Source organism: Bacillus sp. 01N45, from assembly GCF_056399205.1.
In genome coordinates this window covers 112,900-170,570 of sequence record NZ_JBFTQW010000011.1, presented here as the reverse complement: position 1 = coordinate 170,570, position 57,671 = coordinate 112,900, and the positions used below count along the sequence as shown (strand labels likewise).

At 35.6% G+C, this 57,671-nt stretch carries 54 protein-coding genes, 2 pseudogenes and 3 other annotated features (1 of these 59 running past the window's edge); of the genes and pseudogenes, 35 read left to right on the top strand and 21 right to left on the bottom strand.

All coding sequences use genetic code 11. From position 1 onward, the window contains the following. The first annotated feature begins 28 nt into the window (after positions 1-28). Positions 29-244 (top strand) — a binding site (T-box leader). A 50-nt stretch (positions 245-294) separates the two neighbouring features. Then, positions 295-1,557 carry a tyrosine--tRNA ligase gene (tyrS, locus tag AC1DMU_RS22975; protein ID WP_088064773.1) on the top strand — a complete coding sequence of 421 codons (1,263 nt, stop codon included), beginning with the start codon at positions 295-297 and terminating at the stop codon, positions 1,555-1,557. A gap of 190 nt (positions 1,558-1,747) precedes the next feature. On the opposite strand, the gene AC1DMU_RS22970 is transcribed toward tyrS, so the two are convergent. From AC1DMU_RS22970 to AC1DMU_RS22960, 3 genes are all read right to left on the bottom strand, one after another. Then, positions 1,748-2,926: an NAD(P)/FAD-dependent oxidoreductase gene (locus AC1DMU_RS22970; RefSeq protein WP_000043194.1), complete on the bottom strand. Its 1,179-nt coding sequence runs from the start codon at positions 2,924-2,926 to the stop codon at positions 1,748-1,750. A gap of 44 nt (positions 2,927-2,970) precedes the next feature. Further along, a complete protein-coding gene (locus AC1DMU_RS22965; protein WP_001115312.1) occupies positions 2,971-3,411 on the bottom strand; it encodes a DUF1641 domain-containing protein in 441 nt (146 codons plus the stop codon). 430 nt (positions 3,412-3,841) lie between these two features. Continuing rightward, entirely contained in the window at positions 3,842-4,189 is a 348-nt protein-coding gene (locus tag AC1DMU_RS22960) for a winged helix-turn-helix transcriptional regulator (protein ID WP_000760478.1), read from the bottom strand. A gap of 394 nt (positions 4,190-4,583) precedes the next feature. Between AC1DMU_RS22960 and AC1DMU_RS22955 the strand changes: the two genes are divergently transcribed. The 5 genes and pseudogenes from AC1DMU_RS22955 to AC1DMU_RS22935 all read left to right on the top strand — a co-directional run. Then, positions 4,584-5,738: an MFS transporter gene (locus tag AC1DMU_RS22955; protein ID WP_176546149.1), complete on the top strand. Its 1,155-nt coding sequence runs from the start codon at positions 4,584-4,586 to the stop codon at positions 5,736-5,738. 24 nt (positions 5,739-5,762) lie between these two features. Further along, on the top strand, positions 5,763-6,602 hold the full coding sequence (locus tag AC1DMU_RS22950; protein WP_060488090.1) for an aldo/keto reductase: 840 nt from the start codon (positions 5,763-5,765) through the stop codon (positions 6,600-6,602). Positions 6,603-6,726: 124 nt separating this feature from the next. Beyond that, positions 6,727-7,656: a thioester domain-containing protein gene (locus AC1DMU_RS22945; RefSeq protein WP_088064771.1), complete on the top strand. Its 930-nt coding sequence runs from the start codon at positions 6,727-6,729 to the stop codon at positions 7,654-7,656. 530 nt (positions 7,657-8,186) lie between these two features. Beyond that, a complete protein-coding gene (locus AC1DMU_RS22940) occupies positions 8,187-8,654 on the top strand; it encodes a GNAT family N-acetyltransferase (protein WP_088064769.1) in 468 nt (155 codons plus the stop codon). A gap of 521 nt (positions 8,655-9,175) precedes the next feature. Further along, a pseudogene (locus AC1DMU_RS22935) lies at positions 9,176-11,146 on the top strand (M60 family metallopeptidase); the annotation flags it as partial. A 55-nt stretch (positions 11,147-11,201) separates the two neighbouring features. Here the strand turns inward: AC1DMU_RS22935 and AC1DMU_RS22930 are convergent. After that, entirely contained in the window at positions 11,202-11,840 is a 639-nt protein-coding gene (locus AC1DMU_RS22930; protein ID WP_088064768.1) for an NAD(P)-dependent oxidoreductase, read from the bottom strand. Positions 11,841-12,140: 300 nt separating this feature from the next. On the opposite strand from AC1DMU_RS22930, the gene AC1DMU_RS22925 reads away from it, so the two are divergent. The 5 genes from AC1DMU_RS22925 (at position 12,141) to AC1DMU_RS22905 (ending at position 18,751) form a co-directional block, all read left to right on the top strand. Further along, positions 12,141-13,571, top strand: coding sequence for an alanine/glycine:cation symporter family protein (locus AC1DMU_RS22925; protein ID WP_088064767.1), 1,431 nt, complete (start codon positions 12,141-12,143; stop codon positions 13,569-13,571). A 332-nt stretch (positions 13,572-13,903) separates the two neighbouring features. Then, positions 13,904-15,346 carry an alanine/glycine:cation symporter family protein gene (locus tag AC1DMU_RS22920; RefSeq protein WP_088064766.1) on the top strand — a complete coding sequence of 481 codons (1,443 nt, stop codon included), beginning with the start codon at positions 13,904-13,906 and terminating at the stop codon, positions 15,344-15,346. Between the two features lie 364 nt (positions 15,347-15,710). Beyond that, positions 15,711-16,892, top strand: a complete 1,182-nt coding sequence (locus AC1DMU_RS22915) for a NupC/NupG family nucleoside CNT transporter (protein ID WP_000673848.1) — start codon at positions 15,711-15,713, stop codon at positions 16,890-16,892. Between the two features lie 351 nt (positions 16,893-17,243). Next, positions 17,244-18,425 (top strand): NupC/NupG family nucleoside CNT transporter, encoded by a 1,182-nt coding sequence (locus AC1DMU_RS22910; protein ID WP_046960038.1) that lies wholly within the window; start codon positions 17,244-17,246, stop codon positions 18,423-18,425. 92 nt (positions 18,426-18,517) lie between these two features. Continuing rightward, a complete protein-coding gene (locus tag AC1DMU_RS22905) occupies positions 18,518-18,751 on the top strand; it encodes a hypothetical protein (protein WP_088064765.1) in 234 nt (77 codons plus the stop codon). Between the two features lie 25 nt (positions 18,752-18,776). Here AC1DMU_RS22905 and AC1DMU_RS22900 read toward each other — a convergent pair whose 3' ends face one another. Both AC1DMU_RS22900 and AC1DMU_RS22895 read right to left on the bottom strand, forming a co-directional pair. Further along, complete coding sequence (locus AC1DMU_RS22900; protein ID WP_046955624.1) at positions 18,777-19,283, bottom strand: ferritin; 507 nt, start codon at positions 19,281-19,283, stop codon at positions 18,777-18,779. A gap of 53 nt (positions 19,284-19,336) precedes the next feature. After that, the gene (locus AC1DMU_RS22895; protein WP_000355764.1) at positions 19,337-19,660 is read right to left on the bottom strand and encodes a MazG nucleotide pyrophosphohydrolase domain-containing protein; all 324 of its coding nucleotides are present in this window, start codon (positions 19,658-19,660) and stop codon (positions 19,337-19,339) included. Between the two features lie 73 nt (positions 19,661-19,733). Between AC1DMU_RS22895 and AC1DMU_RS22890 the strand changes: the two genes are divergently transcribed. Both AC1DMU_RS22890 and AC1DMU_RS22885 read left to right on the top strand, forming a co-directional pair. Beyond that, a complete protein-coding gene (locus AC1DMU_RS22890; RefSeq protein ID WP_476941579.1) occupies positions 19,734-20,312 on the top strand; it encodes an LOG family protein in 579 nt (192 codons plus the stop codon). A gap of 118 nt (positions 20,313-20,430) precedes the next feature. After that, positions 20,431-20,712, top strand: coding sequence for a hypothetical protein (locus AC1DMU_RS22885; RefSeq protein ID WP_088064764.1), 282 nt, complete (start codon positions 20,431-20,433; stop codon positions 20,710-20,712). Between the two features lie 16 nt (positions 20,713-20,728). Here AC1DMU_RS22885 and AC1DMU_RS22880 read toward each other — a convergent pair whose 3' ends face one another. The 3 genes from AC1DMU_RS22880 to AC1DMU_RS22870 form a co-directional block, all read right to left on the bottom strand. Then, positions 20,729-20,926 carry a hypothetical protein gene (locus tag AC1DMU_RS22880; protein ID WP_000656314.1) on the bottom strand — a complete coding sequence of 66 codons (198 nt, stop codon included), beginning with the start codon at positions 20,924-20,926 and terminating at the stop codon, positions 20,729-20,731. A 678-nt stretch (positions 20,927-21,604) separates the two neighbouring features. Further along, positions 21,605-22,045 (bottom strand): Dps family protein, encoded by a 441-nt coding sequence (locus AC1DMU_RS22875; RefSeq protein WP_001041898.1) that lies wholly within the window; start codon positions 22,043-22,045, stop codon positions 21,605-21,607. A gap of 337 nt (positions 22,046-22,382) precedes the next feature. Continuing rightward, entirely contained in the window at positions 22,383-23,816 is a 1,434-nt protein-coding gene (locus AC1DMU_RS22870) for an alanine/glycine:cation symporter family protein (RefSeq protein ID WP_088064763.1), read from the bottom strand. 409 nt (positions 23,817-24,225) lie between these two features. On the opposite strand from AC1DMU_RS22870, the gene AC1DMU_RS22865 reads away from it, so the two are divergent. From AC1DMU_RS22865 to nprB, 7 genes are all read left to right on the top strand, one after another. Beyond that, positions 24,226-24,723, top strand: a complete 498-nt coding sequence (locus AC1DMU_RS22865; protein WP_001026071.1) for a cation:proton antiporter regulatory subunit — start codon at positions 24,226-24,228, stop codon at positions 24,721-24,723. Beyond that, positions 24,724-25,923: a cation:proton antiporter gene (locus AC1DMU_RS22860; RefSeq protein WP_088064762.1), complete on the top strand. Its 1,200-nt coding sequence runs from the start codon at positions 24,724-24,726 to the stop codon at positions 25,921-25,923. It begins immediately after the preceding gene. A gap of 79 nt (positions 25,924-26,002) precedes the next feature. Further along, positions 26,003-26,605, top strand: a complete 603-nt coding sequence (gene uptA, locus AC1DMU_RS22855) for an undecaprenyl phosphate transporter UptA (RefSeq protein ID WP_088064761.1) — start codon at positions 26,003-26,005, stop codon at positions 26,603-26,605. A gap of 128 nt (positions 26,606-26,733) precedes the next feature. Further along, positions 26,734-27,168, top strand: a complete 435-nt coding sequence (locus tag AC1DMU_RS22850) for a DUF3920 family protein (protein ID WP_000422822.1) — start codon at positions 26,734-26,736, stop codon at positions 27,166-27,168. A gap of 112 nt (positions 27,169-27,280) precedes the next feature. Continuing rightward, positions 27,281-27,691 carry a MarR family winged helix-turn-helix transcriptional regulator gene (locus tag AC1DMU_RS22845; protein ID WP_088064760.1) on the top strand — a complete coding sequence of 137 codons (411 nt, stop codon included), beginning with the start codon at positions 27,281-27,283 and terminating at the stop codon, positions 27,689-27,691. 51 nt (positions 27,692-27,742) lie between these two features. Further along, positions 27,743-28,438, top strand: a complete 696-nt coding sequence (locus AC1DMU_RS22840) for a pirin family protein (protein WP_088064759.1) — start codon at positions 27,743-27,745, stop codon at positions 28,436-28,438. Positions 28,439-28,597: 159 nt separating this feature from the next. Continuing rightward, positions 28,598-30,247 (top strand): neutral protease NprB, encoded by a 1,650-nt coding sequence (gene nprB, locus AC1DMU_RS22835; RefSeq protein ID WP_142291828.1) that lies wholly within the window; start codon positions 28,598-28,600, stop codon positions 30,245-30,247. 195 nt (positions 30,248-30,442) lie between these two features. Here nprB and AC1DMU_RS22830 read toward each other — a convergent pair whose 3' ends face one another. The 4 genes from AC1DMU_RS22830 to AC1DMU_RS22815 form a co-directional block, all read right to left on the bottom strand. After that, positions 30,443-30,760 carry a metal-sulfur cluster assembly factor gene (locus AC1DMU_RS22830; protein WP_000082523.1) on the bottom strand — a complete coding sequence of 106 codons (318 nt, stop codon included), beginning with the start codon at positions 30,758-30,760 and terminating at the stop codon, positions 30,443-30,445. 117 nt (positions 30,761-30,877) lie between these two features. Beyond that, positions 30,878-32,569, bottom strand: coding sequence for a methyl-accepting chemotaxis protein (locus AC1DMU_RS22825; protein ID WP_088064758.1), 1,692 nt, complete (start codon positions 32,567-32,569; stop codon positions 30,878-30,880). A gap of 226 nt (positions 32,570-32,795) precedes the next feature. Beyond that, positions 32,796-34,490, bottom strand: a complete 1,695-nt coding sequence (locus AC1DMU_RS22820) for a methyl-accepting chemotaxis protein (protein ID WP_088064757.1) — start codon at positions 34,488-34,490, stop codon at positions 32,796-32,798. Between the two features lie 411 nt (positions 34,491-34,901). Beyond that, a complete protein-coding gene (locus AC1DMU_RS22815; protein WP_088064756.1) occupies positions 34,902-35,720 on the bottom strand; it encodes a class I SAM-dependent methyltransferase in 819 nt (272 codons plus the stop codon). 172 nt (positions 35,721-35,892) lie between these two features. Continuing rightward, positions 35,893-36,163: a binding site (T-box leader), on the top strand. Positions 36,164-36,565: 402 nt separating this feature from the next. On the opposite strand from AC1DMU_RS22815, the gene AC1DMU_RS22810 reads away from it, so the two are divergent. Beyond that, positions 36,566-37,921, top strand: a complete 1,356-nt coding sequence (locus AC1DMU_RS22810; RefSeq protein ID WP_098133961.1) for an RNA-guided endonuclease TnpB family protein — start codon at positions 36,566-36,568, stop codon at positions 37,919-37,921. A gap of 304 nt (positions 37,922-38,225) precedes the next feature. Then, a pseudogene (locus AC1DMU_RS22805) lies at positions 38,226-38,420 on the top strand (methionine--tRNA ligase); the annotation flags it as partial. 41 nt (positions 38,421-38,461) lie between these two features. Here AC1DMU_RS22805 and AC1DMU_RS22800 read toward each other — a convergent pair. The 5 genes from AC1DMU_RS22800 to AC1DMU_RS22780 form a co-directional block, all read right to left on the bottom strand. Further along, positions 38,462-39,364: an EamA family transporter gene (locus tag AC1DMU_RS22800; RefSeq protein WP_088064754.1), complete on the bottom strand. Its 903-nt coding sequence runs from the start codon at positions 39,362-39,364 to the stop codon at positions 38,462-38,464. 140 nt (positions 39,365-39,504) lie between these two features. Next, positions 39,505-40,947: a sensor histidine kinase gene (locus AC1DMU_RS22795; protein WP_088064753.1), complete on the bottom strand. Its 1,443-nt coding sequence runs from the start codon at positions 40,945-40,947 to the stop codon at positions 39,505-39,507. Beyond that, complete coding sequence (locus AC1DMU_RS22790) at positions 40,925-41,590, bottom strand: response regulator transcription factor (protein ID WP_000148835.1); 666 nt, start codon at positions 41,588-41,590, stop codon at positions 40,925-40,927. Before AC1DMU_RS22790 ends, AC1DMU_RS22795 begins: the two co-directional genes overlap by 23 nt. Positions 41,591-41,954: 364 nt before the next feature. Further along, entirely contained in the window at positions 41,955-42,416 is a 462-nt protein-coding gene (locus AC1DMU_RS22785; protein WP_000735054.1) for a L,D-transpeptidase, read from the bottom strand. Positions 42,417-42,446: 30 nt separating this feature from the next. Continuing rightward, positions 42,447-42,890, bottom strand: a complete 444-nt coding sequence (locus tag AC1DMU_RS22780) for a DUF3978 family protein (RefSeq protein ID WP_000388758.1) — start codon at positions 42,888-42,890, stop codon at positions 42,447-42,449. Positions 42,891-43,303: 413 nt separating this feature from the next. On the opposite strand from AC1DMU_RS22780, the gene AC1DMU_RS22775 reads away from it, so the two are divergent. Beyond that, positions 43,304-43,918 carry a DedA family protein gene (locus AC1DMU_RS22775; RefSeq protein ID WP_088064752.1) on the top strand — a complete coding sequence of 205 codons (615 nt, stop codon included), beginning with the start codon at positions 43,304-43,306 and terminating at the stop codon, positions 43,916-43,918. Between the two features lie 55 nt (positions 43,919-43,973). On the opposite strand, the gene AC1DMU_RS22770 is transcribed toward AC1DMU_RS22775, so the two are convergent. Further along, positions 43,974-44,777 (bottom strand): hypothetical protein, encoded by an 804-nt coding sequence (locus AC1DMU_RS22770; RefSeq protein ID WP_098624861.1) that lies wholly within the window; start codon positions 44,775-44,777, stop codon positions 43,974-43,976. 164 nt (positions 44,778-44,941) lie between these two features. On the opposite strand from AC1DMU_RS22770, the gene AC1DMU_RS22765 reads away from it, so the two are divergent. The 4 genes from AC1DMU_RS22765 to AC1DMU_RS22750 all read left to right on the top strand — a co-directional run bounded on the left by AC1DMU_RS22765 (position 44,942) and on the right by AC1DMU_RS22750 (position 47,192). Beyond that, the gene (locus tag AC1DMU_RS22765) at positions 44,942-45,163 is read left to right on the top strand and encodes a helix-turn-helix transcriptional regulator (RefSeq protein ID WP_087981953.1); all 222 of its coding nucleotides are present in this window, start codon (positions 44,942-44,944) and stop codon (positions 45,161-45,163) included. Then, entirely contained in the window at positions 45,153-45,860 is a 708-nt protein-coding gene (locus tag AC1DMU_RS22760) for a DUF3169 family protein (RefSeq protein WP_088064750.1), read from the top strand. Before AC1DMU_RS22765 ends, AC1DMU_RS22760 begins: the two co-directional genes overlap by 11 nt. A 12-nt stretch (positions 45,861-45,872) precedes the next feature. Further along, positions 45,873-46,955 (top strand): site-2 protease family protein, encoded by a 1,083-nt coding sequence (locus tag AC1DMU_RS22755; RefSeq protein WP_088064749.1) that lies wholly within the window; start codon positions 45,873-45,875, stop codon positions 46,953-46,955. Between the two features lie 96 nt (positions 46,956-47,051). Then, entirely contained in the window at positions 47,052-47,192 is a 141-nt protein-coding gene (locus AC1DMU_RS22750; protein ID WP_000404783.1) for a DUF3985 family protein, read from the top strand. Between the two features lie 258 nt (positions 47,193-47,450). Here AC1DMU_RS22750 and AC1DMU_RS22745 read toward each other — a convergent pair whose 3' ends face one another. Beyond that, on the bottom strand, positions 47,451-47,837 hold the full coding sequence (locus AC1DMU_RS22745; RefSeq protein WP_001077775.1) for a DUF3938 domain-containing protein: 387 nt from the start codon (positions 47,835-47,837) through the stop codon (positions 47,451-47,453). Between the two features lie 452 nt (positions 47,838-48,289). On the opposite strand from AC1DMU_RS22745, the gene AC1DMU_RS22740 reads away from it, so the two are divergent. Beyond that, positions 48,290-48,811 carry a GNAT family N-acetyltransferase gene (locus tag AC1DMU_RS22740; protein WP_088064748.1) on the top strand — a complete coding sequence of 174 codons (522 nt, stop codon included), beginning with the start codon at positions 48,290-48,292 and terminating at the stop codon, positions 48,809-48,811. A gap of 110 nt (positions 48,812-48,921) precedes the next feature. Here the strand turns inward: AC1DMU_RS22740 and AC1DMU_RS22735 are convergent, their stop codons facing one another. Beyond that, a complete protein-coding gene (locus tag AC1DMU_RS22735; RefSeq protein WP_000530033.1) occupies positions 48,922-49,815 on the bottom strand; it encodes a YitT family protein in 894 nt (297 codons plus the stop codon). 276 nt (positions 49,816-50,091) lie between these two features. Here AC1DMU_RS22735 and AC1DMU_RS22730 point away from each other — a divergent pair, with 276 nt between their 5' ends. The 7 genes from AC1DMU_RS22730 to AC1DMU_RS22700 form a co-directional block, all read left to right on the top strand. Then, a complete protein-coding gene (locus AC1DMU_RS22730; protein ID WP_000394932.1) occupies positions 50,092-50,376 on the top strand; it encodes a hypothetical protein in 285 nt (94 codons plus the stop codon). A gap of 28 nt (positions 50,377-50,404) precedes the next feature. Continuing rightward, positions 50,405-51,187, top strand: a complete 783-nt coding sequence (gene yidC, locus AC1DMU_RS22725; protein ID WP_000920534.1) for a membrane protein insertase YidC — start codon at positions 50,405-50,407, stop codon at positions 51,185-51,187. Between the two features lie 129 nt (positions 51,188-51,316). After that, positions 51,317-52,117: a hypothetical protein gene (locus AC1DMU_RS22720; RefSeq protein WP_088064747.1), complete on the top strand. Its 801-nt coding sequence runs from the start codon at positions 51,317-51,319 to the stop codon at positions 52,115-52,117. Positions 52,118-52,568: 451 nt separating this feature from the next. Beyond that, positions 52,569-52,805: a binding site (T-box leader), on the top strand. A gap of 65 nt (positions 52,806-52,870) precedes the next feature. Then, on the top strand, positions 52,871-54,184 hold the full coding sequence (locus AC1DMU_RS22715) for an APC family permease (protein ID WP_088064746.1): 1,314 nt from the start codon (positions 52,871-52,873) through the stop codon (positions 54,182-54,184). A 109-nt stretch (positions 54,185-54,293) separates the two neighbouring features. Beyond that, a complete protein-coding gene (locus tag AC1DMU_RS22710) occupies positions 54,294-55,478 on the top strand; it encodes an MFS transporter (RefSeq protein WP_142291827.1) in 1,185 nt (394 codons plus the stop codon). A gap of 82 nt (positions 55,479-55,560) precedes the next feature. Continuing rightward, positions 55,561-55,728: a hypothetical protein gene (locus AC1DMU_RS22705; RefSeq protein WP_176546143.1), complete on the top strand. Its 168-nt coding sequence runs from the start codon at positions 55,561-55,563 to the stop codon at positions 55,726-55,728. 267 nt (positions 55,729-55,995) lie between these two features. Then, a protein-coding gene (locus tag AC1DMU_RS22700; protein WP_098133965.1) for a SpaA isopeptide-forming pilin-related protein crosses the window boundary here: on the top strand, positions 55,996-57,671 show its 5' portion. The gene runs 481 nt beyond the window's last position; 1,676 of the gene's 2,157 nt are visible here — the first part of the coding sequence; the start codon lies at positions 55,996-55,998; the stop codon falls past the right edge of the window.

Below are 57,671 nucleotides of genomic sequence, written 5' to 3'. Positions count from 1 at the left end.
TCAATATAATGGCTAATAATTTAACAAATAACATACGTTGAAAGAGCCCAGTAGCAGTTTGTCACTGTTAACGAGAGAGCTAGGGGTTGCTGGAACCTAGCACAAACAAACTTGCGAATTACACTCTGGAGTATCTTAGGTAATGCTAAGCGGATTGGCAATCGATATTATTGCTAAGAGTGGTATGAGTAGCTATGCTATTTATACAAACTGGGTGGTAACACGGTGAATAATCGTCCCTATGTCATAGACATAGGGACTTTTTGTTTTAAAAAATAAAGGGGATGACAAAAGATGAATATTATTGATGAATTAGAATGGCGCGGCGCTGTGAATCAACAGACTGATGAAGAAGGTTTACGTAAGCTAGTAGAAGAGAAAAAGATTTCACTATACTGCGGAGTTGATCCGACTGGTGATAGTATGCATATTGGACATTTAATTCCGTTTATGATGATGAAGAGATTTCAGTTAGCTGGCCATCATCCAGTTATTTTAATTGGTGGGGCAACAGGAACGATTGGTGATCCGAGCGGACGTCAATCAGAACGTCAACTTCAAACGTTAGAAGTAGTTCAGCATAATGTGGATGCGTTAACAGCGCAAATGAAAAAGCTATTTGATTTTGGCGGAAATAGCGAAGTGAAGATGGTAAATAACTACGACTGGACACATGAAATAAACATTATTGAGTTTTTACGTGATTACGGGAAGAACTTTAGCATTAATAGCATGTTAGCGAAGGATATTGTAGCAAGTCGTTTAGATACAGGAATTTCTTTTACAGAATTTACGTACCAAATTTTGCAAGCGATGGACTTCCATCATTTATACACGAAAGAAGATGTTCAACTGCAAATTGGTGGTAGTGACCAATGGGGAAATATTACGAGTGGTTTAGATTTAATTCGTAAGTTAGAAGGGCACGAAGCGAAAGTATTCGGATTAACGATTCCGTTATTACTGAAATCAGATGGTACGAAGTTCGGTAAATCAGCAGGTGGTGCAGTTTGGCTTGATCCTGAAAAAACAACACCATTTGAATTTTACCAGTTTTGGGTGAATACAGATGACCGTGATGTAGTGAAATACTTGAAATACTTTACGTTCTTAACGAAAGAGCGCATTGATGAATTGGCAACGAAGGTAGAAACAGAGCCTCATAGACGTGAAGCGCAAAAAGTATTAGCGGAAGAAATGACGAAATTCGTTCATGGAGAAGAGGCCTTCCTGCAAGCTGTGAAAATTACAGCAGCGTTATTTAGCGGAGATATTAAATCATTAACAGCTGATGAAATTGAGCAGGGCTTTAAAGAGATGCCAACATTCCAGTCTTCAAAGGAGACGAAAAATATCGTAGAATGGCTAGTCGATTTAGGAATTGAGCCATCTAGACGACAAGCACGTGAAGATATTAATAATGGAGCTATTTCGATGAATGGCGAAAAAGTAACGGATGTGGGTACAGATGTTACTGTAGAAAATTCATTTGATGGACGATTTATTATTATTCGTAAAGGGAAGAAGAACTACAGCTTAGTGAAGTTAGGAGAATAATTTGTGTGAAAGGATGGGAGTAGGAAGAATACTTCCATCTTTTCATATACACAATTTAGACATAAAATAATCAGTAAATTTAGATAATTAAAAGGGTTATAATATTCTTCTGCCGAATAAATAAGTTAGAGAAAATTACGGACAAAAATAGCCCGAACCATGCAGGGCATGATTCGGGCTTATATTCAGATTAGTAAGCTAAGCTGAATAGACCTTTAATGTGTGATAAGTAACGAACGTTACTTGCTTCTTTCATTAATGATGCTGGTAAGCCTTTAAGTGGAGTATTGCTTGCTCCAATTGTAGCAACAGCATCTTTACGTCCTAGACTAGCAAGTGTTCCAGAGTTTACAGGTGCGAACTCTTCGAATGCTTTGCCTTCTAGTGCTGCGTATAAGTTGTATCCAATTAACTCACCCATTTGCCAAGCGATTTGTGCAGTTGGTGGGTATGGACGTCCGTCTGGAGCGAAGACAACAGCGCTGTCTCCAGCAACGAATACGTCTTTGTGAGAAGTAGATTGTAGGTATGCATCAACTGTTGCACGGCCACGGTTTACTTCAAGACCTGATTCACCGATTAATGGGTTACCTTGTACGCCGCCTGTCCAAACGAATGTGTTAGCAACAAGTTTTTGACCGTCTTTTAAGTCGATTTCATTGCCAGCAACGTTTGTTACAGGAAGACCTGTTAAGAATGTAACACCGCGTGCTTCTAGGCTAGTAGTTGCACGTTCGATTAAGTGGTCTGGTAATACTGGAAGGATTTTTGGACCTGCTTCAACAAGAAGAAGTTTAACTTCTTTTGGATTTACGCCGTGGCTTTTTGCAAGTTTAGGCATAATGTCAGCAAGCTCACCAACTAGCTCAACGCCAGTTAATCCGCCACCACCGATTACGATTGTAGCATCAGCTTCGTTTTTCGTTTTCGCGTATTCACGAATACGGTCTTCAACGTGTTTGTAGATTTTGTTTGCATCAGCAGCAGATTTTAATACCATGCTGTTTTCTTCTAGTCCTGGAATACCGAAGTAAGCAGTTTTACTTCCTAAAGCAACTACAAGTGCGTCGTAAGATAAAGTAGTGCCACCAGCTAGTTTAATTTCTTTGCTATCAACTGAGAATGACTCAACTGTTGCGATTTTAAGATCGATGTCTTTACCTTTGAAAAGCTTTGTAAGTGGCATTGCAATTGCTTGCTCAGCAACGTTACCAGCTGCAAGGCGGTGTAGTTCAGTGATGATTTGGTGTGTTGGGTATTGGTTAATCACTGTAACTTGTGCTTCTGATTTGCTGTAATATTTACGTACGTTTAAAGCGGCAAGAAGACCGCCATAACCAGCGCCTAAGATGACAATTTGTTTTGACATAGTATGATATCCCCCGTCTTTACTAATTGTTGTTATAAGTTAACTTATTTATTGTTACGTTCTGCACTAATTTGAAGATATGCGTTCACAAAGCGGAACATTTTTTGTGCTTGTGGGTCTTTTAGTAATTTTAATAGACCGAACAGGCCGATAACTTCGTTGCTTTCGTCAGCACGATCTTTCGCTTCGATAGCAGTCGCAGCCATGCCTTTCACTGTATCTTTTACAGGTTCTACAAGCTCTGTGATTGCACTAACAGTGTCGCTTTTTAATACTTCATCAGTAGCAACAGTTTGAGCGAAGTCATAAGACTTAGTTAAAATATTAACAAGCTCAGTTAATTTTGGAAGCTGTTCTACTAGTGTAGTTAATGATTCTTGTACCTCAGGTTTTAACAACTGATCAAGTACATCAAGTTGTCCTTGGCTAGCAGAAATTTGTACAGTTTCTTGTTCTGGCTTTGTTTGAGTCATAGTTTCTGGCATCTCCAATTCTCCTTTACGATAGCAATACTCTTATTTTTGATAGGTAAGATAGTAAACGTTTGCGAAACTTTATACAAAGTTTCACAAAGCACAATAAAATGCCTTTAAATTTATGCCAGCAAGTAAGCTGAAATCATAAATCCAAAACCATAATGTCCTACCTATTATTTATGAACTGTCCGATACATGGCTTGTCCGCATAATGGAAAGTTCCTTTATCGGAAAGTGTATATAATATATATCCTATATTATATACTATATACACCTATGTTAACATAAAAATGATTCCTAATTATTTGATATTAAGCGTATAATGTAGTACTGACAAGGCGTGAAAGCGCATAAATTATTTTGTTAAGGTTAGAAAGGTACGTATATATAAATAAAAAAAGGAAAAAATGGACAAATTTATGTTCATTTTTTCCTTTTTTTATTGTTCACCTTCTGTAATTAGCATCGATGTGTTACCGCTTTTTTCAAGGTGGCATTCGCCCCAAGTACAAAGGGAATCAAGAATGGATTCTAAAGACCAACCGTAGTCTGTAAGAGAATATTCTACTTTCGGTGGTACTTGATTGTATACCTTTCTTTGAATAACTCCGTCTTCTTCTAATTCGCGTAATTGCTGTGTTAACATCTTTTGTGTAATACCAGGCATGAGACGTTTTAATTCACTCGTTCTCTTTGTACCTTTCGTTAAGTGGCAAAGAATAACGACTTTCCATTTTCCGCCGATAACCTCTAAAGTCGCTTCAACGGGAATATTATATTTCTTCATATAAAAAAATCTCCTTTGATGAATATAGATTTCAATTCTCCAACAAAAGAAGCCAAATAATTTAAATGTTACTAAAAAGTACCTATAGCACTTTAAAGTACGTACTTTTTATCATGTTGAATATGTTCCATAATAGCATACGTAAGAGGGAAATGAGTAGTACGGTACTAAAAAGTGCCTATGTTACTTTTTGGTACCTATCGTACTTTAAAGTGCGTTCTTCAAAAAAAGAGTGAAGCCATTCATAATAGCATATATCAGCAGTAACATTATTTTTGTAGAAGAAAAAAGGCCTTTTTTCATACTATTATGATTGGATTTCTCGTATTAAGGAGGAGTTCAATTGAATTCATATACAGTATCTTCTTCGGTAGTACAGACGAATCGGAGAAGCATGTTTGCTTTATTAGCACTAGCAATTAGTGCGTTTGGAATTGGTACAACCGAATTTATTAGTGTCGGTTTATTACCATCTATTTCAGAGGATTTACATGTTTCTGTTACAACAGCGGGTTTAACCGTTTCTTTATATGCATTAGGAGTAGCGTTTGGTGCCCCAGTATTAACGTCATTAACAGCTAGTATGTCGCGAAAGGCGTTATTAATGTGGATTATGATTATTTTCATTATTGGTAATGGAATTGCGGCAGTGGCAACAAGTTTTACTGTGTTGCTTATCGCAAGGGTTGTATCTGCGTTTGCACACGGCGTTTTTATGTCGATAGGATCCACAATTGCGGCTGCGCTTGTACCAGAGAATAAACGTGCGAGTGCAATTGCATTTATGTTTACTGGTTTAACTGTTGCGACCATTACAGGCGTACCGATTGGAACATTTATCGGTCAACAATTTGGCTGGAGAACATCGTTTATGGTAATTGTGGCAATTGGAATCGTTGCCTTAATCGCCAATAGTATGCTAATTCCTTCTAACTTAAAAAAAGGTACGTCTGTATCATTTCGCGATCAATTCAAACTGATTACGAATGGAAGGCTATTACTTGTATTTATTATTACTGCATTAGGATACGGGGGAACATTCGTAACGTTTACGTATTTATCTCCGCTATTACAAGAAGTAACAGGATTTAAATCAAGTACCGTTACAATTATTTTGTTAGTGTACGGAATTGCAATTGCGATTGGGAATATGGTTGGCGGGAAATTATCAAATCATAATCCGATTCGAGCATTATTTTACATGTTCTTTATTCAAGCAATTGTATTATTTGTTTTAACATTTACAGCGCCATTTAAAGTCGCTGGACTCATCACAATTATTTTTATGGGACTATTTGCGTTTATGAATGTTCCAGGGCTACAAGTGTATGTCGTTATCTTGGCTGAGAGATTTGTTCCAAGTGCTGTTGATGTGGCATCAGCGATTAACATTGCAGCATTTAACGCAGGAATTGCTCTTGGTGCTTACTTGGGCGGTATTGTAACGAACTCGTTAGGGTTAATTCATACGGCCTGGGTAGGCGGCATCATGGTAGCAGGGGCTGTTATTTTAACAGCGTGGAGTATGACATTAGAAAAAAGGGATTAAGTGAAATAAGGGAGAGAAAATATAATGAAAAATTTACAAAGTACAACAACATTGCATAACGGTGTAGAAATGCCTTGGTTCGGTTTAGGTGTATTTAAAGTAGAAGATGGACCAGAACTTGTAGAAGCAGTAAAATCGGCGATTAAAGCAGGATACCGCAGTATTGATACAGCTGCGATTTATGGAAATGAAAAAGCAGTTGGAGAAGGAATTCGCGCTGGTATAAAAGAAGCCGGGATTACTCGAGAAGATTTATTTATTACTTCAAAAGTGTGGAATTCGGATCAAGGATATGAAACGACACTTGCTGCATATGAAGAGAGCTTAAAAAAATTAGAGCTAGATTATTTAGACTTATATCTTGTCCATTGGCCTGTAGAAGGGAAATACAAAGATACGTGGAGAGCGTTAGAAACACTGTATAAAGAAGAACGTGTGCGTGCAATTGGCGTAAGTAACTTCCAAATTCATCATCTGAAAGACGTATTAGCAGGTGCAGAAATGAAACCAATGATTAACCAAGTGGAATATCACCCTCGTTTAACACAAAAAGAATTACAAGCGTTCTGTAAAGAGCAAGGTATTCAAATGGAAGCATGGTCACCACTTATGCAAGGTCAATTATTAGATAACGAAACATTACAAGAAATTGCTGATAAGTATGATAAAACGACAGCTCAAATCATTTTACGTTGGGATCTTCAAAATGAAGTTGTAACAATTCCGAAATCAACGAAAGAACACCGCATTATTGCAAATGCTCATATATTTAATTTTGAATTAACGAAAGAAGATATGGAGAAAATTGATGCGTTAAATGAAAATCATCGCGTTGGTCCAGATCCTGATAACTTTGATTTCTAAACTTATAGTGGAGAGAAGGGGTGCAAACAGTTTGCACTCTTTTTTGTTTTGCTTATGCATAAAAAAAGTTTCTAACTAAATAATAAGCAGAAGAAAATTTGTTATTTCATAAGGGGTTGTAAACATGAATATAAAAAGATCGTTCAAGCTAATGGCCGCTTTTTTGAGTGTTTTATTTGTATTTGCGAACTTATTATTTCCACTTCAAAAAGCATTCGCGGAAGTTATGGATCATACAAAGTATGAAATGGATTGGAGTTATAGTAGGTCAAAGAAGAAACCAATTCGAACAGAGCTTATTAAAACAGCAGATGGAAAAATTGCCTTTTGCTTAAATGTAGATTTGAAATCTCCAAGCGGTCAAGATTTACCGGAAATGGGCAAAGTGGATATTAATGTATACCGTGTACTGTTAAATGGGTATCCGCAAAAGAGTCCACAAGAATTAGGTGTTTCTGATTGGAGAGAGGCACATTATGCAACGCAGCTTGCAGTATGGAATGCGTTAAAACAAATTGATATTAATGATTTAGATTTCCGTAATAAAAATGTAGAAAAGGTAACGAAAGATATCGTTGCAAAAGCAAGTGCTAGTGAAGAATTACAAGAAATTACGATGAGCGTAATACCGTCAGAAGAACAACAAGCAGTGTTGAAAAATGATTTCTTTGAAACAGGTTTATATACAGTAGAAACAAATGCGAAAAGCGGAACATATAAAGTGCAAGCAACAGGTGCACCAGAAGGCGCGAAATTTGTAAATGAAAAGGGCGAAGCAAAAACGGAATTTAATGTAGGAGAAAAGTTCCGCATCTTAATTCCGAAACAAACACCAGCTGGTGGGTTTAGCTTTAAAGTATTAGGAAATTTAACAAAGTTACAAGGGATTGCACATAAAGGAACACCGACTATTCAAAATGCAGTTGTATTACTTGAGCGTAGTGAAGAAAAAACAAGTCCGGAGTTATCGGTAAGTTGGAAAACAACAAATGGTCATGATAATAATAAACCACATACTCCAAATGAACCACATAAACCGAATCAAAAGAGATAATGAAAAAGCATTGGCACACAGCCAATGCTTTTTTGCAGTTCATTTATTTACAGAGCCATTATCTTTAGTAAAGCAGTTTGCATATGCACTGAATGGATCTTCGATACTTTTCATTATATGGTTGACGCTTTTACAATGTATCGTTTGGTGGTTATTCGTAGATAGAAAAAGGAGTGGATTATAATCGATAAAGATATTTTAATGTTACCGCTAGTACTTATAGCGATTGCTCTATTTCTTTTCACTTCACAAATCTACATAGCGACCCTTTTGTATAAGTATGAAAAGTCTTGGTGGTGGGGAGGACTTAGTTTTCTTTTACCGTTCGGACTCAATGTGTATATATATCAAATTATTATATTAGAAAATCGAGTGGGGATATTGTTTGAAGGACTAAATTTAAGTGAAAGAAAATTATGGAGAAAAATATATGTTCTTGTTTGCATGCTTCGGATTTCTTGCATCACCAACATGAATATTTTGATCAGTACGGTATAATGAAAACAAGAAATTAGAGAGAGAGATAAAAAATGAAACTTCGTATTTGTGAAATAACGACAGAAAATCGGCATGAAATTGCTAAGTTAAAAGTAACAGAGGAACAGCATAAATTTATTGAAAGTACAGTTGAAAATTGTTTAGTTGATACTGAAACAAAATATAAAGAAGATGCAATTTCAGTAGGGCTATATGATGGTGATACACCTATTGGATATGCAATGTATGGCTGGTTTGAGGAAGAAGAAAAGGCTGTATATTTAAATCAATTTGTCATCGACAGTGCATGCCAAGGAAAAGGGTATGCAAAACCATTATTACGTTTGTTGATGGACCATTTTAACACAGAATATAATTGCAAAGTTATGTATTTAAGCATACATCCAGAAAATAAACTTGCACAAAAGTTATATGAATCAATAGGCTTCCATTTAACTGGTGAAATTGAAGATGAATGGTTACATGGAAAAGGATTTATAATGAAACGTATGCTGGATTAATAAAAACCTGTCCGGAAGATTAGTATCTTTCAGGCGGTTTTTTATTTTAAAATAGCATTGGAATTTAAAATTTGAACATTACGATTTTTGGATTAATTCATAAAATTTTAATATTAATCTAATTGAAATGTCTATCTAAGGAGAAAAATATCGTGTACAATTCACTTTGGAAAAACTGTCCATAGATGGATGCCTATGAATTAATTGTAAAAAACAATATTTTTATACACATTTTTCATGTATAGACAACAATACATATTAAATGTATTTCTTATCATTATCCCGTGATGTAAAAAAAGGAGAACTCATCATAAAACATAGAGAAAGATGAGGAGGAATTTTAGACTTAAAATTTTTTTCTATATAAGAAAGCGAATACATATAGGGAATAAAGGTAAGCGATATTGGGGCGCGAAGTTTTGTTGTGTATTTAAAATGGTTGTATAAAGATAAATTGATTTTGCAGTAAATGAATATATCTATGATGGTTTGCATTACAAAAAGAACAGGGGACACAGATTATGTCGAAGAAAAAGAGTAGTAGGGTATTAGTGGCTGGGATATGTATATCTACATTATTATCGCCAGTAGCTTTCGAAGCATCGAAAGGATATGCAGCACCTTTGGAAGAAAATAAAGGTGGAAAATTAGAAGAGGTTAAAGAGAATAAGTTTGAGCAAAGGACGTTTCATGTACCTGGAAAAGGTGATATAGAAAAGGAAACGAAACGCTTAAAAGTAAGTGTTCACCTTTCGGTTAACGAACCGACTGGAATTTATGCAGCGCCAAACGAAAAGATTACAATTGAAATAAAAGGAACGCAGTCTATTCAAGCTTTTATGGGAACGAGATCATATGATGAAAAGGACCCTGAAAAGTTTGATTTAAAACCTGGTAAAAATGTTATTTCATCACCAAATGGTGGTATTTTATATTTTTACAATATGAACGACGAAGGTGAGGTAACGGCTTCTGTTACGAATGGTGGTAGCCATTTTCCTTTGTTTATTTTAGGTAAGCATACGAAAAAAGATTTTGATGAAATGTTGAAGAAATATAAGGATCCTTATGCAGTTGAATTAAAAGGTGAGAGAAGTTTAATTACTGCGAGTTATAATGCTGTTCAAGATCATATGAACGATACAGATCCAATAAAGTTAATGAAATTACATGATAAGATTATTCGTTTGGAAAATGCAGTAGCAGGATTATCTGAGGACGGTATTGGAGTCGCAAAATCTCCAAATCATTACGTTCAGTTTGTTGAAAAACGGAATCCGGATGAAGATGATTATATGTTTGCAACAGATTATCGTACAGCATATATCCCAAAAGTAATGAATAGAGTATTGGATTTAGAAGTACTTGAAAAGGATGGTTGGGGACCATGGCATGAAGTTGGACATTTACATCAACAAAGGCCGTGGGACTGGGATGCTGTTGGGGAAGTAACAGTCAACATTTATTCTTTAGCAGTACAAAAAGCATTAGGGAATAAACTAGACATGGAAGAACATTATGAAAAATCATTTGAGTATTTAGAAAGACCTATTGCCGAAAGAGTAATTGATGAAATTGATCCGCTTACGATGTTTTGGCAATTAAATATCGTTTATGGGGAAGATTTTTATCCTACATTGCATCAAGCGTATCGCTTGTTATCTGAAGAGGAAATGCCTACTTCTGATGAAGAGAAAAAGCAAATGTTTGTTTATATGACATCAAAAGTGGCAGGACAAAATTTAGTTCCATTCTTTAAAGAATGGGGATTAACTCCAAGTGATGAGACTAGAGAAAAAATAGAAAAATTAAATTTACCTAAATTAGAAAAAGAAATATGGAAAGCTACAGATAGTAATGATATTCGCGAGAAGCAAGTTGAACCGTATAAAGTTCCGTATGGTGAACCTGCTAATGAGGTACAAAACCTTGTAGTTGGTACGAATTTTGATGAAGAAAAAGCGGGTAAACTTGTTCAAAATTTAGGTGAGAATGTAAAAGTAACAGGTAAGATTATATGGTCTAAATTAGACGCTGGAAAACAGGAAGTGTTAGTAGAAATTGAGGATGAGAAGGGAAATAAAAATTAAATTCCTGTTCAAGTTAATGGTATTTATGGTGACAGTATCATTTTTCAAGGAATTTCAAATGATGTAATGTCAACAGTGACGCTTCGTCACAATGAAAAAGAATTAAATGTAAACTTTACTAGTAATAAAATACATTACCGTTTTGAAAAAGAAGCATATATGGGTTTGACAGTATATGATCGAAATGGAATTGAAAAGAAACGTGTATCAGCAGAAGGGCAAGAAACTGGAAAAAGATTTGCTGAACTAAATGGAGTGGATTTTGAATATGGAGATGTAGTGAAAGTGTATCATGCCGAGTCAGGTCGTTTAATTTGGTACAAAAATAGTGAGTTAGTTGGAAAAGGAGATAAGAAAAAGTTTAAAGAAATTTCCTTCAAGATTACTCCAAATGGCTTAGAACAAGTGCAATAATAAAAAAAGCTCGTAAAACATTATGTTTTACGAGCTTTTTTTATTACTCAGCTTCAGAAACTACTGTGAAGCGTTCGTTTACGTGTTTTGGATTTTCGATTTCATCAAGTGCTGCAACTGCGAAGTCTTCGTAACTTACGTAGCTATCACCTTTTGCGTTAACAAGAAGGTTGTCTTTGCCAGCTGTATAAGAGCCTGTGCGTTTTCCTAATGCAAATAGTGCAGAAGGGCTGATGAATGTCCAAGTTATATCGTTTGTTTGTTGCAAGATTTCTAAGTTTTTACCTTGGTTTTGAGCTGTTGCAAGGTATTCATTTGGGAAACCTGGCGTATCAAATACACGCGTTGTTTTCTCTTCGTCTACAAACAAGCTTCCAGCGCCGCCAACTACAAGTAATTTTGTGTTAGGTGCACCTTTCATAGCTTCAATTAGTACGTTTCCTGCATCTACGTGAAGATGTTCTTCTCCTGCTGGAGCGCCGAATGCATTTACAACTATATCAAATGCTTGTAGGTCATTAGATGTAAGAGCGAATACATCTTTCTCTAAAACTTTTATATTTTCTTCTGTAATTTTTGCAGCGTTTCTTACGATTGCAGTTACTTCATGTCCGCGATCTAATGCTTCTTTTAAAATACGACTTCCTGCTTTACCAGTTGCTCCGATGATTCCGATCTTCATAATAAATCCCTCCAAATTGTTTTGTTAAAGTGTATATCTGAAAGTAAATGAATTTGTTGTAATAAGGTTTGTTACAACCTGATGTAATCATTATAGTTACAGGTTGGTGTTTTTGTCAATGGGGTAGTTTGTATATTTACTTTTTGTTTTAGTATGTACAGTTAAAGGGAGGAGAGTCATAAAGATATTGTTACTTCGTGTCTGGCTAATATTTGGAAATTGCAAATTGTCGAAAAATGTTGATTTTTAAATGTTTTTTAAATATAATTCGTTTTATGGAGAAAAGGAGGGGTTAATTGTATGAATATTTTAGAGCAATTTGTTTCATCAACGAATACAATTCTTTGGTCATATATTCTTATTGCAATGTTAATTGGTTTAGGTCTTTATTTTTCTATTAAATTGAAATTCGTACAAATTACTCATTTAGGGGAAATGGTTCGATTAATGAGTGATGGATTAACTGGAAAGACGCGTAAAAAAGGTAGTGTATCTTCTTTCCAAGCGTTCTGTATGAGTTCAGCAGCTCGTATTGGAATCGGGAACTTAGCCGGTGTAGCGTTAGCTATTTCTATGGGAGGACCTGGAGCGGTATTTTGGATGTGGGTTATTGCGATTGTCGGAGCGTCTTCAAGTTTCGTGGAAAGTACGCTTGCACAAATTTATAAAATAAAAGATGGCAGTGGCTTCCGTGGTGGTCCTGCTTATTATATGGAAAAAGGTTTAAATAAACGTTGGATGGGAATTTGGTTCTCTATCCTTATTACAATTAGTTATGGTTTAATTTTTAACTCAGTACAAGCAAATACAGTTACATTAGCATTTAAAAACGCTTTTGGTATTGAGCGTTACGTTGTTGGGATTGTATTAGCAGTATTAGTTGCGGTTATTATTTTTGGTGGCGTGAAAAGTATCGCGCGTATGTCTGAAATGATCGTTCCGCCAATGGCACTTATTTATATTGCAGTAGCAATTTTCGTTGTTATTAAAAATTATTATTTAATACCGGATATGTTTACAGAAATTTTTAAAGGAGCATTTGGTTTAGATTCAGCTGTAGGTGGCGGTATCGGTGCTGCAATGAAGTATGGTATTCAGCGCGGATTATTTGCGAACGAGGCAGGTATGGGTAGTGCGCCGAACGCGGCAGCAACAGCTGATGTAACGCATCCGGCGAAACAAGGTTTTATTCAAACAATTGGAGTGTTAGTGGATACATTCTTAGTATGTACATCAACAGCATTTATCGTACTATGTTCTGGTGCATATAAGGCAACAAATTTAGAAGGTATTGAATTAACGCAAAATGCATTAAGTTCACAAATTGGCCCATGGGCAAGTAGCTTCTTAGCGATTATTATTTTCCTATTCGCTTTCAGTTCACTTCTAGGAAACTACTATTATGGTGAAACGAACATTGAATTCATTAAACAAAGTAAAACTTGGTTAACGATTTACCGTATTGCGGTAGTGGGAATGGTATTATTCGGTTCTGTTGCCACACTTCAAGTTGTATGGAATATGGCGGATTTATTTATGGGACTAATGGTAATCACAAACTTAATCGCGATTACACTTCTTGGCCGATTTGCATATGCTGCTTTGGCAGACTATGTAAGGCAAAAGAAACAAGGAAAAGATCCAGTCTTCAGTGCAGATTCTATTCCTGGTTTAACGAATACGGAGTGTTGGGATAAGCCAGTGGTAACAGATAAAGAAAAAGCAGTGTAATGAAAAGGTGAGCATCGAGATAAATTCGATGCTCACCTTTTTTGTTGTAGTAAATGATGAAAAGGGTGAGAGGGAATTATTAATATAATTTTGTTTGTTCATTATTCCCGTTATTTGTAGAGAACGCACTGTCTTAAAAGTATGACCGGTCGAATGGGATGAGTGATTGAGTATTGGATAAATGCACATACTGGTTATATTTTTACGTAAAAAAACATATATGTTAAGAAATTTAACGTGTACATGTTATAAAACCTAACATAAAGTTCTTGATTACTAAAAGTTTTTAGAATATAATTTTCTTATTGTTAGGAAGAGGGGGCAATGCAATTATGGATTTTTTAGCTAAGGTAATTGGGGATGTAAATAATGTCCTTTGGTCATATGTCATTATTGCGATGTTAATTGGGTTAGGGCTTTACTTTTCATTTCGTGTGAAATTTGTCCAAGTTCGTTACTTCGGTGAAATGATTCGATTGCTTGGGGATGGGGCAAGTTCGAAAACGAGGAAAGCTCAAAAAGAGAAGAGCGGTGTATCATCGTTCCAAGCTTTTTGTATGAGTACAGCCTCTCGTGTAGGTACTGGTAACTTAGCTGGTGTAGCTATCGCAATCTCAGCAGGTGGACCAGGAGCGGTATTTTGGATGTGGTTAATTGCGGTAATTGGGGGTGCTTCTGCATTTGTAGAGAGCACATTAGCGCAAATTTATAAAGTAAAAGATGGGAATGCATTCCGTGGTGGTCCAGCGTATTATATGGAAAAGGGTTTAAAGAAACGCTGGCTAGGAGTTGTCTTCTCTGTTCTAATAACAGTTAGTTTCGGATTAATTTTCAACGCCGTGCAGTCAAACACAGTAGCGGCGGCTTTTGATGGAGCATTTAACACAGATGGTAAGTTTGTAGGTCTGTTTATGGCTGGTTTACTTGCAATCATTATCTTCGGCGGAGTAAAACGTATTGCACGTGCGGTTGAAATGATTGTTCCAGTAATGGCAATTATATATGTAGCAGTAGCATTATTCGTTGTTGTAACAAACATTACGGCAATTCCGTATGTATTTAAAGAAATTTTCTTACATGCTTTCGGAATTAAAGAAGTAGTAGGTGGGGGATTAGGAGCTGCGGTTTTACTAGGGGTAAAACGTGGATTATTCTCAAATGAAGCAGGTATGGGTAGTGCGCCGAACGCAGCTGCGACTGCAAACGTAACGCACCCAGTTAAACAAGGTTTCATTCAAACTTTAGGGGTATTTACAGATACATTATTAATTTGTAGTTGTACAGCATTTATCATTTTATTATCAGATGTGCCTGGAGCGGCTGATTTAAACGGAATTCAATTAACGCAACAAGCATTAAGTCAACATATCGGACCGTGGGCTTCTATATTTGTAGCAGTTGCAATCTTCTTGTTTGCATTTAGTTCATTAGTGGGTAACTACTACTATGGTGAAACGAATATTGAATTCTTAAATGGAAGTAAAGTGTTATTAAATGTATACCGCATTGCTGTGCTTGGTATGGTTGTTTTAGGATCTGTAGCAACAATTCAAATCGTTTGGGATTTAGCAGATTTATTTATGGGGATTATGGCTGTTATTAACTTAGTTGCGATCGTATTCCTTTCTAAGTACGCTTTCGCGGCATTATCAGATTACGTTAAGCAAAAGAAACAAGGAAAAGATCCAGTATTCTATGTGGAGTCTATTCCAGGTTTGAACAATACAGAGTGCTGGGATAAGCCAGCAGTAGCTGATAAAGAAAAAGCAGTATAATGAGGTGAGCATCAAGTGAAACTTGATGCTCATTTTTTTGTTTTATCCTGCTATTTGTGAACAGTAAAACTCTCGATTGATACGGGCTAATAATCAGTGGGGATGATACTGATTAAAGTTTCGCTATATAATGTAAAAGACGAACATTCATGAACGTTTTATAATAAAATGTAATTTTTTAAGAAAAGTGCGGATATGAGTTGTGATTTATGTTAGAATGGAAAATGCCTTTGAAACAAGAGGTTTTATGATCTTTCCTATCCGATTGAAGGTTTTAGAGGAGAAATGGAAAGTTCGGATTATTTCTTATTTCAAGTGGTCAGACGTTCAACGTTAATGAAGAGTTAAATGGAGGATTTTATTAATGAAGTTTGTTATGTTTCTTGTAGGATTGCTCGTTGTATTTGTACTCGGTTTTCTTATAAGTGCCGATCGAAAGAAGATTAAGTATAAACCAATCGCAATTATGCTTGTTATTCAGCTAGCGTTAAGTTATTTCTTATTAAACACGCAAGTTGGTTATATTTTAGTAAAAGGAATTTCAGATGGATTTGGCGCGCTTCTTGGATATGCGGAAGCTGGAATCGTTTTCGTATTTGGCGGTCTTGTTAATAAAGGAGAGGTTTCATTCTTCTTAACAGCGTTATTACCAATCGTATTCTTTGCCGTTTTAATCGGAATTCTGCAACACTTTAAAATTTTACCGATATTTATTCGTGCTATTGGTACTGCGCTAAGTAAAGTAAATGGTCTAGGAAAACTAGAATCATATAACGCAGTAGCAGCTGCCATTGTTGGGCAAGCGGAAGTATTTATTACAGTAAAAGATCAATTAAGTAAAATCCCAAAACATCGTTTATATACATTATGTGCATCTTCCATGTCGACAGTATCAATGTCAATCGTAGGTTCTTATATGAAAATGATCGAACCGAAATATGTAGTAACAGCACTTGTATTAAATTTATTTAGTGGTTTCATTATTATTCATATTATTAACCCGTACGATATTACAGAAGAAGAAGATACACTGAAATTAGAAAATAAGAAAAAACAGTCATTCTTTGAAATGCTAAGTGAATATATTATGCTTGGTTTCACGATTGCAATCACAGTAGCGGCAATGTTACTTGGTTTCGTAGCATTAATTACAGCAATTAATAGCTTGTTTGATTCAATGTTCGGTATTACATTCCAAGCTATTTTAGGATACATTTTCTCACCATTAGCATTTGTAATGGGTATCCCGCAAGCAGAGATGGTAACAGCGGGACAAATTATGGCAACAAAATTAGTATCAAACGAATTTGTTGCGATGCTGGATCTTGGAAAAGTAGCTGGTGATTTATCAGCTCGTACAGTTGGTATTCTTTCTGTATTCCTTGTATCATTTGCGAACTTCTCATCAATCGGAATTATCGCAGGTGCAACGAAAGGTATCGATGAAAACCAATCAAATGTTGTATCATCATTCGGTCTACGCCTTGTGTACGGTGCGACATTAGTAAGTATTCTATCAGCGATTATCGTTGGTGTTATGTTATAAACAAAGATGGCCCTAGCTTATAGCTAGGGCTATTTTTTATGGTAAATTTGCATGAAAAAACCAATTAGTTAGGAATATATTAACATATAAAAATCTTTTAAAATTTATATTGCATTTCGATTAGATAACGCTTACAATTTGATTTGTAGGTGGTATCAATTTCAGACTTTCAAGTATGGTAGGAGAGAAGAAGCTACCTTTTATAAATTGCAATTTATGTAAACGCTTACTGATTTTAGAAAACAGTTGAATAATATTTAGGGGTTTTAAATTTTTTAACATCAATGGTCAGACGTCATTCGTTATACGTTATACGACCAATAACTCGTGGGAGAAGTGGAGGATTCACATATGAAGATCGTAATGTTTCTAGTCGGTTTACTTGTAGTATTTGTACTAGGGTTCCTTATCAGTTCAGATCGTAAGAAAATTAAATATAAACCAATTGCACTTATGCTTGTCATTCAATTGGTACTTGCGTATTTCTTACTAAATACAAAGGTCGGATTTGTATTAGTAAAAGGGATTGCAGATGGATTTGGCGCTATTTTAAAATTTGCGGAAGCAGGGGTTAATTTCGTATTTGGTGGTTTAGCAAATGATGGACAAGCACCATTTTTCTTAACAGTATTATTACCAATTATTTTCTTAGCAGTATTAATCGGGATCTTACAACATATTAAAGTTTTACCGATTATCATCCGTGCAGTCGGTTTCCTATTAAGTAAAATTAACGGCTTAGGAAAACTAGAATCATATAATGCAGTAGCAGCTGCAATTGTTGGTCAAGGTGAAGTATTCATTACAGTAAAAGATCAACTAAGCAAATTACCGAAAAATCGTTTATACACACTTTGTGCATCTTCCATGTCAACAGTATCGATGTCAATCGTCGGTTCTTACATGAAAATGATTGATCCAAAATATGTAGTAACAGCACTTGTATTAAACTTATTTAGTGGATTCATTATCGTTCATATTATTAATCCATATGACGTAAAAGAAGAAGACGACATTTTAGAATTACAAGAAGATAAAAAACAAACATTCTTTGAAATGTTAGGCGAATATATTATGCTTGGTTTCTCTATCGCTGTAACAGTAGCGGCGATGTTAATCGGTTTCGTAGCATTAATTACAGCAATTAACGGTGTGTTCGATTCAATTTTCGGAATCACATTCCAAAGCATTTTAGGATACGTTTTCTCACCATTAGCATTCGTAATGGGTATTCCAACATCAGAGATGCTAACGGCAGGACAAATTATGGCAACGAAATTAGTAACGAACGAATTCGTTGCAATGCTTGACCTTGGAAAAGTAGCTGGCGATTTATCAGCTCGTACAGTAGGTATTTTATCTATCTTCCTTGTATCATTTGCAAATTTCTCATCAATCGGAATTATCGCAGGTGCAACGAAGAGTATCGATGGCAAACAAGCAAACGTTGTATCTTCATTCGGATTAAAACTTGTATACGGTGCAACGTTAGTAAGTATATTATCAGCTATTATCGTTGGGGTTATGCTTTAATAAAAACAAACGAAGTCGTTTATCTCTCGCCTAGAGGGATGAACGACTTTTTTATTTTGGTATGATAAATAATATAGAGAGGGGGAATTAGGGTGAAAGAATCGGATAGTTTAAGGGAGTTTGATGAGATTATAGAGAACATTAATCATTTAACTGGAGAAGATGCTAGAGCGTTTTTGAAGTTTATACATGGATATTTAAGCATAGTAGAAGAAGGAGATGGGACTTTTACTAATAGTAACTTTGTTGAAAAGGTTTCAGGGCTTTATAAGAAGGATTTGGCGAGGGTTATTCAGCTTAGAGAAGAAATAAAAAAATCACCTTAATACATTCATTAAGGTGATTGAAATACTATTCAGCTGGAGGCGTAAATGTACGTTTCTCTAATTCAGCGTCTAGCATAAATAATGCGTTTGAATCGCTTGTAATACGTTTTAATTTTTGGATGATGCTATCGAATGAAGATTCTTCTTCTACTTGCTCATCGACGAACCATTTTAAGAATGTAATTGTTGCATGCTCACGCTCATCCCAAGCGATATCAGATAAGTTGTAAATACGCTTCGTTACTTCACGCTCGTGCTCAAGTGCCACTTCAAAAGCGTTCAGTACAGATTCGTATTTGTTATTTGGATTATCAAATCCAGTAATAATAGCGCGCTCACCGCGGTCATTAATGTAGTTGTAAAGCTTCATTGCGTGGAAACGTTCTTCTTCAGCTTGTACAAGGAAAAAATTAGCGAATCCATCATAGCTCTCCGCCGTACAGTAAGCAGCCATCGCCATATAAGCATGGGCAGAGTAAAATTCAAAGTTCATTTGATCGTTTAATGCGTCGTGCAATTTTTTAGATAACATAAAATCCCCCTTAGTATTGTGACAAGAACATTATACCATAATTGATAATATTCTCATTTGGATACTTCGAACCTTTTCGAAAGCTTTGTGACGTGTGCCTCCATAATGTCTTGTAAATCTAAATCATATTTTTGTGAAAGAATAATAAGATTAGATAGTACATCACCAAGTTCTTCTTTTAACTCTTGTTTTAGTTCTTCTTCTGTTTTCACTTTTTCGTCAGGACGATCACGGCCAATTTCGATTGCGCGAACAACGCGTGAAACTTCTCCGACTTCCTCTGTTAAGAAATTTAAGCGAATAAAGGAATTATACTGTGACCAGCTTCGTTTTTCGTAAAATTCCTCCACCCATCTTTGAAATGCGACGATATCCATTTCTTCCTCATCCCTTCAATATGTTGTATAATATTCATTGTATCATAACAATATATAGTTTCGGGGTGTAGGAATGAGAAAGATTTGTGTGTTTGCAGGTTCCAACTTAGGGGAGAGGCCTGAATTTAAAGAGCAGGCAATAGCGTTAGGAAAAATGTTTGTTGAGAACGATTATGAGCTTGTATACGGTGGTTCTTGCTTTGGATTAATGGGAGAAGTGGCAAACGAAGTTCTTCGCTTAGGCGGACGTGTAACAGGTGTTATGCCGCGCGGTCTATTCCGAGGAGAAATTGTTCATACAGGGCTAACAGAATTAATTGAAGTAGAAACGATGCACGAGCGCAAAGCGAAAATGGCAGAGCTTGCGGATGCTTTTATTGCATTACCGGGCGGATACGGAACGTTTGAAGAGCTATTTGAAGTAGTATGTTGGTCACAAATTGGTATACATAATAAGCCGGTTGGTTTATTGAACATAAAAGGCTTTTATGGACCAATTTTGCAAATGGTTGAACGTGCAGCAGAAGAAGGATTTATGAATCCATCAAATAAAGAGTTGATCGTTTCAGCTGAGACGGCAGATAAACTAATTCATGCAATCCAAAATTATGAGCGTCCTGTTTTAGGAACGAAGTGGAAGCAGCTATCATAATACAATTTTATAGATGTTTTTGGAAACACATGTCATTTTATCTTGAAAAGGCATGTGTTTTTAATTTAGTTAAATATGTTAATGTTAAGATGTGATATTTTAGGAAAAGAAGAAATAGATGGAGGAGTTTGTGTATTTACGTCCTGTTTTTAAAAGTATTTTAGCAGCGTCTATTCTTGCTATGCTAATTGTTTCAACACAGAAGAAAGAGCTAATTAATGAGTTTTCGCTTTGGTTTATTTCGATATTGTGTATCGGTGTTTCCGCGATAACATTGTTTATGTCTGGGTTTATCGTTGATGAGTATGATTTAGCTGGGGATGCACAGAGTTTTAGCATGTTTATTGCAATTGGCTGTATTAGCGGTTTGAATTTTATTATTTATTATAGACGGCAATAAAAGAAGGCATTCCGTATTACTTTGGAATGCCTTTATCACTTTGATTACTTTGTTTTTTATACAGGTACCAGCCACCCCAGCCGCCACCAATTGCTACAACAACGAGGAAAGCATAGTCTTTAACCTCGACACGTATATTGAAAATATTAGCTATAAGTAAGAGAATCCCAACTGTTATTAACGCAAAAAATGCTCTAATTAAGTAGTCTTTCAACTGAACCACTCCCGCCATTTAAGTAGTAAATGATGAATATGGAAAAGCTTTTTTGGATCTATTTTACTAAAGGATGTTACCTATATTTTAACATAAAAGGGATTGTAATATATTGATAAAAGTAGAGGAGAGGGGTGCTAATATTGTCGTGTTTTGTCGGTAAGTCGATATATTGGAAAAATCGCTGATATATTTGATGGAATCGCCGATATAATGCAAAAATCGCTGATATAAATTTCATGTACTGATATGCGCGATTAACCCCATAGAAAAAAGCGACTCTGAACGAGCCGCTTCCGCTTTAAATGATATCCAGCTCCGGTGACTAGAACAGTCGGTCATTTCGCGCCTTCCTGTGAGGCAAAAAGCGCCTCTTCGTCAGGAGCTCCAATGCCCTCTTGTTCTGAGCAAGTCACCTCCGCTTTTAATATTATCCAGCTCCAGCGGCTAGAACAGTCGGTTGTTTCACTCCTTCATTCGAGGCAAAAAGCGCCTCGTAATCAGGAGTTCCAACACCCTCCTGTTCTGAACGAGCCGCTTCCACTTTTACATAATATCCAGCTCCAGCGGCTAGAATCTCCGGTCATTTCGCTCTCTCGCTCGAAGTAAAAAGCGCTTCAAGGTCGAGAGCTCCAATGCCCTGCGATTCTGAGCAAGCCGCTTCCGCTTTTAAATATATTATTGATTCAAGAACGCGCGTAGCATCCAAGCGTGTTTTTCTAGTTCTGTGTAGATGCCTAATAGTAGGTCAGATGTCATTTCGTCATCAGAGTTTTGAGCGATTTCCATGCCTTTTTTCAGTTCGACTAGCATCATTTCGTAGTCTTTCATAATTGATTCAACCATTCCTTCTGCAGTTTCGCCGTATGCTGCTTCTTGAATAGAAGATAGTTCTAAGTATTCTTTCATTGTTGCTACTGGTTTGCCGCCAATTGCTAAAATGCGTTCTGCAATTTCGTCGATGTGAGTAGCTGACTCTGTGTAAAGTTCTTCGAATTTCTCGTGTAATGTGAAGAATTGAGGTCCTTTTACGTACCAATGGAAGTTGTGTAATTTTGTGAATAAAACGCTCCAGTCTGCTACTTGTTTGTTTAATACTTCGATTACTTGTTTGTTCATTATGATCAATCTCCTTTTGAGTTGTTATGTTATATCAATTACTAATTTATAATAATTATAATCTAGTAATTTGTATAAATCAACCCTTTTGCTGGAATTAATTTGAACAAATTATGAACTGTTATAAATAAAAATCCCTATTACTGTGGAGTAATAGGGATTTTTATTTTGATATATAGCTCTTGTTCTAAACGAGCCACTTTCGCTTTTAATGATGTCCAGCTCCAGCGGCTAGAATCTCCGGTCATTTCGCTCTCTCGCTCGAAGCAAAAAGCGCTTCAAGGTCGAGAGCTCCAATGTCCTGCGATTCTGGACGAGCCGCTTCCGCTTTTAATTATTACACAGCCTTCTGTTTCTCTTCTACATCCTGTCCATCCCAACACTCTGTATTCTGTAAGCCAGGGATAGAACTTGCAACGAAGACAGGATCTTTTCCTTGTTTCTTTTGCTTTATATAGTCTACTAAAGCTGCGTATGCAAACTTGCTAAGGAATGAGATGGCAATTAAGTTTGTGAATACCATTAGTCCCATAAAGAAATCAGCTAAACTCCAAACTGTTTGAAGGGCAGCGATAGATCCGAAGAACACCATTCCGACAACTGCAACACGATAAATCAGTAACCATGTTTTGCTTTCTTTAATGAATGCGATGTTTGTTTCACCATAATAGTAGTTTCCTAGTAAAGAACTGAAAGCGAATAGGAAAATAATGATCGCTAAGAAAGTACTTGCCCACGGTCCGATTTGTGAACTTAATGCACTTTGTGTTAATTCAATACCTTGTAAATTTGTTCCTTTGTACAGTCCGGAACATAATACGATAAATGCTGTTGATGTACATACTAAGAATGTGTCCACGAAAACACCTAATGCTTGAACAAGTCCTTGTTTTACAGGATGAGATACATCTGATGTTGCTGCTGCGTTAGGAGAACTACCCATACCTGCTTCTGTCGCGAATAGACCACGCTGAATTCCGAACTTGATTGCTGCTCCAATACCACCAGCGATAGCTTGGTCTAAACCGAATGCACCATTAAATATTTCCATAAAAATGCTTGGTAACATAGTGAAGTTGTTAATAACGACAAAAATTGCCACACCAATATAAATAATTGCCATTGGAGGAACAATCATTTCTGTAATACGTGAAATGCTCTTGATACCACCGAAAATAATAACTGCAACTAATAAAGCTAATAGAGCTCCTACGATCGTTCGCTCTAATCCAAAAGCATTTTCAAACGCTATTGTTACCGTATTTGCTTGTACTGAATTGAAGATTAATCCGTACGCAACTGTAATAAGAAGTGAGAACCAAACACCCATCCAGCGTTTGTTTAATCCTTTTTCCATGTAATATGCTGGTCCACCACGGAACCTGCTGCCATCTTTTACTTTATAAATTTGCGCGAGCGTACATTCTACGAAACTAGTAGCTGCTCCGATAATTGCGATAAACCACATCCAAAATATTGCACCAGGTCCACCCATTGAAATGGCTAATGCTACACCAGCTAAATTTCCGATACCAATGCGCGCTGCTGCACTTAAGCAAAATGCTTGGAATGGAGAGATGCTATCTTTCTTTTTTTCTTTTCGATTAAACCCTTTACTAATTAAACTGACCATCTCACGGAAATGAGTAATTTGGACGAATTTTAATTTGAAAGAGAAATAAAGACCGAAGCCGATTAGCATTGCAATAAGAATATATGACCATAAAATATTATTCGTTACCTCAAGGAATCTGCTAAAGATATCAACCATATAATACACTTCCTTTTTTCCGTAATAAGAAAATTATATGCAAAAAATATACGAGAATCAATTTTTCTAAAAAATTATGTTACATAAACATATTTTGTGTTATGATTATGTTACATCGTAATATTTTTAGAATTATTTACATTTTAAAAAACTAAATGTAAAGCGAGAAAGAGGGGATAATTTGAAAGAAGAAACTTTATTGAAAGTAAGCCTTAAAAGTTTGAAAATGAGAAGTAATATATTTTTTATCATTACATCTTTAAGTATCTTTTTAGGAGCCACTTATTATTACAATAAAAGATTTCCAAGTCACAGGTATCCTGAATGGTTAGAATTTCTAAAATTGATTTAATGAACAAAAGACAGAAAAACAGAAAATTTAAATAAAGAAGTTATGGAGGAGCTAAATATGAATATTAGAGAAAGTGAACTTCCGGGTATTGGTTATAAGTTTCAAATCGTTACGAAAGGTAACGAAAAGATGGTGATTGTTATTCATGATGATGGACGTAGAGAAATGTATCATTTTGATTCAGATCATGAAGAAAGCATCTCAAGTATTTCATTACGTGACTCAGAGGCAAGACAAATTGCAGCAATATTAGGTGGAATGGTATACAAGCCTAGAGCATTAGAAAATGTTGAAATGGTCTTTGAAGGTTTAGCGATTGAGTGGTTTAAAGTAGAGAATGCTGCTCCAGCGCTTGGAAAAACAATCGGTGATCTTGAAATAAGAAAAACATATAGCGTAACGATCATTGCAGTTATGAAAAAGAATATGAAAAAATTATTTAATCCAGGGCCAGAAACGGTAATTGAAGAAGGCGATATGCTTGTAGTTTCAGGCGAGAGAGAAGAAATTAAAAAGATTATTAATGAGTTACTTTCGAATAGGGGGACTGACTAGATGGATACGTTAATTTTTGAAGTTGGTACAGCGTTAGTATTAGTTGCAATTGCGGCAGTAATTGCTGGAAAGTTTAAATTCTCAGTAATTCCGTTTCTAATTGTTCTTGGAATGTTAGTAGGGCCACACGCGCCGACAATAGGTGTTATCGATTTCAAGTTTATTGAAAGTGCAAGTGTCATTTCCTTCCTTGGACGGATTGGGGTTCTGTTCCTTCTGTTTTATCTAGGACTTGAGTTTTCGATGAAAAAACTAATAAAATCTGGACGTTCTATTGCGATTGGCGGAACGATCTATATTTTAATTAACTTTTCACTTGGGTTATTATACGGATTTATAATGGGATTCCCTTTACTAGAAATCTTAATTATTGCGGGTATTATTACGATTTCTTCTAGCGCTATCGTTGCAAAGGTGTTAGTGGACTTAAGAAGAACTGGTAATAATGAGACCGAATTAATTTTAGGAATTATTATGTTTGAAGATATATTCCTTGCTGTATATTTATCAGTTGTCTCTGGTTTAGTTCTAGGGGATCATGCTTCCTTCCTAGGTGCTCTTACTTCAATTGGAATTGCTCTAGGATACATGCTTCTATTCTTTATTGTAGCTAGAAAGGCGACGCCGTTATTAAATAAATTGCTCAATATTAGTTCAGATGAAATTTTCATTATTGTAGTATTTGCTTCGTTATTCTTTATTGCAGGTTTCTCGGAAACAATTCACGTTGCCGAAGCAATTGGAGCACTTCTTTTAGGATTAGTTTTCTCTGAGACAGAGCATAGTGACAGAATTGAGCATCTCGTTGTTCCATTTAGAGACTTTTTCGGAGCTATTTTCTTCTTTAGTTTCGGATTAAGCATTGATCCGTTTTCATTAGGCGGAGCGATATGGTTAACGTTAGGTGCTGTCCTTCTTACAATCATCGGTAACTTTATTGCAGGAATGATTGCAGGGCGACAAGCTGGATTATCTCATAAAGCGTCAACAAATATTGGATTAACAATCGTTTCAAGAGGAGAATTCTCCATCATTATGGCCAATATCGGAATCGCCGGTGGTTTAATGTCAGTCTTGAAACCATTCTCGGCACTATACGTGCTTATACTATCCATCTTAGGTCCACTTCTGACGAAAGAGTCAAAGAATGTATATAAATTTTTAAATAAAATCTTTAAGTGGGATACGAAGACTAGCTAATTTTAAAAAATAAAAGTACAAGATATTTACTGCTTGTACTTTTATTTTTTGCAATGAAAAAAGTAAAGAGAGGTACATAATGTTAGGAGAGTTGATTCATTCCGTTTTAGTTTTTCTAGAAGGACTTGGTTATTGGGGAATTATGCTTGGATTGATGTTAGAGGTTATTCCGAGTGAAATCGTATTGTCTTATGCAGGTTATTTAGTATCAACAGGAAGCATTACGTTTTGGGGCGCTGTCGCGTTCGGTACAATTGGTGGTGTAATCGCACAATTATTCATTTATTGGATCGGTCGATACGGAGGAAGACCCGTCCTTGAGCGATATGGAAAATATATTTTAATTCAAAAGAAACATATTGATTATGCTGAAGATTGGTTTAATCGTTACGGAACTGGCGTTATTTTTACAGCGCGTTTTATTCCTGTTGTGCGTCATGCTATTTCGATACCAGCAGGGATTGCAAAAATGTCACATGCTAAGTTTATTACGCTAACTACATTAGCTGTTATTCCGTGGTCAATTGTATTTGTATATTTAGGTTTTAAATTAGGAAGAGAGTGGGAAAGTATTAATAAAGTCGCTGGGCCATATGTGAAATACTTTGCACTTGCTGCTATTGTTTGTACAATTGGTTACTTTGTATTAAAAAAAATGATGAAAAAAAAAGTGATTACGTAAAAAGAATCTATGCTGACATAGATTCTTTTTTATTGTCATTTTTCGAAAGGGGAAAGAGTAGGTTTAATATTTTACATATTGTGGCATACATATAGGAAAAGGGAGTTTGGAAAGGGGATTATAGAAAAATGGAACTCCAGTTTCAAAATGTATATCAACAGGTGGAGAATTGGTATGTGTTGGATTCGGAGCTTCCTTGGGATGTCAAAAGGCTTAGAGATGATTTGTTTTCACTGATTGAAGTATGTAAAACACCAGTTATTTTTTGTGATACGTGTGATGCGAATCATGTGCTTCTATCATTAGGAGAAGAAGAAGAGGAATTCTTATTCCCAGTAGGTGGTTTTTATCATAAAGAAAAACAATTAATTTTTGTTTGCATATGGGAAGAGTATGAGCAGGTGCTCAAAACACTACTGCATGAATTTCGCCATGCGATGCAGCATAAGAGGGAAGTATTGTATGTTGGAAGTGAATTGTACGAAGATAGATGGATTGAGAAAGATGCGAGAAAGTTCGCGGAGAGGAAGTTAGATGAATATAAAAATAGAAAGTTAATGTAAAGCATAGTGGAGAAATGGCACTGTGCTTTCTTTATTAATTACTAAAAGTAAGTGATTGACTTTTATAAAGTTTAGTTCTAAACTAATGGTATGAAATGAGCGAGGTGATAGAATGAAGACAGAAGATAGACTCGGATTACTATTATGGTTTCGTTTATCACGTTTTTATAACAAAAGTATTCGTGAGACGAATCAGCATTTGAAAGAATGGAATGTATCTGCCGCTCAGTTTGATGTGCTAGCTCAAGTTGGAGGACATAATCGTCTAACGCAGCAAGAGCTCGGAAATAAACTATTTGTTACGAAGGGAAATATCACGCAGCTATTAAATAAAATGGAGCAGCTGGAGTGGATTCATCGTGAACAAGAAGGTACTACAAAATATATTTCGTTAACAGAAAAGGGAGAAGCTTTATATGAAGAAATCGTCCCGCCTCAAGAAACGTTCCAAGCGGAGCAGTTTCAAAATTTAAATGTAGAAGAACAACATCAATTATTACAATTACTAAAAAAATTACAGTGAGAAAAATTTTAAAAATAAATCTTGAATTCGAGATAATATGAGGTGAAGGATATGTTTAGAAAAGTTGATCATAAAAATATGGGAAGAGCAAATCACGGTTGGTTAAATACACATTTTCATTTTTCCTTTGCGAATTACTATAACCCGAATAATATGAACTTTGGAGCATTGCGTGTAATTAATGATGACCTAGTAGCGGCACAAACTGGTTTTGATATGCATCCGCACCGTGATATGGAAATCATTTCGTACGTTGTAGATGGTGCTTTAACACATGAGGATAGCATGGGGAACCGCGGAACAATTGAGCGAGGACATGTTCAATATATGAGTGCTGGCACAGGTGTATTTCATAGCGAGCATAATTTAGGAAATGAAACACTACGTTTATTACAAATTTGGATTTTACCAGATCGTGCGGATCATAAACCAAACTATGGTGAGTTTACATTTGATTGGAGTAAGCGTGAAAATGAATGGTTCCATATGGTATCTCCAGTAGAAGGAGAGGCACCAATTCGTATTCACCAAGATGCGAATTTATATTCTTTATCGTTAGATGCTGGAAAAGAAATTCATTTTCCGGTGCAAGAAGGCCGTCAATTGTACCTTGTACAAATTGAAGGGAGTAGTGTAATAAATGGTGAAAATCTTGTTATGCGTGATGCAGCAGAAGCGATAGAAGAGGATATTCATATTGAAGCGAAAGAACGATCACACTATTTAGCAATCGAATTGAAAAAATAATAGAACGTTTATGGAAAAGAGGACATCGAATGGATGTCCTCTTTTTTTGAGTGGAATTGTCAGAAAAAACTTTCTCAATATTTAGAAAAAGGTATTGGCCCGGAAAATAAGAATTGTATAAAAGTGTCAAAAATCTTTATGGGAATGGGGAATGTTATAGTGAAAAAGCAAGTCATTTCATCAGCATTAGCGTTAACTGTTATAGCCGGAGGATTTGGAGCATTTGGAGCAACGACAACGAAAGCGGAAGAACAAAAAATTCAATATCATCAAGAATTTAAAACACCTGCATACATAGGTGAAGAATGGAAAGCACCGGAAGGACTAGATAAAAAAGAGACGGTCTTTCAATATTTAGAGAGTAAGAAAGATATGTTTAAATTAGCAGGAAATATTGATAAACACTTCAATGTCGTTGGAGAGGAAAAAGATGCTGAATCTGGTACGACACATGTGAAGTTAGTTGAGAAGCATAATAACATTCCTGTGTATGGTTCAGATCAAACTGTTACACTTGATAAAGAAAATAATGTAAAAGCATTCTTCGGACAAGTTATTCCGAATTTAGAGGATAAAAATATTCCTGCGTTTGCAAATATTAGTGCAGAGCAAGCTGAAACGATTGCAAAGGCAGATATTGAAAAAGAAGTTGGTAAAGTAAAGAATTATGACGGTGTGAAAAAAGATTTATTTGTGTATGAAAAAGATGGGAAGTACTATCTTGCATACTTAGTTAAAGCATCGATTTCAAAACCAGCTCCAGGATATTGGCATTATTTTGTTGATGCAACGAATGGAAATGTGATTGAGAAATATAACGCTGTAGATCACATTACAGGATTTGGTTACGGAGTATTGGGCGATAGACAATCATTTGAAATTGCTCAAGATGAGAAAACAGGAGCGTTCAACTTATTTGATGGTAAACGAGGACAAGGTGTTCACACATTTGATGCAGAAAATATGGATGAAAACTTGTTTAATTTATTCTCACAATGGCTTGGATATACAGGAGAAGAGGTTGAGAGTAAATCTAAGTTCTTCGAAGATAAAGCAGCGGTTGATGCGCATGTAAATGCAGGAAAAGTATACGATTACTACAAAAAGACATTTAATCGTAACTCTTTCGATGATAAAGGTGCGAAGCTTATTTCTACTGTTCACGTCGGAGAAAGCTGGAATAACGCAGCTTGGAACGGTGTACAAATGATGTATGGTGATGGCGATGGAAAAACATTCATTCCATTATCTGCTGGACTAGATGTTATCGGTCATGAATTAACGCATGCTGTAACTGAACATACAGCAAACCTTGTTTATAAAAATGAGTCAGGTGCGTTAAATGAATCGTTATCTGATATTATGGGTGTCATGGTTGAGAAGAAGAGCTGGGATTTAGGTGCTGACATTTATACACCTGGAAAACCTGGCGATGCACTTCGTTCTCTGAAAGATCCAGCATCTATTCCAAATCCATTAAAACCAAGTGAAGGTTACCCAGATCATTACAATAAACGCTACACTGGAACAGCTGATAATGGCGGCGTTCATATTAACAGTAGTATTAACAATAAAGCTGCATATTTAGTATCTGATGGCGGAGAGCATTACGGTGTGAAAGTAACTGGAGTAGGCCGTGAAGCGACAGAAAAAATTTATTACCGTGCTCTTACGAAATATTTAACTGCGAACTCTGACTTTAAGATGATGCGTCAAGCTGCTCTGCAGTCAGCTGAAGATTTATATGGTAAAAACTCTAAAGCTGTACAAGCTGTAACGAAAGCTTATGATGCAGTAGGCGTAAAATAATAAGAGAAAAAGACCTGACTAGGATGTCAGGTCTTTCTTTATCCAGAATTAACGGGCAGTAAGACCCCCACCTCAAAATTCAGCGGAAGCAAAGAAGTTAGGTGGGGGATCAACTGCCCGTAAAAGCCCGATTGGTGAGGGCTGATAGTCAGTGGGGGATGAACAAAACCCCCACTGATTAAAGTTTCACTTTATTTAGTCACGAATACCTAATGCGATTTTCGCCATACGTGACATGCGTTCTTTAGACCAGGGTGGATTCCAAACGACATTTACTTCTATTTCATTGACTTCAGGTACGTTCGTTGATAATACTTTTTTAACGTCTGATACAATTTGCCCAGCCATTGGACAACCGATAGAAGTCATCGTCATCGTAATGACAGCATTATTATTTTCATCTGCTGTAACGTCATAAACTAATCCAAGATTAACAATATCAACACCTAGTTCAGGATCAATAACAGCTTCTAAGTTTGCATATAACTTTTCTTCAAATGCTTGTTGTGACATGTGTAGCACCCCCTACATATTAATGATATCGGTTCTCATTATAACGGATATATATATAATATGCAGGGAATGAGCTCAAAAAAATATTCCTCTTGAAAGAGGAATATTTTTTGAAAGCTATTCAGTTTTGAAATGAGATACGAGTTGATCTAATTCTTCAACTGTTTGTTTCATTTGTTTAGCAGTTTGTGTCATTTCATTCATCGTAATGACTTTTTTCTCAGCAGATTGTGCTGTTGTCGCTGTTTCACTAGATACTTCAGTCGAAATAGAAGCGATGTTATTCAGTGAAGCGTTCATTTCTTCAGCGCTTGCAGCCATTTCCTCAGCGGTTGCTGAGATGTCTTGCATTTGAGTAGATACTTTATTTACTTGTTCCACAATCGTTGTGAAAGAGTTGCCGGCTTCACGAATGACATGAATGCCTTCAAATGCTTCCGAACGGCCTTGGGACATCATAGAGCTCGCAGTTTCAGTGTCTTGTTGAATTTGATGTAGTAGTTGGTTAATATCTGTTGCCGCTGTTTTAGATTGTTCAGCAAGTTTTCGAACTTCGTCAGCTACGACAGCAAAACCTTTTCCTTGTTCGCCAGCACGAGCTGCTTCGATAGATGCATTTAAAGCAAGTAAGTTTGTTTGTTCTGCGATATTAGAAATAGATTGAACAGCTGTATCAATATATTTCGTGTGGGTGATTAGACGTTCGACCACTTCTGAAGTAGCATTTACCGCGTCGTGTATCGTTGTCATTTGGGAAACGGATTTTTGAATAACTGAACTTCCATCGTTAGCCTGTTCAGATGTAGTTACAGCAAGTTCAGTTACAGATGAAGCAGATTCAGCAATACGCTGAACGCTTACTGTCATATCGTCCATTGCAGTTGAGCTTTCTTCCATACTAGAGGCTTGCGATTGAATATTTGCATTTAAGCTAGACATCGAGCTTTGAACTCTTATTGTTGCCTCGCGTGATATATTCGTCTTTTCTAGCATATTTTCAGAAGCGTTTTGTACTTCTACGGATGTTTTTTGAACACGATTGATAATATGTTGTAGGTTTTCTAACATTTTATTAAATGATGTTGCAATCGTACCAATTTCATCATTACTATTTACTTGTAGGCGGGCTGTTAAGTCACCTTCTTGAGATGATAATTCTTTTAGCTTACTATCAATTTGTTGAATTGGTTTTACAAGTTTACCAGAGAACCACCATGCAAGAATGATAGCTACGATAATACAAATAACAAGTGATAAGAAGATAACATATTTAATTTGTAGTGAAGATTGATCAATTTTTTCGATAGATTGATCACGTAACTTAGCTTGTTCATTACTGTAATTTGTGAAATCACCAATTACTTTATAAACAGAGCCATTCTCTGTAGAAGCTACTTGTAAAGCTTCTTCCCACTTTTGTTCTTTTGCAAGGATGAAGACTTTTTCTTCAATAAATTTTCTCCAAGTGGACCCTAAATTCATTGTATCTTTCACGGATTGAGAAATATTTGGATTAGAAAGAAGTTTATCTTTTGAATCCTCCAGACGTTTACTCATCTCGTTAAACTTGTCTAATTCTACTTGATCGTGTTGTAGTAAATAACCTCTTAAAGCAGAAAGTTGTACTTGATAAGCGTCTCCACGCTCTTTCAATTCTGTTGCTAGAGGAGAAATTTCTTTTTGTAATGTTTCAGCTTTACGAGATTGGTCAATAGCAAAAAATAAAATAAAAGCTAAGGCGATGCCAAATAAAGCGCAAATCGTTCCCATCATGAACATTAGTTTTTTTCGAATGCTAATAAAATTCATATGATAAAAAGCCCCCTTTGTGAAATCTTAGTATTAGAATTAATTAATGTAAAAAATCGAAAGAAAGCTTTACTCCATCTGGAATAAAGCTTTCCTCTTTCCTCTAGGAATTATAGCAGACGTAATGAGAGATAGAAAGAGATATTTTAAGGTTAAAAAAAGAGAGACTGTAAATCTCTCTTTTTAACAACTTGGAGCTCATAGAAGTATAAAGGAAAGTTTCGCTTTAAACGTTTGTTTTGAAATGAGAAACGAGAACTTCAAGTTCTTGTACGGTCGTTTTCATTTCAGAAGCTTTTTTAGCAACGACACTCATTTTATTTACTTGGTCACCAGCCGAAGTTGCTGTTTGTGATGTTTCGGCGGCAACTTCATTTGAAATAGAGGCGATGTTATTTAAAGCTGCATTCATTTCTTCTGAACTTGCGGCCATTTCTTCAGCAGTTGCAGACATTTCTTGCATTTGTGTAGAGACTTTATTAATGTGGTTAACAATTTCCGAGAATGAAAATCCAGCGGTACGAATGACTGTAATCCCTTCCGAAGCCTCTGACTGACCTTGTGTCATCATTTCATTTGCTATTTTTGTGTCAGCTTGAATTTGATGAAGTAAATGGTTAATGTCAGTTGCTGCTAGCTGAGATTGTTCAGCAAGTTTTCGTACTTCATCGGCAACAACGGCGAATCCTTTTCCGTGTTCGCCAGCACGTGCTGCTTCAATTGAAGCATTTAAAGCGAGTAAATTCGTTTGTTCCGCGATATTAGAAATGGATTGAAGTGCAGTATCAATATGATTCGTATGTGTAATGAGTCGCTCTACTACTTGTGATGTAGCGTTAACAGCTTCGTTAATTGTATGCATTTGTGTAATAGATTTCTCAATGACTTTATTCCCACTATCTGCTTTTTCTGAAGTTGTAACAGCTAGGCTAGCAACAGAGGAGGCAGATTCTGCAATACGCTGAACACTCGTTGTCATATCGTCCATTGCAGTTGAACTTTCTTCGATGCTTGAAACTTGTGAACGAATATTATACTCAAGAGCATTCATAGTTTCTTCGGTTTTTGCTGTATTTTCCATAGAAGCAGTGGTTTCGATAAACACATTTTCAGACGCTTCTTTTACACTTGTGGATGTTTGTTGCACTTGTTTTATGATACGTTGTAAGTTAGCGAGCATTTGATTAAAGGAATTGGCGATATCACCAATTTCATCTTTACTCGTTACGTGTAATCTAGCAGTTAAATCGCCGTCTTGAGAAGCTAATTCTTTTAATTTCTCATCAATTTGTCGTATCGGTTTAACGAGTTTACCAGAGAACCACCATGCTAATAAAATAGATGTTAACGTACATGTAATGAGTGAGAAGAAAATAATATATTGAATAAGAGATGAAGAAGACTCTACGTCAGCAATTAATGCGTCACGTTTATCATTTTCTTCATTTGCATATTTAGTAAAACGACTTAAAAGATCGTTTACATAATCGGTTTGAGCTAAAGCGATTTTGGATGCTTCGTCCCATTTTCCTTCGCGAGCGAGAGGGAGGACTTCATTATCTATGACGCTTCGCCATTTTGCGCCCATTAAAATCGCTTCTTTCATTCCTTCTGGGAGTTTTTTATCACTTGTTACCTTCTCTCTAGTATCAGCAAGTTTTTTTCCTTCCCGGTTGAATTTATCCAATCCTTTTTGATCATGTGACAGTAAATATTCTTGTAAACCGGCAACTTGTGCTTGGAACCAATCACCACGTTCTTTTAAAATTGTTGCTCGTTTTGATACATCATTTTTTAACGTTTCAATTTCGCTTGCTTGGTTCATAGCGAATGAAAGAATAACAATAAGAGCAATACTAAATAAAGAAGAAATGCTTAAGAGTGTGAACAGTAGTTTTTTGCGAATACTAACATATTTCATCGTTACCCCTGCCTTTAAAAACTATTTATTATGATTTATAAATATAAAGAACGACATTAATAAAAACATCATTATGAAGTTATTAATCTGTTCAATGAAAATTATAGCAGATAATGGAAGATGGCAGATTAATATGAGTAAATGTTCTTAAAATGTATACATTTGTATATCAAAAAGTTCATAAATAAAAATGAGAAATGCTATTGTAATTTGAAATAACATCATGTATACTTCTAATTAGTTGATAACGATTATCAGTATCAACTGTAACATTACTCTTCGTTATGTTGGTCATACCCCTTTTTGACGACGTAAGTCAGAGACGAAATGTTGAAATATCTTGTGTCCTATTCTACAGAATTATGGTAATCTCCAACCTCAACTTATATGCGTGAGCATGCAAAAAGGATCCTATCCGTGAAGGGATCCTTTTTTGCATGCTGTCGCAATTAATGTATATAAACCAGGCACACGATCTTCAATTTCTTCCGGTGCAGTAGGAGGGAAGACCCACCTTTGATGAGACCCGTGTTCTTCAACTAGTTTTTCAATTTTAAAATGTTCTTCCGCAAGTGTTGTAATAATTTCTCCTAGCGTCCAGCGACGGATGGTTGTTTTAGGTAATGATTCTTTCTGCGCTTCTGTCAGAAGGATGCTATAAGCAACATCATCTTCAATCAATTCTTCATCGAAATAATTTCCATTGGCCCGAAATGATGGGTGGTCTACTCCTAATAATTTCGTGTAAACAGGATGATAGTCACGAAGGATAAGCGTTCCATCTCCTTTAAGAAAGGTAGCAATTTTTTGAAAGAGCGGTTTTAAATCTAGAAAGTAATGGAGTACACCAAGTTCCAGTAATACGATATCAAATGATTCGGAGAGCTGCACATTTAGTACATCAGAAACGACATACTGGATAGAGACACCTGCTGCTTCCGCAAGTTCATTTGCATATTTTGCATTACTTGCCGAAATATCAACAACTGTTACGTCTGCTCCTAAAAGAGCAAGAGCAACGGCTTTATTGCCTTTTGAACCGAGTAAATTAATAATATGTTTTCCTTTTGGAGATTGTATGTAAGGTAAATAGTGATCTACCTCGCGCACGGGATCTTCCATAAGCTTTTTTGCATAATCGGCTGGTGCCCCGTGGCGATTCGTCCAAGCTTCATAAGCGGCTGCATTCCAGCTTTTTTCATTACGTGTGCTTAGTTGTTTTTGATTCAATCGTATCACTCCTTTTGTGAAAGTATAGTTATTCGGCAGGGGGATAGGATTTCCTTTTCTTCCTGAATAAAAGTTTGATTTTTCAGTGATTAAGTCGTAAAAGCCCGATTGGTTCAACTAATAATCAGTGGGGGATGAACAAAACCCCCACTGATTAAAGTTTCACTTTATATAAAAAGCGTTGAAAAGGAAAAGTAGGATGAAACCATTCTTTCCAGAGAGCTTCGGTAGCTGAGAAGAAGCAAGAATATTCATTTGAACAATGGCCTTTGAGCTTCGTCTTGAACTTATCAAATGATAATAGTAGGCGGCGACGAGAGTTGGTACTCGTTATCAAAACCACAGTATAAGAGCATATAGCTCCGTACTTGTTAAGGTTAATTATGTGAGTAATTGGCGAAATAAGGTGGTACCGCGACTGTTTATACAGCCCCGCCCTTATCTTTTTTAAGATAAGGGCGGGCTTTTTTATATTTAAAAGGAGGAATGTAAGATGAGTATTTTTATTCTTTTCGGCAAGAAGACTCCATTTGATTTGTGTTACGGGTGAAACCCAATAATTCAGGTAGAGATGAATTGCCGTCAGAAGGTAGACCAAACACTTTTGTTTCGTTCATAACAATTTTTTGAGAGCGAATATTTGTTTCTTTTTGTCTTACGATATAATCTGCCCTTAGATAAGGAGGGAATATATCGTAAGACAACGAAATTGGATAATAATAATCATTCGGTTACTTGAGCCAAAAGGAATTACGATGAAGACCATGTTCATATTTTGTTCCGTTCCAAATATTGATTTGTCAAAAAAAATTTTAATGAACTCTCTAAGAAAGGTGGTGAAAACAATGGCTAAAAAGAAAGCAGTGAAGGTATTACGTAAACAAAAGAAAAGAGAAACAATACAACGATTCACCCAGAAACAGAATATCGGACGAGCTTGTCTCACAGCTAAAGAATTTCGTTTACTGCAGCGCATGTCACATAGCTCAAAAGCGTTGCGAAATGTTGGATTGTACACGATTAAACAAAGTTACTTGAATAATAACAAGATGGCTACTGTAAAAGAAGTGGACACTGCCATGCAAGCCGATATGAACTACTCGGGCGTTCAATCAAACTCTGTTCAAGCCATTCGTAGAGCCTTATTTACAGAAGTGAAGAGCTTTTTTAAAGCGTTGGAACAGTGGAAGAAAAAACCTGAAACATTCACAGGTCGTCCTAAGTTTCCGAATTATTCTCGTTCAACTGATAAACGAATTATTGAAATCTATCAAGTGCCAAAAGTAGATGATAATGGGTATTGGATGATTCCAATGAATGTTGCATTTAGAAAAAAATTCGGTTCCATTAAAATACGTATGCCAAAGAACTTAAGAAATAAAAAAATCTCCTACATTGAGATTGTACCGAAGCAAAAAGGTCGGTTCTTTGAGGTGCATTACACATATGAAATGCACGTTTCTCAAATGAAGAAACCACCCACGACTACTAGTAACGCTTTGAGTTGCGATTTAGGTGTAGACAGATTAGTAAGTTGCGTGACAAATACAGGTGATACATTTTTAATTGATGGGAAAAAATTAAAATCTATTAACCAGTACTTCAATAAAATGATACGTAATCTGCAACAGAAAAATATGGAGAATGGAATTTCCAAACGCATTGTAACGAATAAAATCGCTGCACTTTGGCATAAACGAGAACGACAAATAAATGGTTATATTTCACAAACGGTAGGCTTGTTGTTCAAAAAAGTGAAAGCATTCGATATAGATACTATTGTCGTAGGGTATAACACGGGTTGGAAACAAAAATCTGATATGGGAAAAAAGAATAATCAAAAGTTTGTTCAAATCCCATTTCATAAACTGATTGCAGCGATTGAGAATAAATGTGTAAAAGAAGGCATTCGCTTTTTAAAACAAGAAGAAAGCTATACTTCAAAAGCCAGTTTCCTAGACAAAGATAGGGTTCCAGTTTGGTCTAAGGATGATAGGACTCAGTATCGCTTTAGCGGCAAACGAACCACTCGTGGTCTGTACCAAAGTAAAGCAGGAACATGTATCCATGCTGATATTAATGGTGCGCTGAATACATTGCAAAAATCAAAAGTTGTAGAATTGGACGACAATCTCAAGGTGAAAACGCCGATTCTATTAGAAGTGCAAAAACGTAAGGCTGTTGCTTCGCGCATAGCTTAGTGGGTGCGTCAACCATCCATGTGTACTCGATTTGTCGGGGCTTGTAGCACACGCCAGGTTCATCTGAGTGGTGGCTTCTTCTGCAAGGAAGAACTGCTCTTTTTCGAAAGGGTGGTGCAAGTGGGAAAACAATCGCTCGTTGCCAGTACCAACCAAAAACATACTTGGGGTGTTACCATAAGGGGGCATGAATGCTAGAGCGTCAAACTGTCTAGCGATAGACGAAAAGACCTAGCGTTCTAACTCAAGCCCCCACTGAAATATTTCATCTCAGTGGGGGTAGTTGACTGGAGGCGCTTGGCCGTATGCAAATCTCCTTGAACCGTTTTTACCATTTTCAAGTGAAAGAGTTAGAAACATATTATCGATTGTGAACCGAAATTGGGAGCCTCAAAACACGTTGCCGAATAGAATTGATAGTGTGCAGCCACTATTTGAACGAATCGATGTAAAACAAATTGAGCATGAAATAGAAAAGCTGTATGGAGCGGTAAAGTGAGATAGAGAAAAAGACCTTTCAAATACATGAAAGGTCTTTTGTTACGCACTATGCACGCTACTATGTTTCTTTGTTTTCCTAGCCGTAAGCAGCTGAGGAGTAAAAATTCCAAGTAGTATAAAGAGTATCCCAATCCACTGCATGAAGGTTACGACTTCATGTACAAGTGTAATAGAAGCGATAATGGCCGTTGGTAATTCAGCTGCTCCTAGTATTGTACTAAGTCCTGTTCCTACTTTCGGTACACCAATTGAAAAACAAATGACAGGTACGACAACGCCGAACAATCCGAGGAAGAAAGTGTATTTCCAAAGACCGGCTTGCAGGGTACCATCCGTTAAAAAGGTTGGCGGGAAGAATAGGCATACGATCAGAGTAGCACTTGTTGTCATAAGAAAGCTTTTCGTATAAGGCGGAACTTCTGTAGCAACACGCCCACTTGCAAAAACATAGAATGAAAAAGAGACAGCGGCTAATAGACCAAAGATAATACCTTTCGTGGAAAAGTTTTGTCCGAGACCTTCAAAGACACCGCCTGCAAACAATGTTCCAGTAAATAAAATAATGATAGATATAACTTTCTCACGGTTTGGTAATGTTCGATTAGCGATTGCTTCTATAACGACACCAATCCATGTGAACTGGAAGAGTAGGACAACAGCGATAGACGCTGGTAGTTCTTCTACAGAAATAGCGTAGAAGATACCAGTCATACTCATTGTTGTGCCAACTGTTAGTAAGGAAAAGAATTGCTTTTTTGTTACTTTATGACGTGAAACGAAAAGAACGAGCAGAAGAAGCCCGATCCATCCGAAGACATATTGTCCCCCTAATAGTTGATGTGCTGAAAATCCATCAATGAATCCGAGTTTGAAAATAGTTGAAAGTACGCCGTAGCTACAAGCTCCGAATAAAACAAGTAATGAATACTTAAATTTCTCCATGAAGATCCTCCTTTTAAATAATAAAAAACGCCCGCTATCCAAATAAGGATAACGGGCGAACGAAACAGAGTAAGATACTCTACAAAATTCCGCCATTCATACGAAGTATGAATTTGGGGTATGAAATTGTAGTAGGTTTTTTACATTGCTTTTGGGAATACAATAGAACATTTTACACCTTGAGGCGTGTTTTGTATCCCATAAGGAAACTGATGTTTATCTAATATTTGTTTTACAATATATAGCCCAAGGCCACTACCTTGTACTAATCCGTGTTTGCCAGGGTTTGCGCGATAGAATGGCTCAAATAAATGGGCGAGTTTATCCTCATCAATTTGTGAACCTGTATTTAATACTTCTAATGCATAACCGTTTGGCTTTTCATAAAGCTTTATATATACATGCTGATGGTCAATTGTGTAATGAATTGCATTTGAAATAATGTTAAAAATAGCAGTTTGAATAAATTTAGGGTCAGCTAAAATTTGTACATCTTGCTTAATGTTAGATTGAACATTTAATTGCTTTACAGATACAAAGTAATCTACTTTCTTCATAACATCCTCAATAATATTAGTTAATGAGATAACTTTTAAATCAGGTTTAAATTGAGGGTTTTGTATTTTGGATAATTCCGACATTTTTTCCGTTAATATGTTAATGTCTTGCATCATTTCATAGGAACGTTTTAAATATTTATCTCTATCTTTATAAGCTCCAATTCCGTGAATCATGCCATCTAGTTGTCCCATAACGGCTGCGATTGGTGTTTTTAATTCATGGGAAACCATAGACATAAATTCTTTACGAGATTGTTCTAACTGTTGTTCCTTTTTGAGCTCATTTCTTAAGTCTTGATTGCTTGCATGTAAATTCTTCACAATATTTGGGACCTGTGAAGCAGCTACTTGTAAATTAAAATCGGTTTGGTCTGTATTTTTGTTAAGTAGCTTTTTATCTGAGAAATCAAGATTCATAATATCTTTTAAAGCATCGCTCATAAATTGAAAAGGTTTGGCAATTAGTTTCGTATAAATTAAAGATCCGAGTAAAGATAATGCAAGCATTGTCGCACCAATATGTGGAGCTAATTGCTGCAGTGCATCTGCTAATTTTGGATAATCTTGTGTATCATTTGTGTTATTTGCTGCATTTTGTTTATGTAAGGCATCATTAGTAGCGACTTGCTTTTCCGTTTCTGTAAGTGGAGTAGAAGTGCTGTTTTCCCCCGCAATATTTTGGGTATGTTCTTTTGCTTTTACAGTTTGGCTAGGCTGCAAAAGGTGATTTATGGCTGTGGAGAGTGCTTTATAATCTATAGTAGAAGATTGGAAATTGGAAATCATACTCTCTGAAACAGCCTTACTTTGATTCGTTTTACTTTGGTCGTTTTGTTTGTCTGAATCCGCTTGTTCTGTAGACAGCGCTCCATTTTCTTTTGCAAAACGTTCTTTATCGTAGTTCGAAGCTAGAAAATAAATAATTTGATAAAGACAAAGTGATAAAAGAATACAAAATAATAAGGTTTTGATGAAAATATTTTTGGTGATGTTGTCTGTACTACGATTCGATTTTGTAGCCAATGCCTTTCACCGTTTTAATATAAGGAATCCCTAATTTTTTTCTTAAGTTTTTAATATGTGTATCTATAACTCTTACATCACCATAATGTTCATAGCCCCATACCTTATTTAGCAAATCACTTCTTGATAATACTTTTCCCCGATTTTGCAGTAAAGTATATAAAATTTCAAATTCTTTTGTTGTTAATTCAATTTGATTACCATGAACATAAGCGGCATAGGCTGTAGAATTTAACATCAATTCATGGAATTGTAGTATAGTTGCAGCTTCTGCTTCCTTCGTTGCTGCCCTTCTTAATACAGCCTCTACACGTTTAATAAATACGGTGTAATGGAACGGTTTCGTAATATAGTCATCAATACCTAACTCAAATCCTTTAATTTCACTTTCTTCATTATGTAAGCCTGTTAACATAATGATCGGTACATCAGATTGTCCTCGCATAATTTTACAAATACTATAGCCATCTATATCTGGTAACATCACATCAAGGAGGACAAGATCGTATGAATTTTTTTGGAAAAGAAGAATACCTTCTGTTCCAGCGCCAACGACATCAACAGTAAAGTTTTGTGCCATTAGAAATTCACGAATCAGTTCTTGTATATCTGGGTTGTCTTCAATCACCAGTATATGCGTCATAGTAACACCTCCTAAATAACGCTTTTTACTGCAATATTCGAATTCATCATTTTTTGGATAACTCAAATTGTTTATACATATAATAAGCCCCCGCTATAAAGTCATCATGAAAGTAGCAAGGGGAATGGTTTAGAGAAACTGAATATTTCAGAATTACATTAGTTCTATTATAGTATGTATTGTAAAATTTATAAAATATTATAACTGTATAATTTTAATATCCATGTTTATCAATGTTTTGATATTGCTTAACGAAACCTATTCTTATTATATATGTAAATACAGTTGTTTTGCTACTGTAAATGAATAAATAAAATAAGCCAAGATATAAAATTCTTGGCTACACATAAATCTTGTTTTTAGGTTATTTTACAGTGACGGTAGCTTGCTGCTGAATACGCTCAAATAACCAGTGTATATCATTGTTATACATACGAATACAACCAAGTGTTGTCCATTTGCCGATTGCTTGATTATTGTTAGTACCATGAATCGCATAAGTTGTTCCGTAAGTTCCTGCCATGTTTAGTCCGAGCCAACGGTCACCAAGTGGATTACGTGGATCGCCGCCTTTAATTTTTCCTGTATAGTAAGGACGGTTTTTAATTTTATTAACGATTTGAAAAGTACCTTTAGGCGTAGGTGTGGCTGCTTTTCCAGTAGCGACAGTAAAACTCTTTATAAATTGTCCGTTTTGATAATAATCCATTTTATTTAACTGCGTATTCACGATAAGCTGATCGTTTGTTGTAGCTGCCTCAGCATTTGTGAATGGAATAGTTAAAAATCCTAATGATAATAGTGCGCTTAATAATAGTTTTTTCATTATATTCTCCTTTTTACTATTGTAATAGTCTTACATACAATGAATTTGCAATCCTCGTAATACTTTATTTACATTTTCATCTAATGTTTCAAAGAACGTAGTAATCTTTGGATTTTGTTTGTTGTTTTTATCAATAAGTAATCTTTCATTTAGTAAAAGTTCACCATGTAGTCCAAAACTTTGAACTTGAATATTTAGCTCATCTTCAGTTTCAGAAATAATTGGTAAGAAGTAGTGGAAAGCTTTCGTTGGAATGATGTAACTTTTACCAATCATGCTTTCTTGATTTGAATTAATCCATTTTTTCGTAACAATCTTAATGTTCTTTTTTGAAACGATAAAAGACAGTGTTGTAGATTTTGTTAAACTTACGTCAAATTCACTTGTTTCACATATGTGTAAATTAAAAACGGTTTCATTTTGATGAGATTCAACATTTGTATTAATAAAATCATGCATTTTATAAGCTTCCATTTCTTATTCACCCTTTTTTCAATTTCGAAAAACTACTTATATTTATTCAATTTAATGCTTAGTCATATATTAGTTAAATTTTTCAACAAATTCCGATATAATCTTACAATACGTATATGAAGCTAATATGAAGTTAGTATGAGTTTGTGGTGGTTTTTTATTGAGAACAAAATAAGGTGACTTTAAGTGTTAAAAACTGGATAAAAAATGCATATTAATGCCCTTGTGTCGTCTGATATATAGTTGTTAGCTTATTTTAAAACGATAATGGATAGCAGCAAATAATGAACAGAAAACTTTAGTGTGAGCCTTACAAAAATGTAATAAAAATGTAAGCTATTGTGATAGTTATTTCGACAATTTTTTTATACAATAATAGTAAGAAGTTGTACGTGATTGAAAGGAGAGATGACATGGAATGGGTTCATGAATTATTTCAGCAGTACGGGTACTATGTTGTACTTGTTGGTTTGCTGTTAGAATATATTGCACTTCCGTTTCCGGGAGAGCCAACGTTAGCATATGCGGGGTTTTTAGCACAGAAGGGCGATTTAAGTTTACCGATTTTAATTATCCTATCCTTTATTGGGACAAGTGTAGGAATGACAATTCAATACTTTTTAGGAAATAAATTAGGTATGCCCTTTATTCAAAAGTATGGGAAATACGTATTTTTAACACAAAGAAAAATCGACTTAACAAGAATGTGGTTTGATAAGTATGGATACTTCCTTATTTTTATCGGCTTCTTTATTCCTGGTGTACGTCATTTTACAGGATATTTTGCAGGAATTATTAACTTACCATTCCGTCGTTTTGCGATTACAATTTACTCAGGTGCTCTATTTTGGGTATCATTCTTCTTAATCGGTGGTTACTGGTTAGGTGGCAACTTACATGATATTTTTGGAGTGCTAGAAGATCATATCGGTAAAATCATTGTTGGAGTTATCGTTATCGTAGCAACTACGTTAGGAGTACGTTTCCGCAAACAGCTAAAACGAGTATTGTTACAAAACGCAAGTTAATATGGAATCCATTCTATGTCAGAATTTAGGAAGGCAGTGCAGACGCACTGCCTTTTTATTTTATATTCCAATCTATTCTCAACTTTCCTTTTAACTTATTGCCATTAACTATAATGTAATACGTTCCCGTCTTAATTGCTGCAAATTGGTATGTATTAGGACCGTTTGAAGCTAAATAATTTTCTTCCTCTTGAAACTCACTAGCCATTTTTACGGCTCCCATGTAGCCATCCGGATTTTCAGCTCGTGATTCAATGGTAAATTCTAATATGTCACCTCGTTTTAGTTCAATGGGGACTTTATGTTCACCACTAAAATGTTGAAAAGATGCTTCGAAAGAGTTTTCTGTTTTTGTTTCGACCCATTGTTCTTTTGATGTTCCAACCTTTTCTAGATCGATAAAGTTGATTGTGATAAATATAATAAGCATAATGCCTGGCACGACATATTGTATCCACTTAAGTTTTGTTGCTATAACTGCACATAAGTAGAAAAAAAGAGAACACACTGCTCCAATTGATCCGAGAAACAAGAACTGTATTAGACTAGCTTCTTTAAATATTAGGAATGGAAGAGAAAATAAATAGCCGCAAAAAATATAAAGGCATAATGTCTTCAGTCTTGTATATGTTTTTAATTTCAATTTATCGATGCAAATAGAACAAAAAATTGCATACGCCGCAAGAATAGGAGCGAAGGGAACATAAAGTAGTTCTCGTAATCCAGCTAAGAAACTATATAATGTTTGTTGACTAGTTGTTAAGAGAAGCGTGCTAATAAGTAATAATAATAATAATAATAATAATAAAGCTGCTGTAAGCTTAGTAAGAACGTAAGAAAAGGTAGATGTTTTCTTCATATGGAACCTCCTTTGTTTAATATTTCACATTCATTATATAAGTTATTTTCATCATAATACATCTTTATTTTTGTCAATTATTATAGTCGTAATGACAATTATAATTGACAAAAATAAGGATATTATTTACAATTTTAATTAAATAAATGAAAAAGAGGGAAGACATGAAGCTTCAAAATCGAGTGAGGGAATTGCGAGCAAAGCATCGTTTATCACAAGGGGATTTAGGGAAAGCGATTGGATCATCACGGCAAACGATTAGTTTAATTGAGCGCGGGGATTATGCACCATCTATTGTATTGTCGCTAAAAATCGCACAAATTTTCAACGTACCGGTGGAGGAAATATTTGCGTTAGTGGAGGGGGAAGATGGAGATGAAGAGTAATCGAAAAAAACAATTTGATGTTGTGGGGAAAATAGCATTAAGTATGATGGGTGGCTTTTTAACATCTTATATAGCTTTAAATTTACTCTCGGATGAACCGAGAAAATTATCATCTAATACATTTATAGGTGTATGTACTATTTTTGGAATCGTAATGATGTACTACACTTGGAAGAATACACGTATGTTAGCGGAGGCACGCGATGAAGAAGAGAGCGTACAAGGAAGAAAATTAGGCATTATAAGTATATATTTACGTGTAGGTGATATAGTTACGCAAGCATGGTTTGTATATGCAGTTATTACATGTAGACGTGCACTGTTGCAGGATACAAATGTTTCATTTGCAGTGTGGAATTTAGTAGCTTCTATCGTCTGTTTAACTATTGTAGTGGTTATCGGGCTCATAACAAAGAATCGTTATAACAAGCTATATCCTGAACAAGGTGTAACATATATGGAATCTATGAAAATGTGGACGAAAAATGCAGATGAGGGATTAAAGCACATTGTGCATGAGGCTGGATATAAAGCGTATGAATTTACGAATACAATATTAGCATATGTATGGTGGGCTGCCGTTATATATACAGCGGCTAGTGATATCGATTTTGTATTAATTGGCCTAATCTCATTTATTTGGATATTGCATCTCGGAAAATTCATGTACGAAATGCATAGAAAAATGATTTATTAAGGGGAGAAAAAGGTGGATATTTTAAGAAGGCCAGCTGGTTCACTGACAGTGGCGCTCATTCTGTCCATTTTATACGGAGTGATCCGAACTGGGAAATTAGAAACAATGTTGAATATATGGGCATTATTGGGGATTTTTCTGGCAGTGGTAATCATTCATGAGTTAGGACATGTCGTATTCGGCGTAATAGGTGGTTTGACATTTAAATTTATGACAGTAGGGCCTATTACTGTTCAAAAAGAGAAGGGAAAAGTACGCATTCGAGAAAATAAATTATGGGCGTACTTCGGAGGCGTGGCAATGTTAATACCGCCTTCTATAGTAACACCTAACCTTTCAAAAAAATGGGCATGGATGACTTTAGGTGGACCAATTACAAGTTTACTATTTGGTATTACTTTTGGTTACATATACATGGTGAGTTATTATCAATATCTTTTATATTTTTCTGTTTTCCATTTTATAATTTTTGCGGTTACAATCGCGCCGATAAAAGGAACGCTTATGAGCGATGGTATGCAATTTCTTATTTTAATTAAAGATGATGAAAAGGCGAAGCAGCATGTATATAACATTCAAGTATCGAGTGAGTTATTTAGTTATAAGAGGCCGAAAGATTGGGATAAGAGATTAGTAGAACTTAGCGAAGATAAAATAAAAGAAAATAAAAATATAAGAGAGATCATGAGCGGACTTATGCTCGTTTTCCTTGCCCGATCGGATCAAAAGGGAATGGAAAGAGCAATACTATATGTAGAACAAGTTGCCCAACTTTCTGTCACGAAAGAAAATAAATATTTCGTTAGTAGTTTTCATAGTTGGTATCTTTTATATAAAGCTCTTTATCAGATGGATAGTCTTTCTCTGCAAGAAGCGAAGGAATATGGGAAGGCCATTACAAAAGTGGACTTACATGGGTATTATCGCACACAAGGAATTGTTAAATATTTAGAGGGCGATATGGAAGCGTCCCACACTTATATGAGGAAAGCAGACAAAGAATTAAAGAGTGCCGAGAAGAGTGAAATAGGATATTTACAATTAGAGAGAGAATGGTTTGAGCAGTTGAAAGAGAGGGTATCTTACGATGGGTAAGGTATCCTCTTTTTTCTATGTCGTCTTATGCCGTTCCATAAAAAGTCTGTGGCGAGTAAAATAAGATAAGCAGAGCAAAGCTTGGAGGAATTCTAGATGGAAATTTTAACGATTATTTTAATAGTCTTGCTTATTTATGCTGTTTTTAAAGTAGCATATGTAGCATTAAAGATACTCGCGATCCTATTAGTTATCTTTTTAATCGTAGAGTTCGGCAGTAAATTGCTTGGGGGATAGGGTATGTTGTGCGTTTTGAGTGTCGAAGGGTGTCGGTAAGTCGATAACCTGTGTCGAAACGTCGATATAATGAAAAAATCGTTGATATAAGTGGAGAAACGATCGATATATTTGAAAAATCGTTGATATATTTTAGTGAATACTGAATGGGGTATGTGGAAAAGAAGTTGCCGTGGGGGTAGCTTCTTTTTATTTTAGTGATGGGGTATGAACAGGAAAGAGTAACAAAACAAAAAAGCTGGAAGAGTATCTTCCAGCTTACGAGTTACTTTCAATTTGGCGACCGTTTTCTTCTTCATTGTCTTGTAAAAGGTTGAATACGTCTGCTAGGCAGAATGCAATGAACCAAGTCCATAGACCGTGGAAGAAAGCTGAGCTTAATTGAAGTGGTAATGTATAGTTAGTCATTGAGTAGGAAATACATCCGCCAACGATTCCAATCATTGTTAATAACATTGTTTTTTGCGCATTTTCTTCTGGATTGAAGAGGAAGTAAATGTATCCACCTAAAATTGAAGCGCTTACAAGGGTTTCGATTCCATTAAAAATGATATTCTCTCCTAGCTGAGTGTTTGTCCAGAAGCAGATCGTTCCGCCGATAATAGCAAACAGGACAGCTATTGTGTATCTTATATATTGATTCATATGTTCATCTCCTTATGTAATAAGATGATTTGGAAGTCAAAAAGGTAGGTATAGTATATTGAAGTGAGTTTTAGTTGTACGTATCTTTTTATAAAAAGATCATTGAAGAGTGATCGGTTGTTTAAACCGTTACGTGTATGGTGTCTGAAATATACCCGACTGCTCGTTTCTTTTTGCTTGTAAAAATAAGAGAAACTTCCAAGTCTATATACTCTTTTTTTGTGAGTCTGCTTTCATTATAACACATTTAGGGCCACAATAATAGAATTATCTGATTTTGTAATAAGTGTAAAAAATAAAAATCGCAAGGAAATACCACTAACAATGCGGTTTAGTGGAAGAAGGATTTTAATTTATTATGATGAAATATGTAATCAAGGTGAGATCTAAGAAGGAGGCTTACATACTATAAAAAATGTTTTGTAGCATGAATGTAAGGGAGGAGAGCTAACTTGGAGATCACAACAGAAAGATTAATAATTAGACCTTTTAAGAGTACTGATTTACAGGATGTATTTGCTATTTATAATAATGATGATACATGTAAGTTCCTATTACATAATAAGTGGACTCATGAAGACATGCAGAAAAGATTTAATAAGAAGCTAGCAAACAATGTACTTACTGAAGAATCAATATTAAGTTTGGCAGTTATATACAAGACTAAAGTAGTTGGTGATTTATCCGTATGGTACACAAATATGAAAGACACTGTTGAGATTGGTTATAGTTTTTCAAATGAAGTAGCTGGGAGAGGTTTGGCAACAGAAGCAGTAAGTAGTTTGGTATTTAAATTATTTAATGAATTTTATGTACATCGTATACAAGCTAATCTTGATGCACGTAATACAGCTTCACAAAAATTGTGTGAACGAATAGGCATGAGAAAGGAAGCCCATTTCATACAAGATTTTTGGAGTAAAAATGAATGGACAGATAGTATTGTATACGGAATGCTATCCTCCGATTTGTAGTAATAAACTTCGTGATTTTATTATGCTAAAGGGTGCGTTAGTTGAATAACAAAGGGCATAACATATTATATATGACTAATATGTTATGCCCTTTCATGTATTAACCTTTTTTATATGCGTTTGAAACGGCCGACAATTTCAACTGTTTCAGTAATGTTCATGAATGCTTTGTTATCCACTTGACGGATAATACGTTTCATTTCGCCTAACTCATAGCGAGTCACGACAGTGTAAATCATTTTTTTCTTATGGTTTGTATAGCCGCCGACAGCATCTACCATTGTCACCCCGCGTATGCCGTGATGCAATAGTGCGCTTTTTATTTCCTCGCCTTTTTCTGTAACTGTCATTATCGTTAATTTAATATGTTTCGTATGCACAGCATCGATAACTTTGCTGACTACAAACCGGCTAATTAACGTATAAAGCGTAATATCCCATCCGAAAATAAATCCTGCTGCAACAAGTAAGATTAAGTTGAATCCAAAGATGATTGCTCCAATTGAAATATCTCGATGTTTCGCTACAATCAATCCAACAACATCAAAGCCACCTGTTGAAGAAGCAAATCGGAATATGATTCCGGAAGCTGCTCCGCAGATTACACCACCAAATACAGAAGACAGTAAAATATCGTCTGAAACTTGGTGTACAGGGATAATGTTCATCGCTAACGATGATATAGCTACAAAGTACGCTGTTAAAAAGGTTGTCTTCTTGCCTAAGTAAAAGTGACTTAAAATAAGAAGAGGAATGTTTAGTAAAAAGATAAGTGCACCGATATTGTAGTGCATTAAATAACCGATAATCATCCCTACACCAGCGAAGCCACCGCTAATCATGTTATGCGGGATAAAGAACATATTCATAGAAATTGCATACAAAATAGAGGCTACGAAAATAACAACCAACTGTATGATAAATTCTAAGTGAAATGTTTTAGCTGCTGGGAAGGATAAAAAGGCGGTGTCGGGAACGTAATCGGCGTCTCCTAGTTGACCCATAGTATGTTTCATCTCCATATTCATTTTTGATTACAAGAAGAGAATAAAGGTTTTTTCAAAAACTGGCAATAGTTTTATTATAATGCGAAAATTTTATAAATTTCTAACAAATTAAACCTATACAAGGATACGTGTGAATATACTAAAGAAAGCGAATACATTAGTTTTTTAGCATAGTTTTCTTGAGAAAATATGCAAAATACTTTTTTGACGATAAAAGGAAATAGAGAATGTTTGTTGAATGTGCTAAAATGACCTTATTAAGGATGTGAAGCGATGGAATTTTTATTGCAGGATGCAATTCTATATATATCGTTTGTAACGACAGCACTTTGTTTATTAGAAGTTTTCTTCCTTGCTAATGTTTCTCGCTTTGTGCGTCAGCAAGCATCAAGCGGTAGACAAAGAGCTTTTAAACTAGTTAATACGTGTGAAGAGGGTACTGGTAATGTAACGCTTTTCTCTATTTTTTATAAATATGGAATGATTCGTTCTGTGCGCAGACAAGAATCCAGTGAAGAGAATGACGAGGTCGGTCCGTATACACCAATGTTTCGCTAAATAATTACGAAACATTGGAGGAATGAACATGTTAAAATCATACCGAGCTGTGCTCGTTAGTTTATCATTATTACTTGTTTTTGTTTTATCTGGTTGCAGTAATGCAGCCCCAATTGATGCACATAGTACGGGAATTTGGGATCATTATTTCGTATATCCAATCTCGTTTATGATTCAATTTGTTGCTCATCACATACCAGGAGCTAGCTTCGGGATTGCTATCATTATTATGACGCTCGTTATTCGTTCAGCCATGATTCCATTAGCTGTTTCACAATATCGTAGTCAAGCGAAAATGAAGAAAATGCAACCTGAACTGCAGAAGCTGAAACAAAAATACGGTGATGTGGGTAAAGATCTTGAAAAACAAAAGCAGTATCAAAAGGAAATGTCGGAACTAATGAAATCAGGCGGTTGGAATCCACTAGCTGGTTGCTGGCCACTATTAATACAAATGCCGATTTTCTCTGCTTTGTATTATGCGATTAGCCGAACAGAAGAGATTCGCACATCGTCATTTTTATGGGTGAACTTAGGACATGCAGATCCTTATCATATATTACCGATTATCGCAGCGTTAACGACATTTATTCAGATGAAAGTTTTCCAATCTAATATTACACCTGGAGAACAAGTACAGATGCTGAAAGTGCAGCAAATTATGATGCCAGCAATGATTTTATTTATGGGATTTGCGGCGCCATCAGGACTTGTGTTGTACTGGATAACGGGTAATTTATTTACAATGACACAAACAATTGTATTAAGAAGAATAATGGAACGTGAAGAATTACAATTACAAAAAGCTTAGAAAAACGCCGCTCGGGATGAGCGGCGTTTTTTTGTTAAGTCGTTAAGGAAATGTTAAGAAACCGACATTACTATAGGAATTGTATACGAAAGTGTACATGCTTTAGAAATATGAAGGAGGAAATTTCCTATGAAGAAGAAAACAGTTGGGTATTTAGCGATTGCAGGTGCTTTATCATTTGGAATCATTGGAGGAGTCGGTATTCCGGCATTCGCGGCAACGAATACTCAAGCAGCTGAGCAGTCTACAAAAACGGCGAAAAAAGATTTAGATGACGCTACAAAACAAAAAGTAAAAACGATTATGGACGATACAAAGAAACAGTTGAAGGAGTTAGGTGTAAAGCTTCCAGAGAAAGAAAAACGTAAAGATATGTTTGCGGGATTAGATGATCAAACAAAAGAAAAAGCAAAATCAATTTTAGAGCAAGAGAAATCCGGCAAATTAACACGTGAACAAGCGCAAGAGGAATTAACGAAGTTAGGCGTGAAAATGCCAGAGAAGGGTAAGCATGGAGATATGTTCACTAACTTAGACGAAGCAACAAAAGAAAAAGCGAAATCAATTTTAGAGCAAGAGAAATCCGGCAAATTAACACGTAAACAAGCAAAAGAGGAATTAACGAAGTTAGGCGTGAAAATGCCAGAGAAGGTTAAGCATAAAGACATACTTGCTAACTTAGACGAAGCAACAAAAGAAAAAGCAACGTCTATTTTTGAACAGGAAAAGTCCGGGAAATTAACACATAAGCAAGCAAAAGAAGAATTAACAAAACTAGGCGTGAAGTTCCCAGAGAAGGTTAAGCATAAAGACATCTTTGCGGGATTAGATGAGACAACGAAAGAAAAAGCAAAAGCGATTTTAGAGAATGAAAAGAAACAATTAGAGGAATTGAACGTTGATTTACCGCACCATAAAGTGAAACTTTAATCAGTGGTGCATTTCCACTGATTATTAGTTGAACCAATCGGGCTTTTACGGGCAGTTAATATTCCAACTTCATCCTTGTATTCGCTGGATTTTAAGGTGGAAGTTTTACTGCCCGTTAATGCGGGGTAAATTTTTTATGAAAAAAGATGAGAAATAATTGAGTAAAGTCGTATCTTCCGTGTGGGCAACCGGAAGGTATGTATGTGAGGAGACTTTCTTTTAGAAAGTCTCCTCTTACTTATTGTCGTTTTTTGTTGGTAAATCGATATATTTTGAAAATCGCTGAGATAATTTTTACCGCTACGCTGTTCCAAAGATACTGGGGAATTAGAGAAATATTATAGCTTCTGTTATAATATAAGAAGAGAAACATTTCTTATGTTATATAAAAAAATATATTGATTTTTTCTAACAATTCAATATAATGAACAATAACTACAAAATTCGACATCAAGAAGTGATGATGAGGACATGATCAATTTTTTACGATTCTCAGAGAGGGAAGCCTTTGGCTGTGAGCTTCCTAATACGGAAAAATGGATTACCACCTCTGAACTGCAGCAGTGAACGGATACCTAGTAATTGCTTGCCGGCAAAAACCGTTATTTAGACTTGAGAAATTGGTGAAGTATGTTACTTTACGAATTGAAACAAGGGTGGAACCACGAATAAAACACTCGTCCCTTTTTTAGGGAGGAGTGTTTTTTTATTTCATTTTTGCATCACACTAGAATTGGAAGGAGGATACGCAGCATGCATCATGATGAGAAGAACAAAATTGGTTTAACAGTAGCACTTTCTATCGTAGTAGGAACGATTATTGGATCTGGTGTGTTTATGAAGCCAGGGAGCGTATTAGATTACTCGGGGAGTTCTAATATGGCTATTCTTGCTTGGGTAATTGGTGGTCTGTTGACGTTAGCAAGTGGTTTAACAGTAGCCGAAATTGGAGCGCAAATCCCGAAAAATGGTGGGTTGTATACGTATTTAGAGGAGATTTACGGAAGTTTTTGGGGATATTTATCAGGCTGGATGCAAACAATTGTTTATGGACCAGCTATTATTGGAACATTAGGATTGTACTTTAGTTCTTTAATGATTAATTTTTTCTATTTAGATAAAGTATGGAATTTACCAATTGCTATTGGAACAGTTGTGTTCCTTGGCGTTGTAAATAGTATGGGAACAAAATATGGAGGTATCGTCCAAACGGTTACGACAATTGGAAAGATGATTCCAATCGTATTAATTGTTGTGTTAGGTTTTTGGAAAGGAAATAGCGATATCTTTAATGTAGTAGTGCCGATATCAGAAAATCAAAGTATCGGTATGGCAATTTTAGCAACATTATTTGCTTATGACGGCTGGATTCTACTTGCTTCGATTGGCGGAGAAATGAAGAATCCAACAAAGCTATTACCGAAAGCGATGACAGTTGGGATTTTAATTGTAACGGCTGCTTACGTACTAATTAACTTGGCATTATTAAATGTGTTACCAGCAGCGAAAATTGTAGACCTTGGAGAGAATGCAACAGCGACAGCTGCGGGCATGCTACTTGGAGAATATGGCGGGAAAATCATTAGTATCGGTATTATCGTTTCTATTTTCGGTTGTTTAAATGGAAAGATTTTAACGTTCCCACGTATTCCGATGTCTATGGCAGAGCGTGGACACCTTCCGTTTTCTAAGTTTATCGCAAAGGAAAGTCCAAGATTTAAAACACCAGCAAATGCGATTACTGTTGAAATCATTTTAGGAATTATTTTAATGGTTATTAGTGATCCGAATAAGCTATCTGAGATTTCCGTATTCATTATTTATATTTTCTATGTAATGACGTTTATTGGTGTCTTCATTTTAAGAAAACGTAACAAGAATAAAGAGCGTGCATACAGTGTACCGTTATTCCCGATTGTACCAATCGTTGCGATTTTAGGATCATTGTTTGTACTTGGAAGTGCGATTATTAATGATCCGGTAAGTTGTTTCTTATCAATTGGAATTGTCTTTACTGGACTACCGGTATATTGGTATTTAAATAAGAAGAACAAAACTAGTGTTTAATAATTAGAAGGCAGGCGTATGATACGCCTGTTTTTTTATTGTAAAAAAATTGTACTTGTGTTCAATTTCTTTTTTGGTTACTATAGTCGTAGTAACCAAAAAAGAAAGCGTGGGGAAAGACTTGAATTTTCGTGTGTATATTTTAGCTATCGCGGCTTTCGTAGTCGGAACGGTTGAGCTAATTATAGGAGGAACGCTCGATCTAGTTGCCAATGATTTAGGAGTATCTATTAGTGCAGCTGGTCAGCTTATAACAATATTTTCAGTAGTATTTGCTTTATCAGGTCCGGTTTTATTGGCGATAACTGGAAAATTTGAAAGAAAAAGATTATACATTGGGGCATTATCAATTTTCTTAATCGGAAATATTATTTCAGCATTTAGTGTGAATTATGGGATGTTAATGTTCTCAAGGGTTATTTGTGCGGCGAGTGGTTCGCTTATTATTGCACTGTCAGTAACACTTGCTTCTAGCGTTGTAGAACCACATTTTCGTGCGCGTGCAATTGGAATCATCTTCATGGGGATTAGTGGTTCACTTGTACTTGGAGTACCGCTTGGCCTTGTACTCGGAAATGCATATGGATGGCGTGCACCATTTGTACTCATTTCGATCTTAACAGTAATGGCACTCGCATGTATTTCATTATTCTTAACGAAAGTACCACCAACATCAGTGCTATCGATAAGAGAGCAAATCGCTACGTTAAAAGATAAAAAAATTGTCAGTGCACAGTTAACGTCATTCTTATTTTTAACGGGTCATTTAACACTATATGCATATTTAACACCATTTTTAAAAGATGTGATGCATGTTGAGGCAAATTGGATTAGTGTATTTTACTTCATTTTCGGAATTGCAGCGGTACTTGGAGGCGGCCTTGGGGGCTTGCTTGCTGATAAATGGGGATCGAAGAAAAGTATTATTTCAATTATTATCGTATTTGCGTGTGCGATCTTCATATTGCCAATGATGACATTTTCATTCCCGCTGTTCATTATTATGATGGGAATTTGGAGTATGCTTAGCTGGGCTATTTCACCAGCACAACAAAATTATTTAATTGAAATTGCACCAGAATCAGCTGGTATTCAGCAAAGTTTAAATAACTCTGCGCTTCACTTAGGGATTGCTCTCGGTTCAACAGTAGGCGGAGTTGTTATTGAGAAATCATCTGTTATATATAATGCTTGGGTAGGTGGCGGCTTTATTATATTAGCACTACTTTGTGCAATTTTCTCGATTACGAGAGGACGTTCTGCTCAGTTTGCAAAAGAAGAATCTATCGTTTGATAGGTTCTTTTTTATTTGTAAAAAATTGCAGGTTTTAGTAGGTGGATGGAGAAAGTTGTATGTAGCGAGGTGATGGAGAATGATGTCTAATTTCTCGGTATTTGGCATGATAATTGCTCTACTACCGATATTGATAGTTGTTGTTGTATTAAGGTGGGTCCGTTTCATCTATCAAAATTCAGAGAAACAAGTGGAGCAAAATGAGAAAATTATTGAGCTGTTGACGGAGATAAAGGAAAAAGATAAGTAATATGTATTCGTTTAAAATTTGTTTCTCGTAAGTTATGAAGGCACTTATAAAGTGCTTTTTTATTTTTTGGAAATTTAAAATATGTAATATTCATTTGTCAATAGCAGCATGAGAGCAAATAATTTAAAGGTTGCTTATTACTTTGGAACTTTCTCAACAATTCGACAAGATGCTACAAAAAAACCACCTATTCTCTTTTTTTCACTATAAGTACAATGAAACAGTAAGATTGCTTCATGTAGAAATTTATATATGGTGGTGGAGAGAATGAAACGAAAGATGGTAGGTAAATGGTTTAGTTTTTTAAGCGCTCTTATTATTTTATTAGGAATTGCAATGCCACAAGTAAAGGCAGAGGTAATGAACAGAGAAACATATAAAATGGATTGGAGTTATAGTAATTCGAAACAGCGTGAAATAAAAACAGAAATAATTAAAACGGCTTCGGGTAGTATTGCGTATTGTTTAACGCCTGATTTGCGTTCTCCAAATGGAGATGATTTGCCTGAAATGGGGAAGACATCTGATGCCGTATATCGTGTTTTATTAAATGGATATCCTCAAAAAAGCCCATCTGAATTAGAGGTAGCGACAACGGAAGAAGCACATTATGCTACACAATTAGCGGTATGGATTGCAGCAAATGAATTAACGGTAGAAGATTTAGTTGCAAAAAATGAACGAGTACATAATCTTATGAAGCGTTTAGTAGAGGCTTCAAAAAAAGAAACTGGATCACAAGATGTATTCTTTAAAGTTAATCCTGTAGATCCACAAACTGCTACACAAAAAGGTAATTATTTAGAAACAGGATTTTATGCAGTGCAAACAAATGCGGTTTCTGGCTCTTATACAATTCTTCCTGAAAATGCTCCTAAAGGGCTTCGAATTGTAAATGAAAATGGAGAAGAAAAAAGTACATTATCAATTAACGAAAAATTTAAAATATTATTCCCGAAAGATACGAGTAGTGATAATTTTAAAATGAAAGTGAAGTCTACTTTAACAAATTTACAAGCAATAGCTTTTAAAGGATCAGAAAAAGTTCAAAATACAACGGTATTGTTACAAAGAAATAGTGAGAAAATCAGTACAGATTTAGTTGTAAATTGGGAATCAGTAGGCTCTTTAAAGATTATGAAATTAGGAGAAAAAAAGGAATTATTAAAAGGAGCGGTGTTTGAAGTTTCTAATGAAAACTTTAAACAAAATGTCACGACTAATGATAAGGGGATTGCGGAGCTAGGGAATCTTCCAATCGGTATATATAGCGTCAAAGAAATTCAAGCGCCAGCTGGATATGTGTTAGACGGAAGTATTAAAAAAATTGAAGTGAAAACTGGTGAAACTGCTGTATTAGAGTTGAAAAATGAAAATATAAAAGGTGAACTAGAAATAACGAAAGTAAATATAGCGGATGGGAATACAAAATTACCAAATGCAGAGTTTACAATCTACAACGAACAAGGGAAAGAAGTAGTAAAAGGGAAAACGGATGAAAAAGGTGTAGCGAAATTTAAACTACCATACGGAAAGTACACGTATAAAGAAACAATAGCACCGAATGGATATGTAATAAGTGAAGAGACGTTTGCATTTGAAATAAAAGAGAATGGAGAAATTATTAAACATATCGTTCAAGATAAAAAAGTAGAAGGTGAACTAGAAATAACAAAAGTAGATGTAGCGGATGGGAATACGAAACTGCCAAATGCAGAGTTTACAATTTATAATGAACAGGGAAAAGAAGTAGTAAAAGGAAAAACAAATGAGCAAGGTATAGCGAAATTTAAACTACCATACGGAAAGTACACGTATAAAGAAACGATAGCACCGAATGGATATGTAATAAATGAAGAGACATTTGCATTTGAAATAAAAGAGAATGGCGAAATTATTAAACATATCGTTCAAGATAAGAAAGTAGAAGGTGATTTAGAAAT

Excerpts from the sequence above, each read along its gene's own strand:
- uptA (WP_088064761.1), top strand. The coding sequence starts at position 26,003 with ATGTTAGGAGAGTTGATTCATTCCGTTTTAGTTTTTCTAGAAGGACTT.
- yidC (WP_000920534.1), top strand. The coding sequence starts at position 50,405 with ATGTTAAAATCATACCGAGCTGTGCTCGTTAGTTTATCATTATTACTT.
- AC1DMU_RS22865 (WP_001026071.1), top strand. The coding sequence starts at position 24,226 with ATGAATATTAGAGAAAGTGAACTTCCGGGTATTGGTTATAAGTTTCAA.
- AC1DMU_RS22910 (WP_046960038.1), top strand. The coding sequence starts at position 17,244 with ATGAAGATCGTAATGTTTCTAGTCGGTTTACTTGTAGTATTTGTACTA.
- AC1DMU_RS22730 (WP_000394932.1), top strand. The coding sequence starts at position 50,092 with ATGGAATTTTTATTGCAGGATGCAATTCTATATATATCGTTTGTAACG.
- AC1DMU_RS22950 (WP_060488090.1), top strand. The coding sequence starts at position 5,763 with ATGAAAAATTTACAAAGTACAACAACATTGCATAACGGTGTAGAAATG.
- AC1DMU_RS22945 (WP_088064771.1), top strand. The coding sequence starts at position 6,727 with ATGAATATAAAAAGATCGTTCAAGCTAATGGCCGCTTTTTTGAGTGTT.
- AC1DMU_RS22780 (WP_000388758.1), bottom strand. The coding sequence starts at position 42,890 with ATGGAAGCTTATAAAATGCATGATTTTATTAATACAAATGTTGAATCT.
- AC1DMU_RS22705 (WP_176546143.1), top strand. The coding sequence starts at position 55,561 with ATGTCTAATTTCTCGGTATTTGGCATGATAATTGCTCTACTACCGATA.
- AC1DMU_RS22760 (WP_088064750.1), top strand. The coding sequence starts at position 45,153 with ATGAAGAGTAATCGAAAAAAACAATTTGATGTTGTGGGGAAAATAGCA.
- AC1DMU_RS22900 (WP_046955624.1), bottom strand. The coding sequence starts at position 19,283 with ATGTTATCTAAAAAATTGCACGACGCATTAAACGATCAAATGAACTTT.
- AC1DMU_RS22890 (WP_476941579.1), top strand. The coding sequence starts at position 19,734 with ATGAGAAAGATTTGTGTGTTTGCAGGTTCCAACTTAGGGGAGAGGCCT.
- AC1DMU_RS22765 (WP_087981953.1), top strand. The coding sequence starts at position 44,942 with ATGAAGCTTCAAAATCGAGTGAGGGAATTGCGAGCAAAGCATCGTTTA.
- AC1DMU_RS22850 (WP_000422822.1), top strand. The coding sequence starts at position 26,734 with ATGGAACTCCAGTTTCAAAATGTATATCAACAGGTGGAGAATTGGTAT.
- AC1DMU_RS22775 (WP_088064752.1), top strand. The coding sequence starts at position 43,304 with ATGGAATGGGTTCATGAATTATTTCAGCAGTACGGGTACTATGTTGTA.
- AC1DMU_RS22940 (WP_088064769.1), top strand. The coding sequence starts at position 8,187 with ATGAAACTTCGTATTTGTGAAATAACGACAGAAAATCGGCATGAAATT.
- AC1DMU_RS22830 (WP_000082523.1), bottom strand. The coding sequence starts at position 30,760 with ATGTCACAACAAGCATTTGAAGAAAAGTTATATGCAAACTTAGAAGCT.
- AC1DMU_RS22800 (WP_088064754.1), bottom strand. The coding sequence starts at position 39,364 with ATGGAGAAATTTAAGTATTCATTACTTGTTTTATTCGGAGCTTGTAGC.
- AC1DMU_RS22875 (WP_001041898.1), bottom strand. The coding sequence starts at position 22,045 with ATGAACAAACAAGTAATCGAAGTATTAAACAAACAAGTAGCAGACTGG.
- AC1DMU_RS22750 (WP_000404783.1), top strand. The coding sequence starts at position 47,052 with ATGGAAATTTTAACGATTATTTTAATAGTCTTGCTTATTTATGCTGTT.
- AC1DMU_RS22970 (WP_000043194.1), bottom strand. The coding sequence starts at position 2,926 with ATGTCAAAACAAATTGTCATCTTAGGCGCTGGTTATGGCGGTCTTCTT.
- AC1DMU_RS22860 (WP_088064762.1), top strand. The coding sequence starts at position 24,724 with ATGGATACGTTAATTTTTGAAGTTGGTACAGCGTTAGTATTAGTTGCA.
- AC1DMU_RS22840 (WP_088064759.1), top strand. The coding sequence starts at position 27,743 with ATGTTTAGAAAAGTTGATCATAAAAATATGGGAAGAGCAAATCACGGT.
- AC1DMU_RS22870 (WP_088064763.1), bottom strand. The coding sequence starts at position 23,816 with ATGGTTGATATCTTTAGCAGATTCCTTGAGGTAACGAATAATATTTTA.
- AC1DMU_RS22895 (WP_000355764.1), bottom strand. The coding sequence starts at position 19,660 with ATGGATATCGTCGCATTTCAAAGATGGGTGGAGGAATTTTACGAAAAA.
- AC1DMU_RS22930 (WP_088064768.1), bottom strand. The coding sequence starts at position 11,840 with ATGAAGATCGGAATCATCGGAGCAACTGGTAAAGCAGGAAGTCGTATT.
- AC1DMU_RS22820 (WP_088064757.1), bottom strand. The coding sequence starts at position 34,490 with ATGAAATATGTTAGTATTCGCAAAAAACTACTGTTCACACTCTTAAGC.
- AC1DMU_RS22810 (WP_098133961.1), top strand. The coding sequence starts at position 36,566 with ATGGCTAAAAAGAAAGCAGTGAAGGTATTACGTAAACAAAAGAAAAGA.
- AC1DMU_RS22885 (WP_088064764.1), top strand. The coding sequence starts at position 20,431 with ATGGAGGAGTTTGTGTATTTACGTCCTGTTTTTAAAAGTATTTTAGCA.
- AC1DMU_RS22715 (WP_088064746.1), top strand. The coding sequence starts at position 52,871 with ATGCATCATGATGAGAAGAACAAAATTGGTTTAACAGTAGCACTTTCT.
- AC1DMU_RS22845 (WP_088064760.1), top strand. The coding sequence starts at position 27,281 with ATGAAGACAGAAGATAGACTCGGATTACTATTATGGTTTCGTTTATCA.
- AC1DMU_RS22770 (WP_098624861.1), bottom strand. The coding sequence starts at position 44,777 with ATGAAGAAAACATCTACCTTTTCTTACGTTCTTACTAAGCTTACAGCA.
- AC1DMU_RS22965 (WP_001115312.1), bottom strand. The coding sequence starts at position 3,411 with ATGCCAGAAACTATGACTCAAACAAAGCCAGAACAAGAAACTGTACAA.
- AC1DMU_RS22960 (WP_000760478.1), bottom strand. The coding sequence starts at position 4,189 with ATGAAGAAATATAATATTCCCGTTGAAGCGACTTTAGAGGTTATCGGC.
- AC1DMU_RS22955 (WP_176546149.1), top strand. The coding sequence starts at position 4,584 with ATGTTTGCTTTATTAGCACTAGCAATTAGTGCGTTTGGAATTGGTACA.
- AC1DMU_RS22920 (WP_088064766.1), top strand. The coding sequence starts at position 13,904 with ATGGATTTTTTAGCTAAGGTAATTGGGGATGTAAATAATGTCCTTTGG.
- AC1DMU_RS22785 (WP_000735054.1), bottom strand. The coding sequence starts at position 42,416 with ATGAAAAAACTATTATTAAGCGCACTATTATCATTAGGATTTTTAACT.
- AC1DMU_RS22720 (WP_088064747.1), top strand. The coding sequence starts at position 51,317 with ATGAAGAAGAAAACAGTTGGGTATTTAGCGATTGCAGGTGCTTTATCA.
- AC1DMU_RS22825 (WP_088064758.1), bottom strand. The coding sequence starts at position 32,569 with ATGAATTTTATTAGCATTCGAAAAAAACTAATGTTCATGATGGGAACG.
- AC1DMU_RS22790 (WP_000148835.1), bottom strand. The coding sequence starts at position 41,590 with ATGACGCATATACTGGTGATTGAAGACAACCCAGATATACAAGAACTG.
- tyrS (WP_088064773.1), top strand. The coding sequence starts at position 295 with ATGAATATTATTGATGAATTAGAATGGCGCGGCGCTGTGAATCAACAG.
- AC1DMU_RS22735 (WP_000530033.1), bottom strand. The coding sequence starts at position 49,815 with ATGGGTCAACTAGGAGACGCCGATTACGTTCCCGACACCGCCTTTTTA.
- AC1DMU_RS22915 (WP_000673848.1), top strand. The coding sequence starts at position 15,711 with ATGAAGTTTGTTATGTTTCTTGTAGGATTGCTCGTTGTATTTGTACTC.
- AC1DMU_RS22925 (WP_088064767.1), top strand. The coding sequence starts at position 12,141 with ATGAATATTTTAGAGCAATTTGTTTCATCAACGAATACAATTCTTTGG.
- AC1DMU_RS22745 (WP_001077775.1), bottom strand. The coding sequence starts at position 47,837 with ATGAATCAATATATAAGATACACAATAGCTGTCCTGTTTGCTATTATC.